This window comes from Ochrobactrum sp. Q0168, from assembly GCF_016427605.1.
Lineage (GTDB): Bacteria > Pseudomonadota > Alphaproteobacteria > Rhizobiales > Rhizobiaceae > Brucella.
Window position 1 is genome coordinate 400,322 of record NZ_JAELXQ010000001.1, and the last position, 57,286, is coordinate 457,607.

Consider the following 57,286-nt stretch of genomic DNA (forward strand, 5'->3'; position numbering starts at 1 on the left):
GCCATTGCAGCGGAACCATAAAAAAGAGTGGCTCCAAACGCTACGGAAGCAACGAAACGTGCGATACGGGACGACGATGTCAGCATGGTGGCTCGCGGGATATGGAATTGCTAGCTGGATGTGCAGGCAAATTGCGGCCTGAAAAAGACCATAACGATGCCTCAATTCTTATTCCCTAAGAAACATTGATATCGTTAATGAATTCTAAGCATCATGCAAAAAATATGGGTATTTATTGGTGGGGCGCGGAGCAGCGCCAGTAACGCCAGGGCAGATACCATTTTAGCTCACCCGACAATTCCCGCGGCACGGGATCAAAACCATGCGTGCCGAAGGGGCCGCAGCGCATGACCCTGAAAAGCCCCATCCAGCCGCCGCGCCACAGGCCATGACGCGCGATCGCCTCATAGGCATATTCGGAACAGGTAGGCATATGGCGGCAGGAGTTTCCGATCAGCGACGATAGGGTCAACTGATAGAACCGGACGAATGCCGTGCCAAACACCCTGCCCGGCGTCTTGCGCCATCGGTCGGTGAAGTTGCGGCTGTAACGCTTTTCTTGAGGCGGCGTATCGGCCGTGTGGTCTTTGCCGCAGGAGCACATGGGGTCAGGCGGCCTTGGCTTTGTCTTCGATCTGGCGAATGCAATCGACCACGGCATCGAAGGTCAAAAGGGTGGATGCATGGCGGGCTTTGTAGTCGCGTACCGGCTCGAAATATTTGAGGTCTTCGAATCGCCCTTCCGGTGCGGGGCCGTTTTCTTTGAGCATGGCATACATCGCGTCGCGAACAGCTTTCAACTCATGGGACGTTGCGCCGATGACATTGCGCGCCATGACGGATGAGGATGCCTGCCCCAGCGCACAGGCCTTCACCTCATGCGCAAAATCGGTCACCACGCCATCCGCCATCTTGAGATAGACCGTGACCGTCGAGCCGCACAGTTTCGAATGCATCGTGGCGACAGCGTCCGGCTCGGACAGCCGACCGATGCGCTCCATGTTGCCCGCGAACTCCAGGATGCGCTTGTTGTAGATGTCATCGATCATGTGCGTAAGCCTTCCGCCTGATATGCTGGCCATGCAGCCTGTCTTAAATGGTGTCAGCAGTCAGGAACTTCAAATTCATAGAGTGCGCCAGACGAACAAGATAGAGCTGATTTTCGAGTTCCGCCTCTGCCGCTTTCATTGCGCCGAAATGATACGAATTTCAAAACCTTGATACCAGCCGGAGAAAAAACAAAAAAATGTTTTTTTATATGAGTTTGAAGTTGCAATTTACTCCCTATATATTAGGCAAGTAATGCCTGCACTTTGGATGGCGCTGGAACGTTGAACTTTGAACTATTGTTGAAGGTTCTGACAGTCTGTTTTAGGGCATGATAACATACCAAAAAGCCTTTGTGTTTTTAGGTATCATGTTTTAGCACAGTGCCATGGTGGTGGCATGAAACCTGTCCGGTGCGCTTAAGCCACCGGATCAATACATCGCCCGCTCGCAAAGCGTATCGTTGTATTGTCCGTTTAACTCGTCTCCTCCGAGAAGGAGACTACTGGAGAATACTGATGGACGCGCGCATCCTCAGAGAAGATGACGAATCCGGCCTGCCTTCAAAGAAGCAGGCGAATGTGACCCCATTGCACGGCACGCCAACGCAAGCCGACGCGGAAGCGGCAGTTCGCACGCTTCTGCTATGGGCTGGCGATGATCCGGATCGCGAAGGCCTTCTGGAAACGCCAAAGCGTGTTGCTAAGGCCTATAAGGAGCTTTTTTCCGGTTATACGGAGAGCCCCGAAGAAGTGCTTGGCACCGTGTTCGAGGAAGTCGCCGGTTATAACGATATGGTGCTGGTGAAGGACATTTCCTTCTTCTCGCATTGCGAACACCATATGGTTCCGATCATCGGCAAGGCGCATGTCGCCTATCTGCCCGACCATAAGGTGGTCGGCCTGTCGAAGATCGCCCGTGTGGTCGATATTTTTGCGCATCGCCTACAGACGCAGGAAAGCATCACCGCACAGATCGCTGACACCATTCAGACCATTCTGAAGCCACGCGGCGTTGCCGTGATGATTGAGGCCGAGCATATGTGCATGGCCATGCGTGGCATTCGCAAGCAGGGTTCGACCACCATCACCACTACCTTCACCGGCGAGATGAAGACCAAGGTGGATGAACAGGTGCGCTTCATGACCCTATCACGCAGCAAATAATGCTCTGTCCCGAAAGGTTTCGGCTTTTCGGGCATGCATCACCGGCGTTTTCAGATATTTCGAGGCACGTGGCATAAAGCCCGTGCCTCTTATCCATTTAAGGCGAGACGATGACGACCTTCCCTGTCCAGCCCTCCGACAAAAAGACGATTGAAGAAGGTGCGGTATTCATGCCGCGCTTCGATGCTTCAGGCCTCATTACGGCAGTTGTCACCGATGAGCGCGACGGCGTACTTCTGATGGTGGCTCATATGAATGCGGAAGCGCTTCGCCTGACGCTGGACACCGGGATCGCCCACTACTGGTCGCGCTCGCGCAACACCCTTTGGAAGAAGGGCGAGACTTCCGGCAATCTGCAGAGTGTGATCGAATTGCGCACCGATTGCGATCAGGACGCGTTGTGGCTCAAGGTTCGTGTCGCTGGCGATGGTCCTACCTGCCACACCGGGCGCCGCTCGTGTTTTTACCGGCAGGTAGTTACCGAAAATGGGGCACCCGCGCTGAAAATCGAAAATGTCGGCGGGTGCGATCACGATCATTGATCGCTTTCAAAACGATGTGATGATGCGAATAGGTCTCGCGTCATCAATTTGCAGCATTTATTCTTTGGATACAAAGTTTCGTTAGTCTGCTCGAAACGATGAGGTGTCCCAAGTGATGCTTAACTGGGGGGTACGGCGCAGGACTGTCAGCATAGAAGTCGAAGCGCCTGCTCAGGAAGTCATTGAGAAGCCCGAAATCAAGCGCGAGCCGCGCAAGATTGCGCTGGCACTTGGCGGGGGTGCTGCGCGGGGCTGGGCGCATATCGGTGTGTTGCGCGCCCTCGACGAAGCCGGCATCGAGATCGAAATGATTGCCGGCACATCCATTGGCGCTCTCGTCGGCGGCTGTTATCTGGCGGGCAAGCTCGATGAGCTCGAAGAATTTGCCCGCAGCCTCACACGCCGCCGCATGTTCAATCTCCTCGACATTACATTTCGCGGTAGCGGTCTTTTCGGCGGCATGAAGCTCGATGGACGCCTGCGGGAACATCTCGACGGTCTCCGGATAGACGAACTCACCCGGCCCTTTGTGGCGGTCTGTACCGAATTGCGCACTGGCCATGAGATATGGCTGTCGTCGGGGCCGCTGGTGGACGCCATGCGCGCCTCTTATGCCCTGCCCGGCGTTTTCGAACCTGTACGTTGGGACGAGCGGGTGCTGGTCGACGGCGCGCTCGTTAATCCTGTGCCCGTCTCCGTGTGCCGCGCCTATGAGCAGCGGCTCGTTCTTGCGGTCAATCTTCACTATGATCAGTATGGCCGTGCAGCAGTCATCAAACACGCGCAAATGCGCCAGGAAGGTTTGCCGGGCGCGGTCCATGGTGAAAAGGAAGCGCGTCTTGGAATCACCGGTGTGATGATGGACGCATTCAACATCATACAGGACCGCATTTCCCGCGCCCGCATGGCGGGCGATCCGCCGGACCTGTCGCTGATGCCCGTTGTCGGACAGATCGGCCTTGCAGATTTCCACCGCGCCTCTGAGGCAATCGACGCTGGATATGTCGAAACGATCAAGCGTCTGGATGATATCCGGCGTCTTCAGGGCATAGCGGGCTGATTTTTCAGTTTTTTACGAATCTTCTGGAGTGAGGATTCGCGATTCTACGGGCTATTCCGGTCTCGTCATGCCTTTTTCACGTGTGGGTGAGTAGCTCTGTGAAGTTTTTCTGAAAAATATCGCGAGAGGGAAGTCTTTGAAAAAGCCCGCAAAATAAGCGTTCTCCGTATTAGTGATGGTGAACGCGACGCGGTTTTTCACATTCTTTTCGAAAAAGATTGGCTGATGGTGCAGATGGGGCTTGTGCACCCCAAGGTGATTTGCTAAATGCCCACTCGCCGGAGCAATTCGGCTTCTACCACGGGCGGTCGTGGCGGAATTGGTAGACGCGCAGCGTTGAGGTCGCTGTGGGGCAACCCGTGGAAGTTCGAGTCTTCTCGACCGCACCATTCTCTCATTAGAGAGTTGAAATCGTTAGATTTTAAGCAAACGCCCTTTCGGGCGTTTTTGTTTTTCCGGCTTAAGAAAGTGCTTCTCCAGCGCAAAGAAAACCCCGCCGGAGCGGGGTTGATCACTTCATTTCCGATCGAGTTCAAACCGGACCATTTCGCTATGTTCTCCCAGATTGGGCGAGCGGTGGTCGATCTTCAGTTCTGCATCGGAGAAGCGGATCGGCGTACGCAACCCTGGTACGCCCTGCGGATCGATCTTCATGCCTCGCGCAATGAATTGCGGATCGGCGAAGACATCGGCGACCGAGTTGATTGGTCCTGCCGGAACACCAATCTTTTCCAGTTTCGCCAGAAGGTCGTCGCGCGTCCACTGGCGGGTGCGCTCTTCCAGCAGTTCTGTCAGCGCTGTGCGGTTCGCAACGCGGGCGGCATTGGTGGCAAAGCGCTCGTCGCTCGCAAGTCCTGCAAGGTCGAGCAGGCCGACCAGACGGCCGAACTGGCCGTCATTGCCGCAGGCGATGATGAAATAGCCGTCAGAGACCGGCAGTGTCTGGTATGGTGCGATATTGGGATGCGCATTGCCCATGCGCTTTGGGGCTACGCCGGAGGCCAGATAGTTCATGGCCTGATTGGCGAGGACCGCCGACATGCAGTCGAACAGCGCCATATCGATGTGCTGTCCCTTGCCAGTGCGCTGGCGCATGATGAGCGCCGACTGGATGGCGATCACGCTATAAAGGCCAGTGAAAATATCGGCAAAGGCCACGCCGATCTTCTGTGGCTCGCGATCCGGCTCGCCCGTCAGATCCATGATGCCGCCCATGCCCTGGATCATGAAGTCATAGCCTGCCCGTTCGGCATAGGGACCATCGTGCCCGAATCCAGTGATGGAGCAGTAGATCAGGCGCGGATTGACGGCCTTGAGGCTTTCATAATCAAGGCCATATTTATCGAGGCCGCCGAGCTTGAAATTCTCGATGACAACATCTGCATCGGCCACGAGGCGGCGCACCAGCTCCTGTCCCTCCTCTGTGCGAAAATCGGCTGTGATCGAACGCTTGCCGCGATTGCAGGCATGGAAATAGGCCGCCGACTTCTCGCCTTCGACTTCAATAAAGGGAGGGCCCCATTTGCGCGTATCGTCTCCTTCCGGGCTTTCGACCTTGATAACGTCCGCTCCCAGATCGGAAAGCGTCTGACCGACCCACGGGCCTGCCAGAATACGGGCCAGTTCAACCACCTTGAGACCGTCAAGCGGTGTGTTCTGCATTTCGGATACCTTACAAAAGCGGAAAAGCCCGCCCGCAGAAAGCGAGCGGGCCTTGGGAGGACGTTGCGGGCGGTTACGATCAGAAGAAAGCCTGAATGCCGGTCTGCGCGCGTCCGAGGATCAGCGCGTGGACGTCATGGGTGCCTTCATAGGTGTTGACGGTTTCGAGGTTCTGCGCGTGACGCATCACGTGATACTCGATCTGGATCCCGTTGCCGCCATGCATGTCGCGCGCCTGACGGGCGATATCGAGCGCCTTACCACAATTGTTGCGCTTGACGATGGAGATCATTTCCGGCGCCATCTTGCCTTCGTCGAACAGACGACCGACGCGCAGCGAAGCCTGAAGGCCGAGCGTGATTTCGGTCTGCATGTCGGCAAGTTTCTTCTGGTAAAGCTGTGTGCCAGCCAGCGGCTTGTCGAACTGCTTGCGGTCGAGGCCGTATTGGCGCGCACGGAACCAGCAATCTTCGGCAGCGCCCAGCACGCCCCACGAAATGCCGTAGCGGGCACGGTTGAGGCAGCCGAACGGCCCCTTGAGACCCGAAACATTCGGCAGCAGGGCGTCTTCCGACACTTCCACGCCGTCCATGACGATTTCGCCGGTGATGGATGCGCGCAGCGACAACTTGCCGCCGATCTTCGGAGCGGAAAGACCCTTCATACCCTTTTCAAGCACAAAACCGCGGATGGCATTGTCATGGGCTGCGGACTTGGCCCACACCACGAACACGTCGGCGATTGGTGAATTGGAGATCCACATCTTGGAGCCGGTCAGCCGATAACCGCCGTCGATCTTTTCGGCGCGGGTCTTCATGCCTGCAGGGTCGGAGCCGGCATCCGGTTCGGTCAGGCCGAAGCAGCCGATCAGCTCACCCGAGACGAGACCCGGCAGATATTTCTTGCGCTGTTCGTCCGAGCCGTAAGCATAGATCGGATACATGACGAGCGATGACTGCACGCTCATCATCGAACGATAACCGGAATCAACGCGCTCGACTTCGCGGGCCACGAGACCATAGGCAACATAACCGGCATTGGCCGCGCCATATTCTTCCGGCAGGGTGACGCCGAGCAGACCCGCCTGCCCCATGAGGCGGAACAGTTCGGGGTCGGTGGTTTCGTCGAGATAGGCCTTTTCCACACGCGGCAGCAGAACGTCGCTCGCAAAGGCTTTTGCGGAGTCGCGGATCATGCGCTCGTCTTCAATCAGCTGTTCGTCGAGCAGAAAGGGATCTTCCCAGTTAAAGGCCGTACGCGACATTATGAATTCTCCTCATTTCAGAATTGACCGGACTATGAACCGCAGAACGTCGTGCTGCAAACGATGTTTACTCATCGATCTATTCCATTTAGTAATAGATCATGACGACACTCTCACGACGCCTCCTTCCCTCGACCAGTGCGCTTGCAGCATTCGACGCTGTGGCGCGGCTGGCAAGCTTTTCAGCCGCTGCGGAAGAACTGGCGCTGACGCAAGGCGCGGTCAGTCGCCAGATCGCGACGCTCGAAGAGCAGCTTGGGGCAGCGCTTTTCGACCGCACCAGCCGTCAGGTCGTGCTGTCGGATGCGGGGCGCGCTTATTTCAATGCTGTTGCGCCTGCCCTATCTGCCATTCGCGCAGCTTCGCTTCAGGTCATGTCGCAGATGCGCGGCAAGACGTTGAACCTCGCCTTTCTGCCGACATTCGGCACGCGCTGGCTCATTCCGCGCATTCCACGCTTTGTGGCGCAATATCCGGATATTATTCTGAATTTCGCGACCCGCATCGGCCAGTTCGACTTTGACCGCGAAGGTTTGGACGCGGCTATTCATATTGGCCAGCCGGATTGGCCCAATGCGGATTGTGTGTTTCTGATGGATGAAACGGTTGCGCCGGTGTGCAGCCCAGCTTTTCTGAAGGAAAACCCGGTGTCAGCGCCCACCGATCTTCTGCGGCTGCCACTGTTCAATATGGCATCACGACCGGGCGCGTGGGATCACTGGTTTCGCAGCCTCGACATCACCGTGCCAGCGCCGGGCGGCATGCGGTTTGAGCAGTTCTCCAACGTGTCTCAGGCTTGCATTGCGGGGCTGGGTGTCGCCCTGATGCCGCTTTTTCTGACCCGCTCGGAAATCGACAGCGGGCAGCTTGTGGTGGCCTATCCGCACACGGTCAAAAGCCCGAGCAGCTATTATTTCGTCACCCCGAAGGCGCGCACCAACACAGCTGCGGTGAATGCGTTTCGCGATTGGCTCCTGGGTGAAGTCAATCGCGAATTCGATCCTCACGCAATCGAGTTGCTGACAATCTCATAGGAGCGCAGGCGCTTCTTGTGATCGTGGATCATGCCGGTAATCATCAGTTCGTCGGCGCCGGTGCTTTCCGCAAAAGCCTGAATGCCCTTTGCCACCGTTTCGGGTCCACCGACGACGCGGCAGGAAAGCATCTGGCGGACAAGCGCCTGTGCTGCCGGATCGAGTTGTTCCATGTAGCCTTCTACCGGTGCCGGAAGCTTGCCCGGACGACCGCTGCGCAGATTAACGAATGCCTGTAATTGCGAGGTGAACAGATAATGCGCTTCTTCGTCGGTATCGGCGGCGATGACATTGAGGCCGAGCATAACATAAGGCTTCTGCATATATTCCGACGGCTCGAAACGCTCACGGTAAAGCGCGATGGCGCGTTCCATTTCCGCTGGCGCAAAATGCGATGCGAAGGCGTAAGGCAGGCCCAGCATGGCGGCGAGCTGCGCGCCGAACAGGCTTGAACCGAGAATCCAGACGGGAACCTCAAGCCCCTCGCCCGGAACGGCGCGGACGCGCTGGGTAGGCTCTGCCGGTTTGAAATAGTTGAGCAGTTCCACCACGTCCTGCGGGAATGCGCTGGCATCGCCGTCGAGATTGCGTCGCAGCGCGTGGGCCGTGATCTGGTCGGTTCCGGGCGCACGGCCAAGGCCGAGATCGATACGGCCCGGAAAAAGCGAGGCCAGCGTGCCAAACTGTTCGGCAATCACCAGAGGCGAATGGTTCGGCAGCATGATGCCACCCGCGCCGACGCGGATCGTCGACGTGCCATTGGCGACATAGCCGATCACTACCGATGTGGCGGCGCTGGCAATGCCCGGCATATTGTGATGTTCGGCCAGCCAATATCGGTGAAAGCCAAGCTTTTCCGCATGCTGTGCAAGCTCCAACGTGTTGCGCAGAGACTGACCGGCATCGCTGTTATCGGGAACGGGCGAAAGATCGAGTACGGATAAAGGGATCATGCTGGCTCATATGGGCTTGAGTGCTGCGGTTGCAACGACCGCAAAGAAATAGGGCACCCTAGAAATAGGGCGCCCTATACTTAATTCAAAGCAACTAAGAGTGATCAGCTAGTCTTAGCTCGGTTGCGCCGGGGTTGGATCACGCCCCTCTTCCGGCGAAGCCACATATTCGCCCTCCACATCCTTCTTCGCGATGAAGGTGTAGAACATCGGCACCACGAATAGCGTGAACATCGTGCCGATCACGATACCGGTGAAAATCACCAGACCCATCGAATATCTGGCGGCGGCACCGGCACCGGTCGCGATGATCAGCGGAACAACGCCGAGCGCCATGGCCGCGGTGGTCATCAGGATCGGACGCAGACGGGTTTCGGCGGCAGCGATGATGGCATCGCGACGCGAGAGCCCATGCAGACGACGCTGCTGATTGGCGAATTCCACCATCAGAATGCCGTGTTTGGTAATCAGCCCGACAAGCGTGATGAGACCAACCTGCGTATAAATGTTCAGCGTGCCGAGGCCGATATTGAGCGGCACGATAGCGCCGAAGATCGAAAGTGGCACCGACATCATGATGATGAACGGATCGCGGAAGCTTTCGAACTGCGCCGCCAGAACCAGATAGATCACGATAACGGCAAGGCCGAATGCGATCAGAATGGTGTTGCCCTGCTCCACTTCCAGACGCGACTGGCCGGAATAGTCAAGGAAGAAGCCTTCCGGCATCTTCGCCTTGGCCAGATCGACAAGCGTCTGCAGGCCCTGGCCTGTCGTGACACCCGGCAGAGGTAGCGCCGAGATCGTCGCCGAGTTGAGCTGGTTGAATTGCTCGATTGCGGCAGGCGATGCGTTCTGCGTGATCGTGATGACCGACGACAGCGGGATCATCGAGCCCGAAACGCTGCGAACATAGAAGTCACCAAGCTTTTCGGGATTCGAACGATAGGCATCCGGCACCTGCGTGATGATGTCATAGCTGTTCGAATCGCGGTCGAATTTGGCAACCGACGCGCCGCCGGTCAGAAGACCAAGCGTTGCACCGATGTCGCTGACCTGCACGCCAAGCGTCGCCGCACGGTCGCGGTCGATAGTGATGGTCGTTTCCGGCGCGTTGAAGGACAGCGAGTTCTGCACGATGATGAACTGTCCCGAAGCCTGCGCTTCGTTCTTGATCTCTTCCGCCAGTTCGAAAACCGTGTCCGCCGGACCTGTCGACTGCAGGGCAATCGAGATCGGCAGACCGCCGCCCGTACCCGGAAGCGATGGCGGAGCGAAGACGAAAGCCTGCACGCCAGCCACTTTGGTCAGACGGTTGGTGAGGTCTTCCTGAATCTGCTTTTGCGTGCGCTTGCGATCATTCCAGTCACTCAGCACCCAAAGCGCGATACCCGAAGTCGTGCCGCCGTCCATACCGACGATCTGGAAGCGCGTCTTCTGTTCAGGCAAATCCTTCGTCAGCGCATCAATCTGTTCGGCGTAGAGGTTCGTATAGGCGGAAGTCGCATATTGCGGCGCCTGGAACATCGAGAACAGCGCGCCGGAATCTTCTTCAGGAGCCAGTTCGCTCGATGTGTTCATGAACAGGAAGCCTGTCAGACCCATCAGCGCCACGACGATCATCAGTGTGATGCCGCGATAGTTCAACGAGTTGGAGACACGGCGGTGATACCACTTTTCCACGCGCGAGAAGGTGCGGTCGATGAACTTCTGGAACCGCGTTTCCTCGCCATGTTTGAGCATGCGCGAGCACATCATCGGCGAGATGGTCAACGCCGCCACACCGGAAATGATGACTGCGCCCGCCAGCGTGAAGGCGAATTCGCGGAACAGCGCACCAGTCAGACCGCCGGTGAAACCGAGCGGAGCAAAAACCGCCGCCAGCGTGATGGTCATGGCGATGATCGAGCCGGTGATTTCCTTCATACCCTTGAAGGCGGCATCCATTGGACGCAAGCCCTCTTCGATATGGCGGTGAATATTCTCCAGAACAACAATCGCGTCATCGACCACGAGGCCGATGGCTAGAACCATGGCGAGCAGCGAGAGAAGATTGATCGAGAAACCGAGCGCGAACAGGAAGAAGCACACGCCGATCAGCGAGATCGGAATGGTCACAATCGGGATCAGAACCGAACGGAACGAACCGAGGAAGACGATGATGACCAGAATAACGATGGCCACGGCTTCGCCGATGGTCGTGAAGACTTCCTTGATCGAGGAGCTGATCTGCTCGGTCGCGTCATAGACGAGAACCAGCGACATGCCTTCCGGCAGCGAGTTCTGGATCGACGGCAGTTCCTTATTGACGGCAGCCGCCATATCGATCGGGTTTGCCGCTGGCGTCGGATAAACGCCGAGGAAAGTACCGGCGGAGCCGTTGAACGACACGATGGTGTCAGTGCTCTTGGCTGCCAGTTCCACCTTCGCCACATCGCGCAGACGCACGACTTCGTCACCCGAAGTCTTGATCGGCATTGCGCCAAAGGCTTCCGGTGTTTGTAGCGTCGATTTCAGCGTGATCGAAGACGCGACATATTCGTTCTTCGTGGTGCCGGGAGCCGACAGGAAGTTGGACGCATTGATCGCAGCCAGCACTTCCGGTGCCGTTATCTGACGCGCCGCCAACTGGATCGGATCGAGCCAGACGCGCATCGAATAGACCTGACCGCCGAGGATTTCAGCCTTGGCGACACCCTGAATGGTGGACATGCGCGGCTGGATGACGCGTTCCAGATATTCGGTGATCTGCTCGCTCGTCATGTTCGGGTTCTGCGCAGCCAGATACATTGTGGCGAAGCTCTGGCCCGTTCCCTTGACGATGATCGGGTCGTCGGATTCGGTCGGCAGATCGCCGCGAACCTGATTAACCTTGGCAATCACCTCCGTCAGCGCGGCATCTGGATTCGCGCCGAGCTTCATCTGCACGGTCACCGTGCTGGACGATGGGCGGCTGGACGAAGTCACATAGTCGATGTTTTCGGTCGTCGCGACCGATTCAGCGATCGGCGCGGTGATGAAGCCCTGAATGAGCTCGGCGCTCGCACCGGCATAGTTGGTGGTGATCGTGATGACCGTTTCGTCAACCTTCGGATATTCGCGCACGGAAAGCTGCGCGATACCCTGAAGGCCGAGGAGAATGATCATGAGGGCGACCACCGTTGCAAGAACGGGTCGCCGGATGAAAATGTCTGAAAAACTCATCGGTTCGCCTATTTCTTGTCAGCCGGATTGGCCGGGTTAACCGCATTGTCGATGTTCACCGGAACGCCGGGTGAAAGCCTGTTCTGCCCAGCGGTGATGACGATATCGCCAGCTTTGAGGCCGCTGGTGATTTCCACCACGCCGTTATAGCGACGGCCAAGCTTGACGAAGACCTGCTGCGCGACCAGCTTTTCGCCCTCTGCGGGCTTTGCATCGGCAGCCGGCTTTGCTGCTTCCGCGTCGGCCTTACCGTCTTCAGCCTTCTTTTCAGGGCGAACGGCATAGACATAATCGCCGTAAAGGCTGGACACGATGGACGTCTGCGCAACGGCAAATACATTGCTTTCTTCCGGCAGTTCAACGCGAACCTGCACGAACTGACCAGGCGTCAGCTTGTGATCCGGGTTCTTGACTTCTGCGCGCACCGAAACAAGGCGCGTGGTCGGGTCGATCTTTGGATCGATACCGACAATCGTGCCGGTGAAATCGAGCTTCTCGGCTGTAGAGCCGACCTTGACGGTCTGGCCGAGCTTGATCGAGGTCAGCGACTGTTCCGGCACCGTAAAGTCGATGCGCATCATGTTGGTGTCCTGCAAGGTGGCGATTACCGTGCCGGGCGTCAGATACTGACCGATATCGACTTTGGCGATGCCGATAACGCCGGAGAACGGCGCTTTTACAGTCTTCTGCGCGAGTGTGGCACGCATTTTTTCAACGGCAGCTTCTGCGGCATTGGCGACAGACGCCGTCGTGTCGACGTTGGAAACAGCGCCAACACCGCGTGTGCGCAGTGTGTCGGCGCGCTTCAGGTTCTGCTGGGCTAGAACAGCCTGCGCTTCGGCGGCAACAAGATCAGCCTTCTGAATGCTGTCTTCCAGCTGAAGCAGCACATCGCCTTCCTTCACCTCCTGATTGGAGGTGAAGTTGATCTTCTGCACGATGCCGTCAAGCTGAACCGTCAGATCCACGCCGTTCAGCGCATGGGCCGTACCGATAGCTTCGACGCCCGGCTGCCATTTGCCCGGCTCAACCGTGATGGTTGAAACAGTCTGCGCTGGCTGTTGCATGGTGGCGAAAAAGTCCTTGATGGCCTTCGATCTGAACAGATTGAAGCCGACAAGCCCCCCGACGACGATCACCAGGAACACGATTGCCAATATTAGGCGCTTTATCATTGCGGTTGTACTCCGGGGTAGCGCCCTGATCGCTCTTGAAAAAGCGTCAAGGGGGAACGTTGAGCGCACCCTTTCGCAATCACACAAAGGTCGCGCGTATTTTACTTGAATTAGCGGAGCGAATAACTGTACCGTCTGGACGGTATTGTCAACTCATGAACTGTCAGGAGACCCGTCGAAGTTGTTAGCTAAAAAGAAGGTCTCTTCGCGCGAGCGTATTTTACGCGCGGCCGTGGAACTCGCTCGGGAAGTGGGGCCAGCTCATATTTCACTTGACGCCGTTGCCGCCCGGGCTGGGCTGTCGAAAGGCGGATTGCTTTATTCTTTTCCGACCAAGGCAAAGCTGCTCGAAGGCGTTGTCGAAGAATATATGAAAGAACATGAGCGGGCGATGGAGGTTCAGGAAACGCTCCAGTCCGGCGATAAAAACCGCGTTGCGCGGGCTTTTCTCGATGTTTACCGCGTTCAGGCCGATGATGAACCGCCCGCTTGCGGCGTCCTTGCAGCACTGGCCGAAGATCCTGGGTTCATGGTCCCTGTTCGCCAGTATCACCGGACATTTCTGGACCGTATGATTGAGGATACGACCGACCCCGATACGGCGCTGATCGTCTATCTGGCAGTCGCGGGTCTTGAGTGTTCTAAATTGATGGAATGCGAGATTTTAAGTGATGAAGAACAGCGTGCCGTTCTCTGCCGTCTGGAAAACATGCTGACAGAAAACTGACAGTATTCAATAAAAAAGGGCGCTCAGCGCCCTTTATTTTAGCAGCTTGCGAATCACAGAGCCGGGATGTCTCCCCGCTCCCACCCCGCGGTGGTTTCGGCGGCAAAGTCGTTGAAGCGACTGTCAGCAATCGCTGCCCGGATACCCTTCATCAGATACTGATAATAGGCCAGGTTGTTCCAGGTCAGCAGCATGGCGCCCAGTGCTTCACCGGACTTCACCAGATGATGCAGATAGGCGCGGCTATAGTCGCGCGATGCCGGGCAATCGGATTCCGGATCGAGCGGACGGTGATCGTCGGCGTGGCGCGCATTGCGCAGATTGACCTTGCCAAAACGCGTGAAGGCTAGACCGTGACGGCCTGCGCGGGTGGGCATCACGCAATCGAACATATCGATGCCGCGCGCGACTGATTTCAGAATATCGTCTGGCGTGCCGACGCCCATCAGGTAGCGCGGCTTTTCGGCTGGCAGGATCGGGCAGACGACTTCCAGCATGTCCAGCATGACCTCTTGCGGCTCACCGACGGCAAGGCCGCCGACCGAATAGCCCTTGAGGTCCATAGCTTTCAGCGCTTCTGCCGAACGCTCGCGCAGGCGGGCATTATCGCCGCCCTGCACGATACCGAACATGGCTTTGCCGGCCTGATCGCCAAAGGCTACCTTGCAGCGCTCGGCCCAGCGAAGCGACAGCTCCATCGCGCGCTCGGTGTTTTTCTCCGGCGAAGGCAGCGCCACGCATTCATCGAGCTGCATCTGGATATCGCTATCCAGCAGGCCCTGAATTTCGATGGAGCGCTCCGGCGTCATCTCATAGGCTTTGCCGTCGATATGCGAGCGGAAGGTCACGCCCTTCTCATCCAGCTTGCGCAATTGCGCCAGAGACATGACCTGAAAGCCACCGGAATCAGTAAGGATCGGGCCTTTCCAGCCGCCAAACTCATGCAATCCGCCAAGACGGGCAACACGCTCCGCACCGGGGCGCAGCATGAGATGGTAGGTGTTGCCGAGAATGATATCAGCGCCAAGCGCCTTCACCTGATCCATATACATGGCCTTGACGGTTCCGGCTGTGCCGACCGGCATGAAGGCGGGCGTGCGCACCACGCCGCGCGGCATGGAGATTTCACCCTGACGGGCCGCGCCGTCGCGGGCGAGGACTTTGAACTCAAAATTTTCGCTGGTCATGGGCCGTTGTCTATTATGTCAGGCGCGTACAAGCAAGCTGCCGTCGCCATAGGAATAGAAGCGATAGCCGGTTTCAATCGCCCGTTCATAGGCAGCGCGCATCGTGTCAAGGCCACTGAATGCGGAAACCAGCATGAACAGCGTCGAACGCGGCAGGTGGAAATTGGTCATCAGCATGTCGACAGCGCGGAATTTATAGCCGGGCGTGATGAAGATATCCGTCGGGCCCGACCATGGGCGGACAATGCCATCCTCGCCTGTGGCACTTTCAATGAGCCGCAGCGACGTCGTGCCGACACAGACGACGCGGCCGCCGCGCTCATGCACGGCATTCAGCGCATCCGCAGTCCTCTGGGAAACATAACCAATTTCGGAATGCATCTTGTGATCGTTGGTGTCGTCGGCCTTGACGGGCAAGAAAGTCCCCGCCCCGACGTGCAGCGTCACGAAATGCTCTTCAATACCCTTGGCCTTGATCTTTTCCAGAAGCTCCGGCGTGAAATGAAGCCCGGCAGTGGGCGCTGCAACCGCGCCTTCCTCACGCGCATAGACCGTTTGGTAGTCACTGCGGTCGCGGTCGTCTTCCGCGCGCTTCGAAGCGATATAGGGTGGAAGCGGGATGTGTCCGACAGCTGCGATTGCCTCATCCAGCATCGCGCTGGACAGGTCGAACACCAGAAGCGCCTCGCCTGCCTCGCCTTTTTCGGCAACGGTTGCGTCGAGGGTGCCCAGGAAGCAGCTTGAACCTGAATGGCCGAAGCGAATGCGGTCGCCTTCCTTGACGCGCTTGGCGGGGCGCAGAAATGCTGCCCAACGGTCCGGTCCCATGCGCATATGCAGGGTTGCGCTGACTTGGCTGATATTGCCGTCGCGTTCGCGCATGCCTTCAAGTTGTGCCGGTATCACCTTGGTATCATTGAAAACAAGCGCATCGCCCGGCTGTAGAAGATCAGGCAGATCATAGACGTGGCGATCCTGGAACGGCTGACCCGGAACAACACGTAAAAGCCTCGCATGGTCGCGCGGCTCTGCTGGGCGCAGGGCGATACGCTCCTCCGGCAGGTCGAAATCGAATAGATCAACGCGCATGACAGGCCTCGTAGATAGACATAGCGACGGCCCCGGTATGGACCGGAGCCGCAATTTTCATTGGAAATAGTCGATCAGGCGTCGGCTGCGATACGCGCCGTGACGATCTTGTCCGGATCGGTAACCGGCTCGCCGCGCTTGATCTTGTCGACATTGTCCATGCCTTCGATGACCTGACCCCAGACGGTGTACTGGCGGTCGAGCCAAGGCGCGTCGGCGAAGCAGATGAAGAACTGCGAATTGGCCGAATTCGGGTTCTGGCTGCGGGCCATCGAAGCGGTGCCGCGCTTGTGCTGGGTGTTGGAGAACTCGGCCTTCAGGTCCGGCTTGTCTGAACCGCCCATGCCAGCGCGCGCGCCGTTGAAATGCGCGCCGCCGGACTTGCCGAACTTCACGTCGCCGGTCTGCGCCATGAAGCCGTCGATGACGCGGTGAAACACGACGCCGTCATAAGCGCCTTCGCGCGCCAGTTCCTTGATGCGCTCGACATGGCCCGGCGCCAGATCCGGATAGAGTTCGAGGACGACATTGCCCTTGGTGGTTTCCAGAACGAGCGTGTTTTCGGGGTCTTTGTAAGCCATTGGGCCTCTCCTGTTTCAATGCGTTCGATAAGACGCGTTGTGTTGGATAATTATTTCTGAATGGTCGCCTTAACGATCTTGTCGGGGTTTTCGACGGATCCGTTATTGGATTCGCTGCCCTTCTTTATCTTGTCCACGGCTTCCATGCCGCTGACAACCTTGCCGACCACAGTGTACTGGCCGTTCAGGAATGCGCCGTCATCGAACATGATAAAGAACTGCGAGTTAGCGGAATTCGGGCTCTGGCTGCGTGCCATGCCAACCGTGCCGCGCACGAAAGGCTCTTTCGAGAACTCAGCCTTGATGTCCGGATATTTGGAGCCGCCGGTGCCAACGCTCTGAGCGTTGAAACCCTTGTCCATATTGCCGTACTGGACGTCACCAGTCTGGGCCATAAAGCCCGGAATGACACGATGGAAGGCAACGCCGTCATAGGCGCCTTCACTTGCCAGCTTATCGATCTGAGCCACATGCTTCGGCGCGAGGTCAGGACGCAGCTGGATCGCAACATCACCGTCCTTGAGCTTCAGGATGAGCGTGTCCGCCGCATTGGCGACGGAGGCCATCACGCCTTGAGACAGTGTCAGGATCGCGGCAGCGGCGAGCGCCGAACGGATAAATTTCATGATCGAAAAACTCCCAAACCTCAGGATTTGAATTTTGCTTCAAGGGCAGCGGCAACAACAGCCGGTACGAAAGGCTTGATATCGCCGCCCATCGATGCAATCTGGCGAACCAATGTGGCGGTAATCGTGCGCACAGCCGGATCAGCCGGCAGGAAAACGGTCTGCAATTCCGGCGCCATAGTGCCGTTCATGCCAGCCATCTGCATTTCGTAATCGAGATCTGTGCCATCGCGCAGGCCGCGCACCATTAGCTGCGCCTTATGCTTGCGCGCCGAGTCGATCACCAGTCCATCAAAGGAGATAACGGAAATGCGCGCCGCATCCCCTGCGAGAACAGCTTTGGCGCTCTGGCCAATCAGCTCCACGCGCTCATCGAAACTGAACAGCGGCTTCTTGCCGGGATGAACACCAATGGCGACAATAACCTCATCGGCAAGGCGCAGTGCGCCTTTCAGGACATCCATATGGCCGTTTGTCACCGGGTCGAAGGAGCCCGCATAGATCGCGATTGTCATTTCTTCCAGCTAGCCTTTTCTGACAGGATTTTCAACAAGAACCAGAACGATAAGAAAATAGAAACCAAGAAACCAATTGAACGTGATGTGAACGAGGATTTCACAGCAAGTTCACAACCGATTTACCAGAATAGGCGCAAGTTCGGTGCAACCTTTTCGTTTCTGAAGCGTATGTATGTCGAAAGGATATGACGATGATGATCTTTCTTCTGGCATTATCCATGATGGTCGCGATGGCCGCATCGGCAATCATACTGCTCCTTGAGGAGAACGAATCCAAACGCCAGCGCGTGCGTCAGGTCGCATTCGATCTCAACAGCATCCGCAATATGCGCTCGCGATAAACCGCTTCTCCATGGCTTGAAGTCTCGCCCGATTGGCTTGAGATCAAGCGTCAGAAGAACACATCGCTGTCATGCTGATCTTACAAATATCTCAAACTAAATAACTAAAATATCAGTGTATTATCCCCGTCTCACCGACGTGGTTCAGTTAGAAGATTGCCAATTCCTCCAGTCTTGGCATCTGAAAAAGGCCGATGGTTTTGCCATCGGCCTTTTTCATTATGCTTCGGCAAGCCGAAATGCGGCTCACTTTATTCTTCGGTAGCCGTCGGCGCTTCGCCCTCGGGCCCGGATTCACCACCATCGACGCCGTTGTTGCCGTTTTCCTCATCGCTTTCCGTTTCGGAAATGCGCTCGACGGAAACGACCTTTTCGCCGTCAGCCGTATTGAAGATCGTGACGCCCTTGGTCGAACGACCGGCAAGACGAATACCATCAACCGGCACACGGATCAGCTGGCCGCCATCGGAGACGAGCAGGATCTGGTCGCTTGCTTCGACCGGGAACAGCGAGACGAGCTTACCGATTTCGTCGGTCTTCGACGTATCGGTTGCACGGATGCCCTTGCCGCCACGGCCTGAAACACGGAACTCGTAGGACGACGAACGCTTGCCGTAGCCGTATTCGCTAACCGTCAGCACGGTCTGTTCGCGCGCCTTCAGTTCCTGATATCGCTCTTCGGAAAGCTCGGCGTCCGTACCGACTTCTTCACCGACAACGACAATATCATCGGCATCGTCCGCACCTTGAGCCCGGCGCTCGGCAATCGAACGCTTGAGATAGGCGGAACGCTCGGATGCATCGGCATCGACATGGTGCAGGATCGCCATGGAGATGACCTTGTCGCCATCTGCCAGATTGATGCCGCGCACGCCGATGGAGTTACGGCCTGCGAAGACGCGCACATCGGTCACCGGGAAACGAATGCACTGGCCGCCCGCGCAGGTGAGAAGCACGTCGTCGAATTCCGTACAGGTGTCGACGGAGAGGATTTCATCGCCCTCGTCCTCGAGCTTCATCGCGATTTTGCCGTTGCGGTTGACCTGAACGAAGTCCGACAGCTTGTTACGGCGAACCGTGCCGCGCGTTGTCGAGAACATGACGTCCAGATTTGCCCAGGACTCTTCATCCTCCGGCAGCGGCATGATGGTCGTGATACGCTCACCCTGCTGCAGCGGCAGCATGTTGATGAGAGCCTTGCCGCGCGATTGCGGTGTGCCGACCGGCAGGCGCCAGACCTTCTCCTTGTAGACAATGCCACGCGAGGAGAAGAATAGAACCGGCGTATGCGTATTGGCGACAAACAGGCGCGTGACGAAATCTTCGTCCTTCGTCGCCATGCCGGAGCGCCCCTTGCCGCCGCGGCGCTGCGCACGATAGGACGTCAGCGGAACGCGCTTGATATAACCCGCATGGCTGACGGTAACGACCATGTCTTCGCGCGCGATCAGGTCTTCATCGTCCATTTCTGCGCCGCCGAAGCCGATCTCGGTGCGGCGCGGCGTGGCGAACTCGTCACGAACCGCGATCATCTCATCCTTGACGATGGTCATGACGCGCAGACGCGACGACAGGATATCCAGATAATCGCGGATCTCCTCGCCGATCTTGTTCAGTTCGTCGGCCACTTCGTCACGTCCGAGCGCGGTCAGGCGCTGGAGACGCAGATCGAGAATGGCGCGGGCCTGTTCTTCGGAGAGATTATAGGTGTTGTCTTCATTGATGCGGTGACGCGGATCATCGATCAGACGGATCAGCGGTGCAACATCGGCGGCAGGCCAGCGACGTTCCATCAACTGCTCACGCGCCGTCGTCGGATCAGGCGCACGGCGGATCAGTGCGATCACTTCATCGATATTAGCGACGGCAATGGCCAGACCCACCAACACATGCGCACGATCGCGCGCCTTGTTGAGCAGGAACTTGGTGCGGCGCGTGACGACTTCCTCACGGAAAGCCACGAAGGCGCGCAGCATGTCGAGCAGCGTCAGCTGTTCAGGCTTGCCGCCGTTCAGCGCCACCATGTTGCAGCCAAACGAGGTCTGCAGCGGCGTGTAACGATAGAGCTGGTTCAGCACGACATCCGCCACGGCGTCACGCTTCAGCTCGACCACGACGCGATAGCCTTCGCGGTCGGATTCATCGCGCAGATCGGAAATGCCCTCAATACGCTTGTCGCGTACGAGCTCGGCCATTTTCTCGATCATTGAGGCCTTGTTCACCTGATACGGAATCTCGGTGATGACGATGGCTTCGCGATCTCCTCGCATCGGTTCGATTGTTGCGCGTCCGCGCATGATCACCGAGCCGCGACCGGTCGTGTAGGCGGAGTTGATGCCTGCGCGGCCGAGAATGATGCCGCCGGTCGGGAAATCCGGACCCGGAATGATCTCCATGATTTCTTCCAGCTCGATGGCCGGATTTTCAATCATAGCGATGCAGCCGTCGATGACTTCGCCAAGGTTGTGCGGTGGAATATTGGTCGCCATACCGACCGCAATACCACCCGAACCATTGACGAGCAGATTCGGGAAACGCGCTGGCATAACCACCGGCTCCCGCTCGCGCCCGTCGTAATTGTCCTGGAAATTGACCGTGTCCTTGTCGATGTCCGACAATAGGGCTTCGGTGAGCTTTTCCAGGCGGCATTCGGTATAACGCATCGCCGCCGGTGGATCACCATCGATGGAGCCGAAATTGCCCTGCCCGTCGACAAGCGGATCGCGCATGGAAAAATCCTGCGCCATACGCACGAGAGCATCGTAGATCGAAGCGTCGCCATGCGGGTGATATTTACCCATCACCTCACCGACCACACCTGCCGATTTACGGTAGGGGCGGTTATAAGCGAGATTCATCTCGTTCATGGCGTGAAGGATACGACGATGCACCGGCTTCAGGCCGTCGCGCACGTCGGGCAGAGCACGGCTCACAATAACGCTCATGGCGTAATCGAGATAAGAGCGCTGCATTTCCTCGATAATGGAAATCGGCTCAATACCGCTCGGGCCGCCATTCATATCGTCGGAACCGGGTGGAGGGGTTAGATCTGACACTATTCAGATATCTTTCTCAACAGAATCGATAAAGTCTCTTTATAAAGGAAATCACCGCAAAACGCCAATTTCGAGACCGTTTCGGCGGGTTAAATCTTTTTGGTAAATCAACGGCTTATAAGATATTCACATAAACATCGCGCAAGCTTGTTGCCCGATCCGGCGCTTTGCATCGACCAATACGCCTTGATCGTCTAGAATTCAATCAGGACAGACCAATGAGAGGGCGGCAGCAGCATGGGGTTCTACGATACCGTTTTCAGCGCTTTCGTCACCCTTCTCGTCACAATCGATCCGCCGGGTCTTGCGCCGCTGTTTCTGGCGCTGACGCCGGGCATGGATCGCCATCACCGCGGGCAGGTTGCGCTGCGCGCTTCCATCATCGGATTCATCGTCATGGCGCTTTTTGCCGTGGCGGGCATACAGATTCTGGGCATGTTCGGCATTTCCATCGGCGCTTTCCGCGTCGCCGGTGGTTTGCTTCTGTTCTGGATCGCTTTTGAAATGATCTTCGAAAAGCGGACGGAGCGGAAGGAAAAGAGCGCCGAGGTCGCCATTACCAAGGATCATATCCGCAACATTGCCGCCTTCCCGCTCGCAATTCCGCTGATCGCTGGCCCCGGCGCAATTTCGGCTATCGTGCTGACGTCGAACTCGTTCCACGGGATCGGCCCGCGGGCGGCGCTTGTTGGCGTGATCTTCATCTGCCTGCTCATTACCTATGTCGTGCTGCTTCTCGCAGAACGCGTCGACCGGTTTCTTGGCGAAACCGGTCGTTCCATTCTTACCCGCTTGCTGGGCGTCATTCTGGCAGCACTTGCCGTGCAGTTCGTCGCCGACGGCATCAAGACGCTGATAACAGGTTAAACCGATTTCTGCGCCTTCTTGCCGATCATGGCGTGACGCAGCCTGGACGAGAACCAGTCTATAACCGCGACCGCAATCAGGATCATGATAATCAGGAACGAAACGTCCTGAAGGTTCAAAACCTTGATCTGTTCTGCCAGATGCGCGCCAATGCCGCCTGCCCCGACAATACCGATGATCGTTGCCGAGCGCGTGTTCGACTCGAAGAAGTAGAGCACCTGACTGCCAATCAGCGGCAGAACCTGCGGCAGCACGCCGAAGCGATAGCCGTGCAGACGATTGCCGCCGGACGACAGCACGCCTTCGACCGGCTTCTTGTCTGCGCCTTCAATCGCCTCCGAAAACAGCTTGCCGAATGCGCCAAAGTCGGAACAGGCAATAGCCAGAATACCGGCGAAAGGTCCTAGCCCCACGACCGAGACCCAGATCAATGCCCAGATCAGCGTATCGACGCCACGAATAGTATCGAGAAAGCGGCGGATGCCGAAATGCAGGAACACATTCGGGATGATGTTCTTTGCCGCCAGAAAGCCGAACGGAAAGGCAAGGATTGCCGCCAGCAAAGTGCCCAGATAGGCAATGGCGAGGGTTTCCAGCATCGACCAGAGATAGAGGCTGAAACGGCCATTGGACGCCGGTGGGAACATCATCAGCGCGAAGTCGCCCAACCGGCCAAGCCCGTTTAGGATACGCACGAGCGAAAAATCGAGCCAATAGAAGGCAAACCACACCGAAGCAATGAGCAACAGACCTGTTATGGTCAAATTGCGCCATGTACGCGCATTGCCGAACAGTTCCGCATATTCCGCGCGCAGTTCCTTTTCGTGCGCATGGGCTTCGCGGGAGAGGCTTTGTGCAATGTCAGTCATAAGAACCTCCCCTTCAGCCAATCCGGCCCAAAAGCGCATGACGGACACGCTGGGTGACGAGATCGATCGCGACGATCGTCACAATGATCAGCAGCAGGATGGCGCTGACATCGCTATAATAGAATTGCCGGATCGAAGTGAGCAGTTCCTGACCGATGCCACCTGCCCCGACAAAGCCCATGACGGAAGCGCCGCGCACATTGATTTCAAAGCGCAGCAAACCGTAGGAAGCGAAGTTGGCCGCGACCTGCGGCAGCACGGCAAAGCGGATGACCTGAAGACCGGAGCCACCGGAAGCACGGATGCCTTCCACGGGCCGCATGTCGATGTTTTCGACCACTTCCGAAAAGAGTTTGCCGAGCGCGCCCGTCGTGTGAAGCATCAGAGCCAGCACACCGGCCATCGGCCCCAGGCCGAAAGCAATGACGAACAGCAAGGCGAACACGATTTCAGGCACCGTGCGCAGCAGTTCCAGTCCGCGCCGGACGATGAAGCGCACCGTCGAATTCGGCGCCATATTGGAGGAAGCCGCGAACGAGGCCGCGAAAGCGACGACCGCGCCGATCAGCGTCGCAAGATAGGCGATCAGCAGCGTCTCGAAGAGCATTTTGAGCCAGCCGCCGATATTCCAATACCACGCGGCAATATCGCCCCAGAAATTGGCGATGGTTAAATCCGGCAGAATGCGGCCGAGATAACTCGTAAAACGAAAGAGATTTTCAACCAGTGTGCCCAGCCGGACATCGGCAACAACAGAGGCAGCTATGGCGATAACGACAAGAGCGAGGAGGAAACCGATCCCGTAAAGGCGTCGTTTCCTGACTTCCCTGCGATACTCGGCGAGCAGGCTCTTGGAACCGCTGCCGTCGAGAGTGGATATCGTCATGCGAGGTTCCCTAACAAAAATGCCCGAAGCTTTTGCGGCTTCGGGCATTTCGATTGTTCTACGGATCAGGACTTGCGTGCCTTGTCGTTGAACTTGAGCATCTCGATGATCGGCTCATAATCCTTGGCTTCGGTCGCTACGAATTCCTTGTCCTTGCCGTCGGAAAGGGCGTCAAAGCCAGCCTTGTCCTTCTTTGGCATGTCGAGGAAAGCCTGCTTGATGTCAGCCTTCAGCTGGTCAGGCAGCGTGCTGAGCACGGCAAACGGGCCTTCCGGCAGGAAGTCCGACTTGAAGATGATGCGGAAGTCGTCCTTGGTGAGCGCCTTGCCGTCTGCATCCTTGAGAACGCCGCGGCTGATCATGCGCGTCAGGTTGGAATCGTCTTCCGAATTCCAGGAATTGGCGGCGGCGTCAGCGGTGCCCTGAGCGAGCGCCAGAACGGCGTTTTCGTGGCTGCCAGCAAAGAAGTTCTTACCGAAGAACGTATCGACGCTATAGCCATCGCGGTTCAGGAAATAGCGCGGCGCATTGTTGCCAGAGGTGGAGTTTGGGTCGACGAGCGCGATGCTCTTGCCCTTCAGGTCGTCCATTTTCTGGTACGGGCTGTTGGCGCGAACATAAACGACCGAATAATAGCCGTTGACGCCCGTGTCGTGACGCTGGTTGACGAGCGGCGTGGTTTCAACGCCGGTCATGACGGCGCGGGCAAAGGAAGCCGGGCCGTAGAAAGCGATCTGGATATTGCCAGCGCGCTGGCCTTCGATAACGGCGGCATAATCGTTGGCAACGCGCAGCGTGACCTTGGTGCCGAGTTCCTTGCCGAGATAAGCGGCAAGCGGCGCATAACGGTCGCTAGTGGTCGAGGCGTTTTCAGCCGGGATAACACCCAGAATGATTTCCGGATAGTCCTTGCTCCAGTCAGCAGCCTGAGCATGGAAGGTCATGGTAGCGGTGAGCGCAACAGCCGCCAGAAAAGTTCTACGGTTAAGCATAAGTCTCTCCTGTTAATCCTGAGTTTGGAGCGAGTTTTTTTCCGGAGCTTTGGTCGCTCAGGCGGAAATCTGGCGCAGTGCGGCTTCTGCCGACTGCGGAACCGGTGCAGGCATCGCATCGACCATGTGGTCACTATCGACAACGTCGGCGGCTTCCATGCCGTAAAGATCGCGCGATGCCATATCGGTGAGCATCGATGGCGTGCCACGGAACACGACCTTGCCAGCGGACATGCCGACGAGGCGGTCGCAATAGCTGCGTGCGATATCGAGTGAATGCAGATTGCAGAGAACCGTGATGCCGTATTCGCGATTGATGCGGCGCAGCGCGTCCATGACGCTGCGCGTATTGCGCGGATCGAGCGAGGCAATTGGTTCATCGGCGAGGATAATGCGCGGCTGCTGAACCAATGCGCGGGCAATCGCCACGCGCTGCTGCTGGCCGCCGGATAGTTCATCGGCGCGGTGCGCGGCCAGATGGGCAATATCGAACTGCTGCAAGGCGGACAGCGCGATCAGGCGTTCCTCATCGCTCCAGATCCGCAAGAGCGATTTCGGCGTCGAAACATAATTGAGACGCCCCATCAGCACATTGGTCAGAACATCGAGACGGTCGACCAGATTGAAATGCTGAAAAATCATCGCGCATTGCGCGCGCCAGTCGCGAAGGCCAGAGCCTTTCAGGCCGGTGACATCGCGTCCATCCCAATGAATAGTGCCCTCGGACGGCTCGACAAGGCGATTGATCATGCGCAACAGCGTCGATTTACCCGCGCCTGAACGCCCGATAATGCCTACAAACGTGCCGGGCTCGATCTCAAGGTCTACCCCCGAAACCGCCACCTTGTCATTATAGCGGCGCGTTACGTTTTTCAGTTGAAGCATGAATTCATCTCCATTCATGCTCACTCTGAATTGCTTCCATGACACTGCAATGAAAGCATCGTGACGTTTGTGTAAAGTTACACGCCACTATAGCTCTATCAATTAAACCTTTGTTTCTTCATAGATTTCCATCAGGTGACGAATGAAGGCGCCTGTGGATTCAATGACATCGCCAGAATTGTCTATTATGACAACATCGCCTGCTCCGTCATCGAAGCTCACTTCGCGCGAAAGTCGCAAGGCAATTTCCTCCCGGCTCTCGCGCCCACGGCTTGCAAGCCGCTCGACCAGCACCTCAGGCCGGGCACTGATCACGACCACCGAACGCGATGGATAGAGCCTGCGCATATCGTCCAGAACGCGGCGTGAGAGGTTGGCAATCACCACGGTTCCGCCATCGATCAGCGTATCGAGTGACTTTGGCAGACCATAATCGAGACCGTGGGCGCGCCAATGCAGCGCAAAGGCGCCCTCGCCTGCAGCTTTTGCAAAAGCCGCTTCATCCAGACTGTCGTGATCCTCGGTTCCAGGCATTTGCGGACGCGTGACGATGCGGCGTACAAAATGAAATCGCGCATCGCCCGCAAGCGCCATGCGCGCGCCATCCATGATCGTATCCTTGCCGGCCCCGCTGGGGCCGACAACGGCAACGAAACAGCCTTTCGGCCGGACATTCTCCATTCGCATCAGAGCACCCGCTCACCTTCACGCCAGACGGTGCGCACCACCGGGATCGCACTTCTGGTGCGGGCTCGTACCAGATCGGCGCGCTTACCGACAGCAATTTCGCCGCGGTCATCCATGCGTATTGCATCGGCAGGGTTTTTGCTGACGAGACGAATAGCCTCAGGCAGCCCAATCGGACGCTCGCCGGAAGCAAGCCCGAAAGCCGATTGGATCAGGCTGAACGGGATGTAATCCGACGATAGAATATCGAGGCTGCCATTATCCACCAGATCGCGGGCGGCGATATTGCCGGAATGCGAGCCGCCGCGAACAATATTTGGCGCGCCCATCAAGATGGACAGGCCTGCGTCCTTGGAGGCTGAAGCCGCTTCCAGGGTGGTCGGAAATTCTGCAATCCGGACGCCGTGATCCAGCGATTCATCGACATGGGCGCTGGTGGCGTCGTCATGACTTGCCAGAACGATACCGCGTGCGCCCGACATATCGGCAATCGCCCGGCGATGCTTGGCCGAATAGGCGTCAGAATCGGCCATGCGCTGTTCGCAATGCAAACGAAACTCTTCATCGTTGAGTTTCAGCTTGCGCATGTAATAGGTGCGATAGGTTTCGATCTCCGCGAACTGGCGCTGTCCCGGCGCATGATCCATCAGCGAAGCGAGCTTCACCCGATCATCGTTTTCAAACAGTGCAAAGCCTTCCAGACAATCAGCTGCGGAAACTTCGCAGCGCAGATGCAGGAAATGGTCAGCGCGCAGACGATTTTCGCGCACACCGCTTTCAATCGCATCCGCCAGCAGACGCATATCCTTGCCGACGAAGTCGCGATCGTAATCGGAACCGACCCGCATAGCATCGAAGACAGTGGTGATGCCCGATGCGGCAACCTGTGCGTCGTGGGCCTGAACGGCGGCATCCACGTTCCAACGCACCTTGGGGCGCGGCGCATAATGCGATTCCAGCTGGTCGGTATGGAGTTCGATCAGGCCGGGAATGACATAATCGCCATCCATATCCTCGCCGCCATTCACATTGCCCTGATCGATAGCGGCGATCTTGCCGTTGCGGATCAGGATGGAGCCGGAAACGACCTCGTCGGCAAGCACGATACGCGCATTTTTGAGAACGATTTCATTAGCCATGAGAAAGCTCTTTCATGACCGCCCTCGTATTGGCGGCAGTTTCATATTTCGAGAGAAAAGTTTCGATATCGAGCGCGCGGAAGTCGTCGAGCGCGCCGCGCAGGCGTTCATGGCTCCAGTCCCACCAGGCCAGCCGGTCGAGGCGATTGCCGGTTGCGGCGTCAAAACGCTCACGGATGAGACGCGCCGGGACACCGCCGACAATCGTGTAAGGTGCAACATCCTTGCTGACGACCGCACCGGCACCGATCACCGCGCCATTGCCCACGGTGACGCCCGGCAGAATGGTCGATCCATGACCGAGCCAGGTGTCATGGCCGATCTTCACCGCATTGCCGCGACGCCAGTCGAAGAACTCAGCCTCATTCTCCGCATCCGGCCAATAATCGCCTGCGCGATAGGTGAAATGATGCAGGGTCGGACGCCAGGTCGGATGATTGGTGGCGTTGATGCGCACATGGCTGGCGATGTTGGAGAATTTGCCGATTTCCGCGCACCAGATTTCGCAATCGATGCCGAGATAGGAGTAATCATCCAGCACCGTTTCCGACAGACGGCTGCGCGCGCCGACTTCCGTGTAGCGGCCAAGCTTGCTGCCGCTGACGTCCGCCGTTTCGTGAACCAGGGGTTCAACCGAGAGCTTGGTCATGCCGCTGCCCTCGGCGAAAAGGCGGTGACGTCGATAATGCGGTCGGCCACTTCCTCACGCACATCCTCGTCATGGAAGATGCCGAGCATCGCAACACCTTCAGCCTTCTTGGTCTTGATCAGATCCACCACGACCGCGCGGTTCTTCGCGTCGAGCGAAGCTGTCGGTTCGTCCAGCAGCAACACCGGATGATCGGTGATGAAGCCGCGAGCGATGTTGACGCGCTGCTGTTCGCCGCCGGAAAAGGTTGCAGGCGGCAGCGCCCAGAGCCGTTCCGGCAGGTTGAGCTTGGCCAGCAACTCCCGGGCACGATTCAGCGCCATGTCGTGATCGGCACCGCGCGCAATCAACGGTTCGGCCACCACATCGATAGCCGCCACACGCGGCAGCGTACGCAGAAACTGGCTGACATAGCCAATCGTATCACGGCGAACGCCAAGCACTTCGCGGGGATCGGCTGTGGCCAGATCGACCGCGCGATCCGCATGCTGGATCAGGATGGAGCCGCCGTTTACCGCATAATTGCCATAGACCATTTTCAGGATCGAGCTTTTGCCCGCGCCTGATGGGCCGCCAAGCACGGCGCATTCACCGGCGTTGAGTTCAAAACTCACGCCATGCACGACCGGCAGTTCTATGCCGCCCTGCAAATGCATAGTGAAGGTTTTGGTTACGCCGGAAACGACCAGTGGCGGCACGACCTGCGAAACGGATGTTTGCAACATAGACATTTTTCACCTCACGCATGAAGTTCCGCCATTTTGGGAAGAACATGCGATAAATATCTGTTTTAATTGATCTATACTTGTAGGATCGATGATACGAGCAACTGCGTATAAGGCGCTTGCGGGTCATCCAGCACGCGATCCGTCAGACCTTGCTCGACAATATGACCGTCTTTCATGACCATGATACGGTGCGACAGAAGCCGCGCTACGGCCAGATCATGCGTCACGATGATGACCGAAAGCCCCAGATCATTGACAAGCCCGCGCAAGAGATCGAGCAGGCGGGCCTGCACCGAAACGTCGAGACCGCCGGTCGGCTCGTCCATGAACACCAGTCGCGGTGCGGTGACGAGATTGCGCGCGATCTGCAAACGTTGGCGCATACCGCCTGAAAACGCCCGCGGCTGATCGTCGATACGGTCCGATGCGATTTCCACGCGGCCAAGCCACTCGGTCGCCGTGGAGCGGATATGGCCATAGTGGCGTTCACCCACCGCCATCAGGCGCTCGCCGACATTGGCGCCAGCCGAAACCGTCATGCGCAGACCATCAGCGGGGTTCTGGTGGACAAAACCCCAATCAGTACGCATCAGGAAACGGCGCTCGGCCTCGCCGATCTTGTACAGATCACGAAATTCGCCATCGCGCATCCGGTATTCAACGGTGCCAGATGTCGGTTCCAGACGGGTCGCAAGGCTGTTGAGCAGCGTCGTCTTGCCCGAACCGGATTCCCCGACAATGGCCAGAACCTCGCCGGGCCAAAGATTGAAGGAGATATCCTCGCAACCACGGCGGCTGCCGTAGAACTTCGACAGGCTGTTCACTCTCAGCAGAGGTTCGTCATTCATCTTACTGTTTCCTTGGCTGCGGCCTCGTTATTAGCGGCCAGATGACCGAAATGGCCTTTTGCCTGACGGTCTTCGCAATAATCGGTGTCCGAGCACACGAACATCGAGCCGCCGCGATCATCGAGCACGACTTCGTCCAGATAGACGCCTCTTGCGCCGCATAGCGCGCAAGGTTCCTTGAACTTTTGCACTTCAAACGGATGATCCTCGAAATCGAGGCTCACGACCTGCGTGTATGGCGGAACGGCGTAGATGCGCTTTTCGCGACCCGCGCCGAACAGCTGCAAGGCAGGCGACATATGCATCTTCGGGTTGTCGAATTTCGGCGTCGGCGATGGGGCCATGACGTAGCGACCTTCGATCATCACCGGATAATCATAGGTCTTGGCGATCTGGCCGTGACGCGCGATATCCTCATAAAGCTTCACATGCATGAGGCCATATTCGGCGAGCGCATGCATCTTGCGCGTTTCCGTCTCGCGCGGTTCCAGAAAGCGCAGCGGTTCCGGGATCGGCACCTGATAGACGATCACCTGCCCTTCGGTCAGCGGATATTCCGGAATGCGGTGGCGCGTCTGGATGATCGTCGCCTCACCGGTATGCGTGGTCACGGCCACATTGGCGGTCTTCTGGAAAAACGCGCGGATCGAAACGGCATTGGTGGTGTCGTCTGCGCCCTGATCGATGACCTTCAGCACATCGTCCGGCCCAAGAATGGAAGCCGTCACCTGCACGCCGCCCGTGCCCCAGCCATAAGGCATCGGCATTTCGCGGCTGGCAAATGGCACCTGATAGCCGGGCACCGCAATGGCCTTCAATATGGCGCGGCGGATCATGCGCTTGGTCTGTTCGTCCAGATAGGCGAAATTGTAATTGGCCAGATCACTCATTCTGCGGCCTCCTTTACTGGAGCTTCAGCCTGATTTTGCGTTTTCTCGTATTCCGCACGCATGCTGCGGATGAGTTCGAGTTCAGCCTGAAAATCGACGTAATGCGGCAGTTTCAAATGCTCCACAAAGCCGGTCGACTGCACATTGTCGGAGTGGGAAATGACGAATTCCTCATCCTGCGCGGGCGCGGTCACGTCCGTATCGAAGTCACGAACCCGCAAGGCGCGGTCGCAAAGCGACATGGACATAGCCTTGCGCTCGCTCTGGCCGAACACCAGACCATAGCCACGCGTGAATTGTGGCGGCTGCTTTGCGGAGCCCTTGAACTGGTTGACCATCTGGCACTCGGTCAATTGCACCCGGCCAAGCGAGACGGCAAAGCCCAGTTCCGGCACGTCGAATTCGACCTCCACTTTGCCGATGCGGATTTCGCCGACGAAGGGGTGGGTGTTGCCATAGCCGCGCTGGGTGGAATAGCCGAGCGCGAGAAGGAAGCCTTCATCGCCGCGCGCCAGCGCCTGCAAGCGCAGATCACGTTCCATTGGGAATGTCCACGGCTCGCGGGTCAGATCGCCCGGTTCGTGACCTTCCGGCAGAGAACCATCCTCCTCGATCATACCGTTCGCGCCGAGAATATCGGTGACGCGGGGCGTCTCTTCCTTCTCGGTTTCACGCACTTCGGGCTCCGGTACTGCAACGTCGCCCGCCAGATCCGGATCGAGAAGACGGTGGGTGTAGTCGAAGGTCGGACCAAGCAACTGGCCGCCCGGTAGATCCTTATAGGTCGCGGAAATGCGTCGCTCGATCAGCATCTGTCCGGTTTCCATCGGGCGGGAATAGCCAAAGCGCGGCAATGTGGTGCGATAGGCGCGCACGAGGAAAATAGCCTCGATCAGATCGCCGCGCGACTGGCGCACGGCGAGCGCGGCCAGCTCGCGATCATAGAGCGAACCTTCCGCCATCACACGATCAACGGCCAGCGCAAGCTGTTCGACGATCTGATCCAGACGCAGTGCAGGCACCGCACGATCACCTCGGCGGCGATCATCGAGAAGTCGGTGGGCGTTACGGATGGCTGTTTCGCCACCCTTGACCGCAACATACATGTTCAGCCCTCCAGTTTGGTTATGCGCGTGGTGCGCGGAAATGCGATGACCGCACTTTCACAAGCCAGGACCAGATCGACACCGAGCGGAAATTGCGCACCGTTGTCGCGCCACTGCGTAACGAAGTCTTGCGGAAGACCGTCGATGTGAATTTTTCGCTCACCGTCAATGCCGGGTCCTTTCAGAACAAGGCTCTGCCCGCTTTCAAACGACTTGACCGCCAGAACCACCGTCGTCGAGCGGTCAGGAAATTCCGGCTCGCCTTGCGAAAACTCCGCAAATGACGGCGCCAGCGCAGCATCGGTAATCAGTGCGAATTGCGCGGAAGCCGAGCGATCCACCTGCGGCGCGCCGGTTTGAAAGGTCAGCCAGGCTGTAGCGTCTGCACTGGCTGCAATGGCACGGTCGCACCAGACGGTGGCGTCATGGTCGAGCAAGGTAGCAGCGATGACGCCCAGTTCCGGTGTCAGTGGCAGCGGCGGCGTGGCCGCACGCGCCAGAGCATAAACGCGGCCCGGATTGGCCATCGCATGCATGACCGCGTGAAATGCCGATTGGGCGTCCGTGACAGGATTTACCAGACCGCCTTCAAAAGCGGGAGATGAAGGGGGTGAAGGATGCAGCATCAATTGTCTCCCCGAACCATGGTGAAGAAATCAACTTTGGTGGCAGCGGCTTCGCTGCTTAGCTTTGCGTCGACCTGCTCCAGCCGGTTGCGCAAAGCGTCGAGGACCTGACCTTCCACCGCATCGCGGCGCGCTTCGTCGATCCACAGCGCATCGAACAGAGCGGCCAGTCGCGCCTTTTCCTGATCGCGACCGAGCGCATAGGAATGCCCGACCGAACCATCTGCCAGACGCACCGTAGCGCGGGTCACCGTCGCCTCACCAACATTGAAAGGCGCACCGCCACCGCCGATACGGCCGCGCAGCATCACCAGTCCGGTTTCTGGACCACGGAGAATTTCGAAATCAGGCTTGTCCGACCATTCCTGCCAAAAAGCTTTCAGCTCTTCGCCGCTTGCCTGTGCAAGCGTTGCCATGCTGGCCTGTCGTGCAGCTTTCACCGCGTCAAGCGCCTTGCTGTTGCCGGACTTGTCGTTGCTGGTCGAGGCGTGAATCCCCCCGGCGGCAGTGCCATTGCCTGCCTTGGGCTCTGTCGTTTGCATGAGCTTTTCCGCCCTGTTCAATTCCGTTGACTTGCTTCGCATATTTGTCTATTTATCTAGACAACCATACAATACCAGAATTAATACCCCCTGCCAATGACAGGACGATGACAGTTGATGACAAAGACCAGACGAATTGAAAGAAACAGCGGCGTGGCGATCTGGCGGCAGATTGCCGATGAGATACGCGGCGATATCATGGCCGGGAAACTTCAATCCGGCGCGCGCATGCCTGCCGAAATGGAACTTGCGGATCGCTTCGGTGTCAACCGCCATACGGTACGTAGCGCCATCGCGGCATTGACTCAGGAAGGCGTTCTTCGCGCGGAACAAGGTCGCGGCACATTCGTCGCCAATGCCAAGCGCCTGACCTACCAGATCGGCCCACGGACCCGCATTTCACAATCGCTGGGCACGCAGGCCAGCGAAGTGAAAGGCATATTGCTCAGCAGTGAAACCGAGGCGGCAACTGCTGACATAGCAGACGCCTTGGGCATCGCTGCGGGCAGCGAAGTCACGAAACTTGAAACGGCGCATAGTGCGGACGGGCGTCCCGTATCGCGCGCAACGCACTGGGTGGATGCGGCGCGCTTTCCCGATTTTGCCGCCGACTATGCTGAGAATGGATCCATAACCTGGGCGCTCCGAAAAGCCGGGATCAAGGATTATTTCCGCAAATCGACAACCATATCGGCCCAACATGCTGATTCAGATGATCTGAAACATCTGAATCTCTCACCCGGCGCTATCGTGCTGGTGGCGCGCGCCATCAATGTGGATACGGATGGTCAGCCGATCCAGTATTCGCTGACGCGCTTTTCCGCAGACCGCATGGAGTTTTCAATTGAGACTTACTAAGCAGGCAAATTCAATAATAATATTATTAATCAAAAAGATAATGTAAATATATGATGTTTTGATTTAACAAGCAAAAAAGCCCAAATGAAACGGGCGCCTAAAGCGCCCGTCAAATTCATCAAAATGGAATTTCGTCGTCGAGATCGCGGGAGAAGCCACCGCCACCGCCGCCACCCGAAGAAGACGGGCCGGACGACCCGAAATCGCCACCGCCGCCGGAATAATCCGACATTTGGCTGCGCCCACCGCCGCTGCCGCGATCAAAAGAACGGCCCTGATCGCCGCCTTCGCCACGGCTGTCGAGCATCTGAAGCTCACCGCGGAATTTCTGGAGCACAACTTCCGTCGAATAACGGTCATTGCCGTTCTGATCCTGCCACTTGCGGGTCTGGAGCGCGCCTTCGATATAAACCTTGGCGCCCTTCTTCAGATATTGTTCTGCGACCTTGGCAAGGTTTTCGTTAAAAATGACAACGCTGTGCCACTCGGTGCGGTCCTTGCGCTCGCCGGACTGGCGATCACGCCAGCTTTCCGAGGTCGCAATACGCAGATTGGCAACCACATCGCCTGAGTTCAGACGACGAATTTCCGGATCGGCACCGAGATTGCCGACCAGAATGACCTTGTTGACGCTACCAGCCATCGAAAACCTACTCCGGGTCTCTTAAGCACTTCGCCAGATATGAAATCCTCACAAAGTGCTTTCCTAAAGAAGGATCAGGCGCATGAGCTGCGCCATCACCTGAAACTCATCCATTACCTTACAGGACTGGCGCGTGGAGCGCTCAATTCCAGTACAACGAAATGCCAATGTCCACAGAGTTTATGTTCTTGTTTTGTTCAAAATGCAAGTGTTCGCGGTATCAAATCGACAAAACATCCCTCATTTTTTAACGAGGTCCAGTGAATAGCGACGAGAATGCCTTCCCCGCAACATAGCGGCAGCCGAAGATTCAACAAAGCGCGTCACAGTCAGACAAGAAAAAGCCCCGCCGCTCACTGTTTCTTTGGCACGCGGGGCTTGGGTTGGAGCAATGCTCATATGTCGGCAGTAATTCGTCGACAAAATCTTTCGGAATTCGAAGGCGCGCGGCCATTCGATTTCCGCGCATATGTAGATTGTCGGCAATCAACCTTCTTATCAACGGCGCATCATTCCCTACGAAAGAATGCATCCGCGACCAAGATCGACTGTGCTTTCATCTTTATGAAAGCTAGGCAGTGTAGTCAGGTGGACTCATGCTCCTTTACCTCCCTACCGGATTTTCCCGCTTCCCGCGAACCTCTTGCCGATATCGCGTCATCCCACCGCAATACCTCTTCGCATCAGCGAGTATTCGAAGTGTGCTCCTGTCAGGAGTGACAGTCAACGCTCTTGCGTTCACATTTCGTATCGTCTACCAGAAGGCTGGTTGTTCGATATTTGTTCCGGTGCTACAAGAGCGCAAATTAGGATGACCTAACCCCTTCTTCTTTGGAGGGCGTCGCCCCATATTACGGGATTGGCGCGGCAGTTTCACAGCCGAAGCCAGTCCATCCATGGCATCACGAAGCAGGCAGGACGCGGAATGAGCGATCAGAAATTCATTTCCATACGTGGCGCGCGCGAGCACAATCTTAAAAATGTCGATCTGGATTTGCCACGCGACAAGCTGATCGTCATGACGGGCCTTTCCGGTTCGGGCAAGTCGTCGCTGGCCTTCGACACGATTTATGCGGAAGGCCAGCGCCGCTACGTGGAAAGCCTCTCGGCCTATGCGCGCCAGTTTCTGGAAATGATGCAGAAGCCGGATGTGGACCAGATCGACGGTCTGTCGCCCGCAATTTCCATTGAGCAGAAGACAACGAGCCGTAATCCGCGCTCGACCGTCGGCACTGTTACGGAAATCTACGACTATATGCGCCTTCTTTTCGCGCGTGTGGGCGTGCCTTATTCGCCGGCAACTGGTCTCCCCATCGAAAGCCAGACCGTCAGCCAGATGGTTGATCGCATCATCGCGCTGGAAGAAGGCACGCGTCTGTATATTCTGGCGCCGATCGTGCGCGGGCGTAAGGGCGAGTACAAGAAAGAGCTGGCAGAGCTTTTGAAGAAGGGTTTTCAGCGCGTCAAGGTCGACGGCACTTTCTACGAGATTGCCGATGTTCCGACACTCGACAAGAAATACAAGCACGATATCGATGTAGTAGTGGACCGCGTCGTCGTACGCTCCGACCTCACCGCGCGCCTCGCCGACAGTCTCGAAACGTGCCTCAAACTTGCCGACGGTCTGGCCGTCGCTGAATTCGCCGACAAGCCGCTTCCGTCCGAAGAAACGGCGGAAGGTGGCGCAGCCAACAAGTCGGCCAACGAAACCCACGAACGCATTCTGTTCTCGGAAAAATTCGCCTGCCCGGTTTCCGGCTTCACGATTCCCGAAATCGAGCCGCGCCTGTTCTCGTTCAACAATCCCTTTGGCGCCTGCCCGACCTGCGATGGTCTTGGCACGCAGCAAGCCATCGATCCGAACCTGATTATTCCCGATGAAAGCGCAGTGCTGAAAGACGGAGCGATTGCGCCCTGGGCGCGGTCATCTTCACCCTATTACAATCAGACGCTGGAAGCGCTGGGCAAGGCCTATGGCTTCAAGGTCGGCACCCGCTGGTCTGATCTATCCAAGGAATCGCAGCGCGCCATTCTTTATGGCACGGACGGGAAAGAGATCACCTTCCAGTATGACGACGGCCTGCGCTCCTATCAGACCACCAAGCCCTTCGAAGGTGTGATTCCGAACCTGGAACGCCGCTGGAAGGAAACCGATTCCGCCTGGTCGCGTGAAGAGATTGAACGCTTCATGTCCTCGACGCCCTGCCCGGCTTGCAATGGCTATCGCCTGAAGCCGGAAGCGCTGGCCGTGAAAATCGGCATGAAACATATCGGTGAAATCACTGAAATGTCGATCCGTAAGGCAGATGCCTGGTTCCGTGACGTTGATGGCAGCTTTAACGATAAGCAGCGGGAAATTGCAGCGCGCATCCTCAAGGAAATCCGCGAGCGCCTGCAGTTCCTCAACGATGTCGGTCTCGATTATCTGACATTGGCGCGCAATTCCGGCACACTTTCAGGTGGCGAAAGTCAGCGTATCCGCCTCGCCTCCCAGATCGGTTCCGGTCTGACCGGCGTTCTCTATGTGCTGGACGAACCGTCCATCGGCCTGCATCAGCGCGACAATGCCCGCCTGCTGGACACGCTTCGCCATCTGCGCGATCTTGGCAATACGGTCATCGTCGTGGAACATGATGAAGACGCTATCCTGACTGCCGATTATGTGGTCGATATCGGCCCGGCAGCCGGTGTTCACGGCGGCAAGGTGATTGCGCAGGGCACGCCGAAAGACGTCATGTCCAATACCAATTCGCTGACCGGCAAATATCTGTCAGGCGTCATGGAAGTCGCTGTACCCTCCGAACGCCGCAAGATTTCCAAGACCAAGCGTATCCGCGTTGTCGGTGCGCGCGGCAACAATCTGAAAAATGTCTCGGCGGATATTCCCCTCGGCACCTTTACCGCCGTGACCGGCGTGTCGGGCGGCGGCAAGTCCACCTTCCTGATTGAAACGCTGTTCAAGGCTGCTTCGCGCCGCATCATGGGTTCCCGCGAACATCCGGCAGAACATGATCGCATCGAAGGGCTGGAGTTCCTCGACAAGGTCATTGATATCGACCAGTCGCCAATTGGACGTACGCCGCGCTCCAATCCGGCGACCTATACCGGCGCTTTCACGCCGATCCGTGACTGGTTCGCGGGCCTGCCGGAAGCCAAGGCGCGCGGCTATCAGCCGGGTCGCTTCTCTTTCAACGTGAAGGGCGGACGCTGCGAAGCCTGTCAGGGCGACGGTGTCATCAAGATCGAAATGCACTTCCTGCCGGACGTGTATGTGACCTGTGACGTCTGCCACGGCAAGCGCTACAATCGTGAAACGCTGGAAGTGCTGTTCAAGGGCAAGTCCATCGCCGATGTGTTGGATATGACGGTCGAGGAAGGCGCGGAGTTCTTCTCCGCCGTGCCTGCCGTGCGCGACAAGCTGGAAACGCTGGTCAAGGTTGGCCTCGGCTATATCAAGGTTGGGCAGCAGGCGACAACGCTTTCGGGCGGCGAAGCGCAGCGTGTGAAGCTCGCGAAGGAACTGTCGCGCCGCGCAACCGGACGCACGCTCTATATCCTCGACGAGCCGACCACCGGCCTCCATTTCCACGATGTGGCGAAGCTGCTCGAAGTGCTGCATGAGCTGGTCGAACAGGGCAATACGGTCGTGGTTATCGAGCACAATCTCGAAGTCATCAAGACTGCCGACTGGGTGATCGATCTTGGCCCTGAAGGCGGCGATGGCGGTGGCGAGATCGTTGCCGTGGGACGTCCGGAAGATATCGTGAAGGAAAAGCGCTCTTATACCGGCCATTTCCTCAAGGAACTGCTGGAGCGACGCCCCAAGCGGAACTCAGAGGCTGCGGAGTAAGCGCAGCTCGACAGTCGTAAAGATGAAAAGGCCGGGTCTAGCACCCGGCTTTTTTTCATAGATCCTCTCACGCGGAAGTTTCCAAATTTCGGACTTTCCGGTCAGCTTCAAGCCAACTGCGCTCGATCCTGTTCGACAGATCATCCAACACGACACCGAAATCCGAGACTCCAAAATACAAGGCACGAATATCCCAAATCTCAGACGTTATTCTTATTGGTGAGCCGTCATGCTCGGACGAATAGCGAAATGTTATGCCGCGGGGATCGAGAGAAGCTATCTCCCCAATACATCTTAAGAAGTTGTCAGGCGCGATGCAGCTGTCTTCATCGTCTAATTCAGCAACGACACTGCAAAAAGTATCCATCAAGATGCGGAGGTCGTGTCCAGCTCGTTTAGGAACGGTGCCTCCAGCATATTTAATATGCCACTTCAGAGCGACCTCGATAGCGTGACGAAGATTAAACAAAGCCGGAAAGATGAGATTGTTTGCGCGAGGCCAATCATCTACGACTGTCTTAAGAAGCAAACAGCTCGCATCAAGATAACCATCCCATATTCGACACTCACGCGCTGTGCCATCGCTGGAGAAATCAACGTTAGGAACGTCTTGCGACGCAGGCGTAATCAAGCCACCAGCATGAGTGCGTTGAAACTCTTCATATAAGATAGCTTCATCATGCTTATCGATCTGCAAGGGCGGTGCTCCAGATGGATATTAAATGAGACGTTCGCTGTGACAACGAGCGCTCATCAACTCATAGTAGCACATCTTGGATTCCCGACGGATGCGAAGGCAACCCTGACCGTTAAAAAGAAAAAAGCCCGGACGAGCCGGGCCTTCTCGACAGCCGCTCACGTTCATCACCCAGCGACCGAAATCTTGCCTTCACACATTAATGCTTCGAAAAGCCTGTCGGCTTTCCGAGATCATGCATTAGCCGTTGACGGCATCCTTCAAGCCCTTGCCGGCCGAGAACTTCGGCACGTTGCGAGCCGGAATAGCAACTTCCTTGCCGGTCGACGGATTGCGGCCGGTCGAAGCTGCACGGTGCGAAACGGAGAAAACGCCGAAGCCCGGCAGGCGGACTTCTTCACCAGCCTTCAGTGCGCCGGTGACAGCAGCGAGCACAGCGTCAACAGCCGTACCGGCATCAGCCTTCGTCAAACCGCCCTTTTCCGCGACTGCGGCAACCAATTCGTTCTTGTTCATTGGCATTTCCTTTCTTTACCTACCGGAACGGATAACGTGACCGGATTGGGCGGAGTTTATTCGAAACGCTCGCCAAACCAAGCCTGTCAATGGCAAAAAAGCCCGGTTTTCTGGGGTTAAACACAGAAATGCCGGGCTTTTGGCCCGGCATTTTGTTGCTTGGTCGTCTTATCGACTGTCAATGCGCTGTTGTAACGCCTGCTTCATCGTCAACCGCAGGCACGGCTGCAGGTGCTTCGGGCTCGGTCCACTCGATCGGTTCGGGCTGACGCACGAGTGCGTGCTTCAGAACTTCACCGACGCGAGACACCGGAACGATCTCAAGATTGTTCTTCACATTGTCCGGAATATCCGCCAGATCCTTGGCGTTTTCTTCCGGGATCAGAACCTTCTTGATGCCGCCGCGCAGAGCCGCGAGAAGCTTTTCCTTCAGGCCGCCGATCGGCAGAACCCGACCGCGCAGCGTCACTTCACCGGTCATTGCGATATCCTTGCGAACCGGAATTCCGGTCAGCACGGACACGATGGTCGTGACCATGGCGATACCTGCGGACGGACCGTCCTTCGGCGTCGCACCTTCCGGCACGTGGACGTGGATGTCGCGCTTGTCGAACAGCGGAGGCTCGATGCCGAAATCAACGGCTCTGCTGCGAACATAGGATGCCGCAGCCGAAATCGATTCCTTCATCACGTCACGCAGGTTACCCGTGACGGTCATGCGACCCTTGCCGGGCATCATGACACCTTCGATGGTCAGCAATTCGCCGCCAACTTCCGTCCATGCCAAGCCGGTGACAACACCGACCTGATCTTCGCCGTCAATCTGACCGAAGCGGAAACGCTCCACACCCAGATAGTCGGAGAGATTCTTGTCGGTGATCTTCACCGACTTCTTCTTCGACTTCAGGATTTCGGTGACGGCCTTACGGGCGAGAGTCATCATCTCGCGCTCAAGGCTGCGCACACCGGCTTCCCGGGTGTAAAGGCGGATCACATTGCGCAATGCATCGTCTGTGATCGTGAACTCCTTCGGCTGCAAAGCATGGTCCTTAATAGCCTTCGGCAGCAGGTGCCGCTTGGCGATCTCCAGCTTTTCATCCTCGGTGTAACCGGCGATACGGATGATCTCCATACGATCCAGCAAAGGACCGGGGATGTTCAGCGTATTGGCGGTCGTCACGAACATGACGTTGGACAGGTCGTATTCAACCTCAAGGTAATGATCCATGAAGGTTGCGTTCTGTTCCGGATCCAGCACCTCGAGCATTGCCGACGACGGATCACCGCGGAAATCCTGGCCCATCTTGTCGATTTCATCGAGCAGGAAGAGCGGGTTGGACTTCTTCGCTTTCTTCATCGACTGGATGACCTTGCCGGGCATCGAGCCGATATAGGTGCGGCGGTGACCGCGGATTTCAGCCTCGTCGCGCACGCCGCCAAGCGACATACGGACATATTCACGACCGGTCGCTTTGGCGATGGAGCGCGCAAGCGAGGTCTTGCCGACGCCGGGAGGTCCAACGAGGCAGATGATCGGGCCCTTGATCTTGGTCGAACGCGCTTGCACCGCGAGATATTCGACGATGCGTTCCTTGACCTTGTCGAGACCGAAGTGATCGTTGTTGAGCACTTCTTCCGCGAAGTTCAGATCCTGCTTGACCTTCGACTTCTTGCCCCATGGAATGGAGAGCAGCCAGTCGAGATAATTACGCACAACCGTCGCTTCAGCAGACATCGGGCTCATGGTGCGCAGCTTCTTCAGCTCAGCCTGGGCCTTTTCGCGAGCTTCCTTGGAAAGCTTGGTCTTGTTGATGCGTTCTTCCAGTTCAGCCGCTTCATCGCGACCGTCCTCGCCGTCACCAAGCTCCTTCTGGATCGCCTTCATCTGCTCATTGAGATAATATTCGCGCTGCGTCTTCTCCATCTGGCGCTTGACGCGCGAGCGGATACGCTTCTCAACCTGCAGAACCGAAATTTCGGCTTCCATGAAGGAAAGAGCCTTCTCAAGACGCTCACGCACCGAGAGAATGGACAGCATTTCCTGCTTTTCAGGAATCTTGATCGCGAGATGCGAAGCAACCGTATCGGCAAGCTTGGAATAATCGTCGATCTGGCTGGCAGCGCCAACCACTTCCGGCGAAATCTTCTTGTTCAGCTTGACGTAGTTTTCGAAGTCGGAAACCACCGAACGGGCCAGAGCCTCGATTTCGACGGCATCTTCTTCCGGCTCCGGCAAAGCCGCAGCATACGCTTCGTGATAGTCCTCACGATCCGTAAACTTGGAAACCTTGGCGCGTGCTGTGCCCTCGACCAGCACCTTTACGGTGCCGTCCGGCAACTTCAAAAGCTGAAGCACATTGGCGATGGTGCCAATCTCATAAATCGCGTCTGGTGCCGGATCGTCGTCGGCAGCATTTTTCTGGGTCGCAAGCAATATCTGCTTATCGACGCCCATCACTTCTTCCAGAGCGCGAATAGACTTTTCGCGTCCTACAAAAAGCGGAACGATCATGTGCGGGAAGACCACAATATCGCGCAACGGAAGAACAGCATAAAGCCCGTCTGCACCGCCCGCTTCCGATCCACCCATCGGGGTCTTGTCTTCAATACCCGTCATAATTCAAGTCCTTTCTCAGGCCTTTCGACCCGACTGCCACACCGACGCCCCCTTTCATCATGAGGCAGGTCGCACAGCGTGCTTCGGTTCATACTTGGAGAGCCAAGCCCGGCAATTCAATAGCCGGTTTCGAGCGGCTTTCATAGAATCGTTAACTATCCTGCGCCGTCCTGGCAATTTGCACAATATGCCGCTTCGGATATGCTCCCAATCAAGAGCTTCGAACGCTCAACACTAAATTGAATCGCCAGACTGACAACAAAAAAGGCCGCTTTCGCGGCCTTTTGAGGATATTTTCAATCTCTTAAGCCGAAACGTTGCCCTTCTCGTCCTGACGCTCCGCATAGATGTAGAGCGGACGGGCGCTGCCATCCACCACATCACCGGAGATCACGACTTCGCGAACGCCTTCCAGCGTCGGCAGTTCGAACATCGTGTCGAGCAGGATCTTTTCCATGATCGAGCGCAGACCACGCGCACCGGTCTTGCGTTCAACTGCCTTATTGGCAATGGCGCGCAGAGCGTCGTCGTGGAACACCAGCTCGACATTTTCCATATCGAACAGGCGCTGATACTGCTTTACGAGCGCATTCTTCGGCTCTGTCAGGATCTGGACCAGTGCATCGACGTCGAGATCTTCGAGCGTCGCAATAACCGGCAGACGACCGACGAATTCCGGAATAAGACCGAACTTCAGCAGATCTTCCGGTTCCAGCTCGCGGAACACCGCACCGATACGACGCTCGTCAACTGAGCGGACCGTAGCGCCGAAGCCGATGGAGGTCTTCTCGCCACGAGCCGAGATGATCTTGTCGAGACCGGCAAAAGCACCGCCACAGATGAACAGGATGTTCGTCGTATCCACCTGCAGGAATTCCTGCTGCGGATGCTTGCGACCGCCCTGCGGAGGCACCGAGGCAACGGTGCCTTCCATGATCTTGAGAAGCGCCTGCTGCACGCCTTCGCCCGATACATCGCGCGTGATGGACGGGTTGTCGGACTTGCGGCTGATCTTGTCCACTTCGTCGATATAGACGATGCCGCGCTGCGCGCGTTCGACGTTGTAATCAGCAGCCTGAAGCAGCTTCAGGATGATGTTTTCAACATCTTCACCGACATAACCGGCTTCCGTGAGTGTCGTCGCATCGGCCATGGTGAATGGCACATCGATGATGCGAGCGAGCGTCTGTGCAAGATAGGTCTTGCCACAGCCGGTCGGACCGACGAGAAGAATATTCGACTTCGCCAGTTCGATATCGTTGCTCTTCGACTGATGCGCCAGACGCTTGTAATGATTGTGCACCGCAACCGACAGAACGCGCTTGGCATCCTTCTGGCCGATGACATAGTCGTCAAGAACGGCCATGATTTCCTGCGGCGTCGGCACGCCCTCACGGGACTTCACCATCGAGGATTTATTTTCCTCACGGATGATATCCATGCAGAGTTCGACGCATTCGTCGCAGATGAAAACGGTCGGGCCTGCAATCAGCTTGCGCACTTCATGCTGGCTTTTGCCGCAGAACGAGCAATAAAGCGTATTCTTGGAATCGCCGCCGCTGTTGCTGACTTTGCTCATTGCAGTTTCCTTTCAATAAACCGAAACGAACCTTGGGCTGTTCATTCCGATCGTTTCTTCCGGTTCGGAACCAGTACGGAAGGAAATACTCACCTTCTACCGGTCACATTGACAGCTAATACGCACTGCCCCTGTAGTTTCTAGGATTCCAGTCACCGTAGACTCCCCGACCGAAGGAGTCATTTGGTGACTTTTGCAGAACCTGAACCGTCGAACAAACAAAAAATAAGTCCCCGGCAAAGATTCGGCCTGATCTGACCAACTTTAGCGCCTTGATGCCCAACAGATGCTTAACGCGGCGCGTTAACCTTCACGTTGGTCCAAGAATTGAGCCCCTTTTGTGGCAAAAGGGGCCAATAATTGGAAGGGAGCCTGATTCAGGCTCACTTCGATTCGTCGGCGCTCACGTCACGTGCTTCAACGACCTTGTCGATGAGACCAAATTCGAGCGCTTCCTGCGCGGTCATGAAATGATCGCGGTCAAGGGTGCGTTCGATGGTTTCGTAGTCGCGGCCCGTGTGCTTCACGTAGATTTCGTTGAGGCGGCGCTTCATCTTGATGATGTCCTGCGCATGGCGTTCGATATCCGACGCCTGCCCCTGGAAGCCGCCCGAAGGCTGGTGAACCATGATGCGGGCATTCGGCAGCGCATAACGCTGGCCGGTTGCGCCTGCCGTCAGAAGCAGCGAGCCCATCGACGCGGCCTGCCCCATGCAGAGCGTGGATACCGGCGGACGGATGAACTGCATTGTATCGTAGATCGCCATACCGGACGTCACCACGCCACCCGGCGAGTTGATGTACATGTTGATCTCTTTTTTCGGGTTCTCGGCTTCGAGGAACAGAAGCTGCGCGCAAACCAGCATCGACATGCCGTCTTCAACCGGTCCGTTGACGAAGATGATGCGCTCTTTCAAAAGGCGCGAGAAAATATCATAGGCCCGCTCGCCACGGTTGGTCTGCTCGACCACCATCGGCACGAGGTTCATGACGGTTTCAATCGGATCTCTCATTATGGGCCTCTGGATGTAATGATGCGAATTGAGTGGATTTGAATCGTCGGACTTCCATACATAGGGCGTTGCGCCCCTGTTCCGCAAGTGGTGCTCGCCCCCTCACAGGATGATGATCAATCCCAGTCGTTTTCCGGCTTCTCCGGCCTGATACCGCGCTTGTCGTCGAGCGTCCGGCGCGCCACTTCTGTGAGACGCGCCTTCACCCGCACCGAACCGTCTTCCAGATCCTCGCGCTGCACGTTACTGCCGTGCTCGTAGATCCAGTTCAGTATGTGCAGCTCGAAAGGTGAAAGGACGATATCGATGGCGCCAAGCACACCCGCTATCCGCGTTTCGATCAGATCAAGCAAACGATCAACGCCCTCGCCTGTGATGGCTGACAGGGGTATCGGGCGGCCTTCATCACCACCGGCAGCGGCCAGACGCAATGCCGCCTCGCGTCCGCTTTCGTCCAGATTGTCAATCTTGTTCCAGATTTCGACGACGCGCTTGCGGTCCTGCGGCTCAATCCCGAGACCAGCCAGGATATTCTCGACATCTTCAGCCTGCGCGGCGTTATCTGGATCGGAAATATCGCGCACGTGCAAAATGAGATCGGCTTCCACCACTTCTTCCAGCGTGGCGCGGAAGGCTGCCACCAGATGGTGCGGCAGATTGGAAATGAAGCCCACCGTGTCGGACAGGATGACCGTCTCGCCATGGGGCAGCCGAATGCGACGGAGCGTCGGATCAAGCGTGGCGAAGAGCATATCCTCAGCCAGCACTTCCGCGCCGGTCATGCGGTTGAACAGCGTCGATTTGCCGGCATTGGTATAGCCGACAAGCGCAACAATCGGATGCGGCACCTTGCGCCGCTTCTGGCGGTGCAGCGTGCGTGTGCGCACAACCGTTTCCAGCTCGCGCTTGATCTTCAGAATCTTGTCTTGCAACAGCCGGCGGTCGGCTTCGATCTGGGTTTCACCCGGACCGCCGAGAAATCCGCCGCCGCCGCGTTGACGCTCCAGATGGGTCCAGCTGCGAACCAGTCGGCCCTTCTGGTAGTTCAGATGCGCCAGCTCGACCTGCAACGCACCTTCCTTGGTCCGTGCGCGCTCACCGAAAATTTCTAGAATGAGGCCCGTGCGGTCGATGACCTTCACGTTCCAATCCTTTTCGAGATTGCGCTGCTGAACTGGCGTCAGGGCATGGTCGACGATGACCAGCCCGATGTCGTGTTCCTTGACCGTATCGGCAATGGCCTCGACCTTGCCCGCGCCAAGCAAGGTTGCGGGCCGCGGATTGGCAATAATCGCGACTTCGGCATGGATGATTTCAAGATCGATGGCGCGAGCCAGACCGACAGCTTCTTCAAGACGCGCTTCGTTCGAGCGCTGAAACTGCGTGCGAGCGCCTTCTTCGCCCGAACCGCTGGCATTATAGCGCTCCGGCAGAATGGGAACGACGACGGCAGCTCTGGTCGGTTCTTGTTCGGAAAGGCCGTAGCCTTTGTTTGCATCGTCTTTATGCGCGTCGAAGGACGACGCGTTCTTATCCTTGAATTTGGACAAATAAACATTCTCCGGGGAGTGCAGAGACATTGCGCTCCATCATCAAGCACAAATAGGTCGCCGCTATGCGTGTTTCAAATGGAAGACGCCCCGGACGTTAAAGCAAATATATCCGAGCCCCAACGGAGACCCGGAATAATCGCCTAACGATAGATCAGGGCGACGCGACATCGCTGGGCGAAGCCGCTACACCCGAATGGAATTCGGAAAGCGTCAGGCTTCCTCGCCCTCGAACATCTGAACCGGCTGGCTCGGCATGATCGTCGAAATTGCATGCTTATAGACAAGCTGCGAATGACCATCGCGGCGCAGCAGCACACAGAAATTGTCGAAAGACGTCACGATGCCAGTCAGTTTCACGCCATTGATCAGAAAAATCGTGAGCGAGATCTTCTGTTTGCGTACGGAGTTCAGAAAAAGGTCTTGAAGATTTTGCGATCGTTCAGCCATTGTTTTTATTCCTTTAATCGATCAGCAGCCTGTTCGCGATAAATCAAAGCGGTAAACCCGCTCTCTCTCATTGTTTTCAAGCATTTCTCGACCAGCAAACTGTTTCACACTTTTGCTGGAAATGCAGTTATTCCCTATCGCATTTCCGGACGCAAAACCGTTTCACACTTTTGCTGGAAATGCTCCAGACGAGCATGCGCATTTGCATAAATCAAGCACCGGAACGCGAGGTGCCGGTACAGAACTGCAATTGCTGTGGAAAGACAACTGCTTCGCCCTCAAGCTTCGGTTAACAGGATGGGAATCTTTGCGCAACCGACAATTTTGCTGAACACGTGTCAAATATTGGTAGCGAGGTTAGCATCCAGTGATCAGCTCGCCTTGGAAAGCTCAATATTATCATTATGTTCAAGCACGGGTTTCACGCGATCCCTCATCCACATGTAAAAACTGCCGGGTTGCAGTGAAACAACTTCCTTGTGTTTTTTATGAACATGGAAGCCAATAAAGTCCGGATGATGGAGCGGCTTTAACCCACAGGCCGGATCGTAGATGCGTGTCGCATCCTTGCCGACCCAATAGTAAAAATTCTCCTGCGGAGCCGCGTTCTTGAATACCCCATATTTCCGGGCGAGCCGAGAAATGCCATCATTGCCGAACACCGTTATGCCGATAGAGGCAGGTGTGACTTCCTTGCCAATCGCCCGGTAGTAGAGCGGTCGCAATTTTCCGCGCCGAAATCCAAGCCATCGCGGCAGAGCATGCGTCGCAGACATATAGGCTTCGAACTCGCCAATGATTGGATGATCATGCGGGAAATAGAGCGCTGACACTCCAACACGATATCGGTTTTCTCTTGCGAGATAGGGTTTTTCCGGATTGGGATGGAACTGCTTGAGAAGAAAGACATCCGTATCGAGCCACACACCCTGCTTATGCTTCATCAGCATGATGCGGAAAATATCGCTGAACTGGACAATGGTTGTTGAGGAGCGAAGGGTCGGGAAGCCAGGATCGAGCCGTTTGAACGCGCGTTCCGGCAAGATCGTGTGGGCGTCATGCAGCTCTACACCAGCGGGAACATTTTCTATCGGCGCATAGGCGAACAACTTCACGCGCTGGCCTGTCATGACCATCGACGCCAGACAAATCTGATCGACCTCACGCAAAGAAGGTCCGTACCAGAAGGTACAGATATCCATATAAACCCCCAACGATGTCACTTGGCGGCTTATATCAGTCACACGCAGTAAATTATATCACCATTAATAGTTAAAAGAATTCGAGGCTGACGCGGAACATTTGCTCCACATGTTTCACGGCTTCAGCTGTTGCGAAAATCACCACCCGGTCCTTCGGCTTGATGCGAACATCGCCATTGGGGCGGATAACCTGCCCGTCCCGGTAAATCGCGCCGATTCGCAAACCCACGGGCAAATCCAGATCCCGCAACGGCGCGCCGACGAGCGACGACGTTTCCAGTGCTTCGGCTTCAATGATTTCGGCCATATCGCGATAGACACTGTAGACCGCCCGGATACGCCCGCGGCGGACATGCTGCAGGATTTTAGAAACAGTCACCGCCTTCGGATTGATATAGGCGTCGATGCCCACCATGTGGGTGAAATCTTGATAGGCGACCGTGTTGAGCAAGGCCATATTGCTTTTACAGCCAAGGCGTTTCGCCATGATGCTGGAGAGAATATTCACCTGATCCTGATTGGTGAGCGCCACCATCAGATCGGCGTCCTGAATATCGGCTTCCTGCAGCAATGCCTGATCCAGCGCGCTGCCATGCAGCACCATGGTCCGCTTCAACTGATCGGCGATCGTGAAAGCGCGCTCATGATCGCTTTCGATCATCTTCACGCGGGTCTGCCATTTGCGGTCTTCAATCGCCTTGGCCACATAAAGCCCGATATTGCCGCCGCCTGCTATGACGATGCGGCGTGCTTCCGGCTTTTCATGCCCGAACAGCGAAAGAGTTCGGCGGACCTGCTCACGCGTTGTAACCACATAAGCCAGATCGCCTGCATTTAGCTCATCAGATGAGCGCGGAATGAACAGGTTTTCATTGCGGACAACCCCGACCACCGTGGCCGCCAGATCGGGAAAAAGATCTGTCAGTTGCTTGAGCGGCGTGTTTATGACCGGACATTCTTCGAGACATTCAATGGCTAGACCGATGACGCGATCATCGGCGAAGCGCAAAACATCCGTTGCGCCCTGCAAGGCGATACGGCGCAGCACCACCTCGCCCACTTCCAGCTCGGGCGAAATGATCACATCGATCGGCAGATTTTCGCGGAGAAACAGGTCTTGATATTCCGCCTTGAGGTAGGACTGGGCACGGATGCGCGCAATCTTCGTCGGGACATTGAACACCGAATGGGCAACCTGACATGCGACCATATTCACTTCGTCAGACAGCGTAACGGCGATGATCATGTCGGCTTCGTCGGCGCCAGCCGCAGCCAACACATCCGGCTGCGAGCCGTGGCCAACGAATCCACGCACATCCAGTGTATCACGCACGATTTCGATGTGACGCGCCGACGTATCGATGACGGAAACGTCGTTTTCCTCGGCGGCCAGTCGTTCGGCTATGCCATAGCCGACCTGCCCCGCTCCGCATACGATCACCCGCATGGCTACCCCGCTTTTAAAATCACCAGATGCTTATACGCCGAGTGATTTCAATTTACGATGAAGAGCCGAGCGTTCCATACCGACAAATTCCGCAGTGCGTGAAATATTGCCGCCAAAACGGTTGATCTGGGCGATCAGATATTCCTTTTCAAAGCGCTCACGCGCTTCACGCAACGGCAGAGCCATGATGTGCTGGTCCGATTCCGTCGGCGCACGCGGCAGCGTGTCGCCGATTTCTGCTGGAAGAAGATCAGCCGTTACCGGCGCGTCTACATCGTCGCCGCGCGCCAGAATCATCAGGCGCTCCACATTGTTGCGCAGCTGACGGATATTGCCCGGCCAGCTATGGGCTTGAAGCACCGCCATCGCATCCGCACCGATTTTACGTGGCTTGATACCCGCCTGCCCGGCAATCTGGATCATGAAATACTCTACAAGCGCCGGAATATCTTCACGCCGTGCCGCGAGCGGCGGAACCTGCACGGGAACGACCGACAGGCGATGGAACAGATCTTCGCGGAATGTGCCTTCGGCAATCATGCCTTCAAGGTTTTGTGCCGTGGATGAAATAATGCGCACATCGACTTTGACGCGCTTGGTGCCGCCGACGCGCTCGAACTGCTGGTCGACCAGCACGCGCAGAATTTTGTTCTGCGTTTCGCGCGGCATGTCGGCAACTTCATCCAGATAGAGAATGCCGCCATGTGCTTCTTCCAAAGCACCGACCTTGCGTTCGCCACCATCCATTTCGGTGCCGAACAGTTCGATCTCCATGCGTTCCGGCGTGATTGTCGCCGCATTCACGGTCACGAACGGTCCGTTGGCGCGGGTCGATTGCGCATGAATGGCGCGCGCCGTGAGCTCCTTACCGGCACCCGAAGGGCCGGTGATCATGATGCGGCTGTTGGTCGGCGCGACGCGCTCGATGGTCTGCCGGAGCTGGCTCATCGCGAGAGACGCGCCGATCAGCTCCATGCTTTCGCCGGAACGTTTGCGCAGATTAGACACTTCGCGCTTCAGCTTGGAGGTTTCCAGAGCGCGCTCGGCGACGAGAATCAGACGATCCGCCTTGAAAGGCTTTTCAATGAAGTCGTAAGCGCCGCGCCGGATGGCCGAGACCGCTGTTTCGATATTGCCGTGACCAGAAATCATGACCACCGGCAGATCGGGATGCTGCTTCTTGATTTCATCCAGCAGAGCCAGACCGTCAAGACGGCTGCCTTGTAGCCAGATGTCCAGAAACACCAGTCGCGGCACGCGATCACCAATAGCCGCCAGCGCACTGTCCGCATCGAAGGCGGTGCGGGTTTCATGACCCTCATCGCTGAGAATACCAGCTACGAGCTCCCGGATATCCGCTTCGTCATCAACTACAAGAATATCGGCTGCCATATCAATTCACCTGTCCAGCTATCTTTGTGTCGTCGTTTCCGTCGGCAGCCTCGGTTACACCGGCCTGCATATCTGGAAAGACCATCCGTATCATTGCGCCACGACCTCCGTGGAAATCCGCTGGCGCGTCATGCAATTCAAGATGTCCGCCGTGATCCTCGACGATCTTGCGGACGATGGCGAGGCCAAGCCCGGTGCCCTTCTCCCGCGTGGTCATATAGGGTTCAAGCAGCTTTTGGCGGTCGTCGCCCGGCAAGCCCTTGCCATTGTCGATCACGTCGACAATCAGATGCCCGTCAGTCTTATAGGACCGAATGAGAATATGCCCCTCGCCGCGATCCTCCTTCGGAAGAGCATCAATCGCTTCGCTCGCATTTTTGATGACATTACCGAAAGCCTGACCGATCAGACGGCTGTCAAAAGAACCAGTCAGCTTTTCCGGTCCAAAATCATTTTCGAACTTGATGTCGCTGCGGCTGACTTCGATCAGAAAAGATGCCTCGCGTAACGCTTCGCGCATATCCATCTGCCGCATTTCCGGCTTCGGCATGCGCGCAAAGGCGGAGAACTCATCGACCATGCGGCCGATATCACCCACCTGACGGATAATGGTGTCGGTGCATTGATCGAAGACTTCTCGGTCCTCGGTAATGACCTTGCCGTAGCGACGACGAATACGCTCGGCGGAAAGCTGGATGGGGGTCAGTGGGTTCTTGATCTCATGCGCGATGCGCCGCGCGACATCGGCCCACGCGGACGTGCGCTGTGCCTGCACGAGATCGGTGATGTCATCCACCGTCACGACATAGGAATGATCTTCCGATTCAACATCTTCGACCGTAACCTGAACGTTGAATGTGCGCGCCACACCGTTTCGCGTCATACTCACCTGCTCGCGATGGACCGGCTTGTCCGCAGTCCGTGCCACTTCAAACGCCTGCCCGACCTCAGGCGCGATGCTGCTCAAGCTCTTGCCCACTGCATCCTTCGAAACGACACCGAACATATGTTCTGCCGAACGGTTAAGAATCGAAATGGAGCCGTCGGTTTCAATGCCGATGACGCCCGCCGTCACGCCCGAAAGCACGGCTTCCGAGAAGCGACGACGTTCGTCGATCTGGTCCTTGGCCGCAATCAGCTCGTTGCGCTGGCTTTTCAGCTCTGCGACCATGTTATTGAACGTGCCGGACAAGGCCCCCACGTCGCCATCCGATGAACGAACCGGCACGGAAACGTCGAGGTCACCGGCGGTCACATCGTCAGCTGCACCGATCAGCAGGCGGATAGGGCGCACCAGACGATCCGCAACCGCGATACCGGTCCAGATGGCAGACAGAAGAACAATCAGCGTCAGACCAAAATACAAAAGTGCGAAGGCAATTTGCGTTGGAATACGGTTTGCATCCATGGCCTGATAGCGCTGCGTATTGGCTTCCATCAGACGCATGGCGTCTAAAATCTGCGGATCGACAGCACGGACTGTGTATAGAAAGACGTCCGGAATCTCGCGCATCTTGATGATTGCGCCGACGAAATTGAGATTACCGGGCGGAATGATGACAGGTTTGCCATCCGTTGCAGTTTTCAAAGCATCTTCCGTCGGCGGCGGAAGTCGCACTTCCATGCCGGTGTCGCTTTTCACCACGATGGAACCGTTTTCGCGCACCAGAAATGCGCCGAGCAGCCCGCGTCCGCGCGTCTGCAATGTCATCAACTCGATGAAGCCACCCCGGTCCAGACTGTAAAGCGTGCGTTGCGCATCCAGATCCTGCAGCATCGAATAGGACGTGCTTTGCAGATTGAGCGCCGTTTCGCGAATATATGCGGTCGTCAGGCTCTGTGACGAATTCACAATGTCGCGCGTGTTCGTGTCGAACCAGCGGTCGAGACCGAGATTGAGCGTTACCGATGCCACAATGGCGACCACGATTGCCGGAACAGCCGCGATCAGCGAGAATAAAGCGACAATGCGGACATGCAGCCGCGATGCCGCCTTGCCCGACCGCCGGGCCGTGACGATACGGTAGACCTCACGACAAATCAGCAAGATCAGGAACAAAATCAACGCGACATTGATGATGACCAAGACCAGCGTGACGGTGCGGTCAGGCGTAATAGGAGTAATACCGATTAGAATCGCAAACGAAATAGACGCCGTCACAAGCGCCGAGACAACGGTGATGATCCCCGGCAATGCAAGAAGTCTGCGCCCCTCGCCTTTGCGCGACGATTGTTCCGCCTTATCCATATCCGTGGTCAGATTCGCTTCGTTCATATTAACCATGATACCCAATAGCGTTGCATCTATGCAACGCATTGTGGCGAAAATGCAACGTTTGTTTTCGGAGATTGTTGATATTCACAGCACACACATCACGTGTGTCGGCCTCTTCGTGAAACGCCGGCACGGAGCAGCGGAACTTTTATTCCCCTCTTTCCAGCAGAGATTGGGAAAGGAAAGCGCTCAGCAAGGCCTTGAGAGGTTGTCTTTTCTTTGACGTTTGCCTGCAATAACTTCAAAATTTAGAATATGGAAACACCTCAGTACATATTCGTACTTATTGCGGTATCGCCCTTCGTGATCTGGGGTGCCATTCTTTATGGCCTCTCCGTTGCCGTGCCTTTAAAGAGTGCTCCGAGCGTGACCTTGTCCGACGAAGGAAGGATGAAAGCAACAAACAGACAATCGTTTGATCTGTCCGAGCTTCCGGATGTTGCTATCGAGCATTATTATATTCATCAGACTGAACGAACACCCTTTATTTCGAGCTGAAGCCCGTCATCTTAACAAAGAGATACAGACATAATTTCAGTTATCTACCACTGACGTGCAATATTGTCTGGAACCATTTGTAAAATGATGCATTCTGTTCGGCACAGCCAGTCCTTTGGCTGAGTGAAGTGTCCGACCACGTCTGATCAGACAATTCCCCGGTCGGGCCACCTGTTTTTACAACTGGAGTTGGACATGGGCATTTTCGACAAGATCAAGAGCGCCATATGGGGTCAGGCACAGGCAGCAACGCCTGCCACCGCAACGACCGCAACCGCCGCACCAAGCCAGACAACAGCAGCCGCACCATCCCCAACAGCAGCACCCGCGTCCACGGCGCCTGCCGCTACCGGTACTGTCGATGTCAGCGCTGTACTCGATGCGGCGGTGGCGAAGAGCGGCCAGAAGCTCAACTGGAAAACGTCTATCGTCGATCTGATGAAGGCGCTGGGGCTCGACAGCAGCCTTGAACACCGCAAGGAACTTGCCAAGGAACTTGGCTATACTGGCGACATAAGCGATTCCGCGACATTGAATGTCTGGCTGCCCAAGCAGGTCATTCAGAAGCTCAAGGACAATGGTGGTATTGTTCCTAGCGGCCTTTGATATTCCTGCTGCTAATGGAACATTTGGCCGCATAACGCGTTTTTAAACAGACGCTTGGAGCCAAGAGTTTATCTCGATGGATAAGCAGATGTTTCAGGCGTTTGTCGATAGTTCGAACGATCGATCCGATTTCTTGAAGCGTTTTCGTTTTTGAGACGCATACGCTTCGAAGGCCTGTTGTCATAATGTGCTTGTTTCTAAAGTGCGGTCCATTTCGGGCCCTATTCGGGAAGGCATGTTTCAAGGTTCGGCAGATGGATAAGCCGTTACCGAACCCGGATTAGAGGAGTGGATCACATGAGCGGTGCAGGCGTGGGTTGGATTGCTGCCATCATCATTGGCGGCCTTGCTGGCTGGATTGCTTCCAACTTCATGAATAGCAACACCGGCATATTCATGAATATCATTTTGGGTATCATCGGTGCTACGGTAGCCAGCTTCCTATTCGGCTTGCTCGGCGTATCGTTTGGTGGCTGGCTCGGCTATCTGATTTCAGGTTTCGTCGGAGCTTGTATACTCATATGGGTAGGACGAATGATCAGCTCATAGAACAAGGCGCCACTGGCGCCTTTTTTGTTTCCCTTTCGCCCAAACTATCTTGTCAGGTCTCGAACATGGCAAGCGTCCGCAACAATGTCTCGAACGTCACCGGCTGCCTCGGATCCTGTTGCGTGTCTGCGACCGCCTCGGTTCTTGAAGACGCCTTGCGCACACTGCTGGGGCTATAGCCAAACTGCTGTGTGAACGCCCGCGTGAAGTTGGCCGCAGAATCAAAACCCAAAGCCAGCGCCACATCTGCAACCTTTCGATTTTCGGATGCATCCGCCAGCATGGCGTGAGCGGCGAACAGGCGCCTTTGCCGAATATAGTTGAGGACCCCGCCCGACCCCTCGAAGAGCTGATAAAGATGCGTGCGCGAAATTGCCAGTTCACGGCTCAGCGCTTCTGGCGTCAAATCCCTCGACATAAGGTTTTTCTGGATAAACCGCCGCGCCTTGGTCATCAATCCCAATTGGGAAATCTGCTCGCTCACGTCGATTTTATTCACCAGCGGTGCGATTGTGTCGAATATGATCTGCCGCAGACTATCCCGCAACGCCGGCAAGTCTTCGTTGGTGACGCGATTGAGACCGTGTTCAAGGCTTGAAACAAAGTCGATCAACAATTTGGCGCGGTAACCGCCCAACGTAACATTGTTGCTGGACTCCGGCATGCCGCCGCGACCTGCAAACTGATCGACGGGGATAATCAGGGAAACGGACTCCGACGCGATCGCCCGCCCCCGAAATGGATAGCCGAACGAGCGCACATCGATCATGCCCGGCTCGCTCTCTGCCACACGACCATCCACCCCCGTCCAGCTATGTCCACTGCGCAAAAAGCCAATCTGCCAGTGGTCGATCGGGCTGAAACGCACCTTTTCCTTCGGACGTTCATAGCTGAATGCCGGTGCAGTCTGTTGGACAAGGAGCATACCGCCCAGATTCCACACGGTTTGAGAGGCTATAAATCCGTCGCTGGGGCGAACTCCATCCGGCAGGCGTATATCCAGCAAAGGTTGCATGTGTTGTTGCCAGGCAGCAAACTGTTGGGAAGGTTCGTAATATTCCGTCGTGAAGATCAGGGGTTCCAGAAGGTTACTGCCCCCAACAATTTCGCCCAATGGAGACACCGGCACGCGCACTGATTGTCGGCGCTCGACAAATTCTGACCTAAGATCTTGCCCAGTCTTGTCACTGTCGGCCGTCACGGCAATTCCTTGATTTCACCGCTTGATCAAAGCGATGCACTTTGTCTTAGACTTTAGGCTGAAATAATAACATTAGCAAAAAATTAAATAAATGGGATTCGCCCGGCCAAATATTAAATTCGTTTCATGTATAAAGCATGGAAAACTTGATATAATTATTCAATTTTAAAAATAGGCCAACACGACAAGTCCAGGAAATCCAAAATGTTAGGTAAAAACAGTCTCTAAGATCTTTTTTACCCGTGTTCGACATCTCCCTCGTATATTAGCACAAGCTAACAGTAGACAGGATACACCTATCGTGGGATATATACGGCTGCATCCCATTTGATGAAAATTGTCTTGAATTTCCGGCAAGAATATTAAATCGCACTTGCTAAAACACCTCCAAAATAACCAACAGGAGGCAGTCGCATGGACAATGTATTTTTCAATGCTGTACGCCGTGAAAGCGTAAAGTGGGTAGCAACAGCGGCAATAGGTCTTGCAGCTTCTCTGTGCCTGTCTGCAAATGCGCAGGCCAAAGATAAATACAAGCCGAAGAATGACACGCAGTCTGTTTACCTCGTCAAGTATCGCGTCAACAACGAAGTCCGTTACAATAAGAACCCAATGGGCAAGGTCATTAAAGTCTCGGCTTCGCAATATTTCGGCGGCAATTCCTATGTCTGCACGCCGAGTGGCTTTGGTCAAAAGTCGCGCTGCTTCACGCGTGACTAATAATGTTCGTGGTCTGGATCCGACATCTGCATCCGCTGCTATTCGAGGATGCAGATGTCGGTCTCCGCAGACCACCAGTCCGCCAACTTCGCTGATGCACTCCTAACGCACGAAGCTGGCGGACTGGTTTCCCCGCCTGATGTCGTTCTGCGCTAACGGGCCATTGCCTTTATGCGCACCAGTCCCTTGCCCACCAGATCGCCGCGCACGAGCTTTCGTGCTTCATCGGTTGGTTGCGAAGGATTGCTCTGGAAAACGTACCATTTGTCTCCGATAGAACGCTTTTGGTAAATCACGCCCGCTTTCTCGCGATGAAGAAAACAGGTCGTGTTTCCAACGCCACCGGATCTGTCACGCCAGTAAGCCTGCATGCAGAGCTTGCCGCCATTGGTGGCATACCAGCGTCCTTCGCCGTAAGACCAGGCTTTCCCCTTCTGTGACCAGGCTGAAAACTCATGGCCTTCCGCAGAAAAAAAGCCGCCGCCATCCTTCCATTTCCATGTCTTGCCCGCATAGATTCCCTCAAGGGCCTGTGCGGACATTGGTGATGCAGCAGCGGCCTGTCTGGCCGTTGCGTCGTCTACTTTTGGCTTGGGTGCAGCTTCGGCGGCACCGGCCATCAGGAGTACGGACAGCGCCGCACTCACAGCTGTGAAACGGATCGAAAACATTTTGCT

At 56.4% G+C, this 57,286-nt stretch carries 53 protein-coding genes, 1 tRNA gene and 1 pseudogene (1 of these 55 only partly in view); 14 read left to right on the forward strand and 41 right to left on the reverse strand.

The genetic code is table 11. The features are described 5' to 3' along the window. The 3 genes from JAU75_RS01955 to JAU75_RS01965 form a co-directional block, all read right to left on the reverse strand. Positions 1-86: the 5' end (the start) of a D-alanyl-D-alanine carboxypeptidase gene (locus JAU75_RS01955; protein WP_199054150.1), read on the reverse strand. Its footprint begins 1,114 nt before the window's first position; only the first 86 of its 1,200 coding nucleotides appear in the window; it begins with the start codon at positions 84-86; the stop codon falls past the left edge of the window. 146 nt (positions 87-232) lie between these two features. Continuing rightward, a complete protein-coding gene (gene yidD / locus JAU75_RS01960) occupies positions 233-604 on the reverse strand; it encodes a membrane protein insertion efficiency factor YidD (RefSeq protein ID WP_199054152.1) in 372 nt (123 codons plus the stop codon). Between the two features lie 4 nt (positions 605-608). Beyond that, a complete protein-coding gene (locus JAU75_RS01965; RefSeq protein ID WP_199054153.1) occupies positions 609-1,049 on the reverse strand; it encodes an iron-sulfur cluster assembly scaffold protein in 441 nt (146 codons plus the stop codon). A 516-nt stretch (positions 1,050-1,565) separates the two neighbouring features. Here JAU75_RS01965 and folE point away from each other — a divergent pair. The 4 genes from folE to JAU75_RS01985 all read left to right on the forward strand — a co-directional run bounded on the left by folE (position 1,566) and on the right by JAU75_RS01985 (position 4,204). Then, on the forward strand, positions 1,566-2,213 hold the full coding sequence (gene folE / locus JAU75_RS01970; RefSeq protein ID WP_199054154.1) for a GTP cyclohydrolase I FolE: 648 nt from the start codon (positions 1,566-1,568) through the stop codon (positions 2,211-2,213). Between the two features lie 110 nt (positions 2,214-2,323). Next, entirely contained in the window at positions 2,324-2,755 is a 432-nt protein-coding gene (gene hisI, locus JAU75_RS01975) for a phosphoribosyl-AMP cyclohydrolase (protein ID WP_199054155.1), read from the forward strand. A 115-nt stretch (positions 2,756-2,870) separates the two neighbouring features. Beyond that, positions 2,871-3,815: a patatin family protein gene (locus tag JAU75_RS01980; RefSeq protein ID WP_199054894.1), complete on the forward strand. Its 945-nt coding sequence runs from the start codon at positions 2,871-2,873 to the stop codon at positions 3,813-3,815. A 304-nt stretch (positions 3,816-4,119) separates the two neighbouring features. Then, positions 4,120-4,204: transfer RNA gene (locus tag JAU75_RS01985), tRNA-Leu, on the forward strand. 127 nt (positions 4,205-4,331) lie between these two features. Here the strand turns inward: JAU75_RS01985 and JAU75_RS01990 are convergent. Beyond that, a complete protein-coding gene (locus tag JAU75_RS01990) occupies positions 4,332-5,477 on the reverse strand; it encodes a CaiB/BaiF CoA-transferase family protein (protein ID WP_199054156.1) in 1,146 nt (381 codons plus the stop codon). Positions 5,478-5,556: 79 nt separating this feature from the next. Continuing rightward, positions 5,557-6,741, reverse strand: coding sequence for an acyl-CoA dehydrogenase (locus tag JAU75_RS01995; protein ID WP_199054157.1), 1,185 nt, complete (start codon positions 6,739-6,741; stop codon positions 5,557-5,559). A gap of 101 nt (positions 6,742-6,842) precedes the next feature. Here JAU75_RS01995 and JAU75_RS02000 point away from each other — a divergent pair, with 101 nt between their 5' ends. Beyond that, positions 6,843-7,775, forward strand: coding sequence for a LysR family transcriptional regulator (locus JAU75_RS02000; protein WP_199054158.1), 933 nt, complete (start codon positions 6,843-6,845; stop codon positions 7,773-7,775). Here JAU75_RS02000 and JAU75_RS02005 read toward each other — a convergent pair. From JAU75_RS02005 to JAU75_RS02015, 3 genes are all read right to left on the reverse strand, one after another. After that, on the reverse strand, positions 7,745-8,728 hold the full coding sequence (locus JAU75_RS02005; RefSeq protein WP_199054159.1) for an LLM class flavin-dependent oxidoreductase: 984 nt from the start codon (positions 8,726-8,728) through the stop codon (positions 7,745-7,747). The two genes, JAU75_RS02000 and JAU75_RS02005, sit on opposite strands and share 31 nt — an antisense overlap. Before the next feature lie 114 nt (positions 8,729-8,842). Continuing rightward, entirely contained in the window at positions 8,843-11,932 is a 3,090-nt protein-coding gene (locus JAU75_RS02010; protein WP_199054160.1) for an efflux RND transporter permease subunit, read from the reverse strand. An 8-nt stretch (positions 11,933-11,940) separates the two neighbouring features. After that, complete coding sequence (locus JAU75_RS02015; protein WP_199054163.1) at positions 11,941-13,107, reverse strand: efflux RND transporter periplasmic adaptor subunit; 1,167 nt, start codon at positions 13,105-13,107, stop codon at positions 11,941-11,943. Positions 13,108-13,288: 181 nt separating this feature from the next. Between JAU75_RS02015 and JAU75_RS02020 the strand changes: the two genes are divergently transcribed. After that, positions 13,289-13,834, forward strand: coding sequence for a TetR/AcrR family transcriptional regulator (locus JAU75_RS02020; protein WP_199054165.1), 546 nt, complete (start codon positions 13,289-13,291; stop codon positions 13,832-13,834). Between the two features lie 53 nt (positions 13,835-13,887). Here the strand turns inward: JAU75_RS02020 and tgt are convergent, their stop codons facing one another. The 5 genes from tgt to coaD all read right to left on the reverse strand — a co-directional run bounded on the left by tgt (position 13,888) and on the right by coaD (position 17,832). Beyond that, positions 13,888-15,021, reverse strand: a complete 1,134-nt coding sequence (gene tgt, locus JAU75_RS02025; RefSeq protein ID WP_199054167.1) for a tRNA guanosine(34) transglycosylase Tgt — start codon at positions 15,019-15,021, stop codon at positions 13,888-13,890. A gap of 18 nt (positions 15,022-15,039) precedes the next feature. Beyond that, positions 15,040-16,110, reverse strand: coding sequence for a tRNA preQ1(34) S-adenosylmethionine ribosyltransferase-isomerase QueA (queA, locus tag JAU75_RS02030; RefSeq protein WP_199054169.1), 1,071 nt, complete (start codon positions 16,108-16,110; stop codon positions 15,040-15,042). 74 nt (positions 16,111-16,184) lie between these two features. Continuing rightward, on the reverse strand, positions 16,185-16,691 hold the full coding sequence (locus JAU75_RS02035; protein WP_199054170.1) for a peptidylprolyl isomerase: 507 nt from the start codon (positions 16,689-16,691) through the stop codon (positions 16,185-16,187). A gap of 50 nt (positions 16,692-16,741) precedes the next feature. Next, positions 16,742-17,317, reverse strand: coding sequence for a peptidylprolyl isomerase (locus tag JAU75_RS02040; protein ID WP_199054171.1), 576 nt, complete (start codon positions 17,315-17,317; stop codon positions 16,742-16,744). Positions 17,318-17,337: 20 nt separating this feature from the next. Beyond that, positions 17,338-17,832: a pantetheine-phosphate adenylyltransferase gene (coaD, locus tag JAU75_RS02045; protein ID WP_199054172.1), complete on the reverse strand. Its 495-nt coding sequence runs from the start codon at positions 17,830-17,832 to the stop codon at positions 17,338-17,340. Positions 17,833-18,026: 194 nt separating this feature from the next. Between coaD and JAU75_RS02050 the strand changes: the two genes are divergently transcribed. Next, the gene (locus tag JAU75_RS02050) at positions 18,027-18,176 is read left to right on the forward strand and encodes a hypothetical protein (RefSeq protein ID WP_199054173.1); all 150 of its coding nucleotides are present in this window, start codon (positions 18,027-18,029) and stop codon (positions 18,174-18,176) included. 251 nt (positions 18,177-18,427) lie between these two features. On the opposite strand, the gene gyrA is transcribed toward JAU75_RS02050, so the two are convergent. Continuing rightward, positions 18,428-21,196, reverse strand: a complete 2,769-nt coding sequence (gyrA, locus tag JAU75_RS02055; RefSeq protein ID WP_199054895.1) for a DNA gyrase subunit A — start codon at positions 21,194-21,196, stop codon at positions 18,428-18,430. A 273-nt stretch (positions 21,197-21,469) separates the two neighbouring features. Between gyrA and JAU75_RS02060 the strand changes: the two genes are divergently transcribed. Further along, the gene (locus tag JAU75_RS02060; protein ID WP_199054174.1) at positions 21,470-22,099 is read left to right on the forward strand and encodes a MarC family protein; all 630 of its coding nucleotides are present in this window, start codon (positions 21,470-21,472) and stop codon (positions 22,097-22,099) included. Here the strand turns inward: JAU75_RS02060 and phnE (JAU75_RS02065) are convergent. The 13 genes from phnE (JAU75_RS02065) to phnG form a co-directional block, all read right to left on the reverse strand. Beyond that, entirely contained in the window at positions 22,096-22,968 is an 873-nt protein-coding gene (gene phnE, locus JAU75_RS02065) for a phosphonate ABC transporter, permease protein PhnE (protein ID WP_199054175.1), read from the reverse strand. The genes JAU75_RS02060 and phnE (JAU75_RS02065) overlap by 4 nt on opposite strands. A 13-nt stretch (positions 22,969-22,981) precedes the next feature. After that, a complete protein-coding gene (phnE, locus tag JAU75_RS02070) occupies positions 22,982-23,854 on the reverse strand; it encodes a phosphonate ABC transporter, permease protein PhnE (protein ID WP_199054176.1) in 873 nt (290 codons plus the stop codon). A 65-nt stretch (positions 23,855-23,919) separates the two neighbouring features. Then, entirely contained in the window at positions 23,920-24,846 is a 927-nt protein-coding gene (gene phnD, locus JAU75_RS02075; RefSeq protein ID WP_199054177.1) for a phosphonate ABC transporter substrate-binding protein, read from the reverse strand. Positions 24,847-24,903: 57 nt separating this feature from the next. After that, entirely contained in the window at positions 24,904-25,731 is an 828-nt protein-coding gene (gene phnC / locus JAU75_RS02080) for a phosphonate ABC transporter ATP-binding protein (protein WP_199054179.1), read from the reverse strand. A gap of 102 nt (positions 25,732-25,833) precedes the next feature. Beyond that, entirely contained in the window at positions 25,834-26,412 is a 579-nt protein-coding gene (phnN, locus tag JAU75_RS02085) for a phosphonate metabolism protein/1,5-bisphosphokinase (PRPP-forming) PhnN (RefSeq protein ID WP_199054896.1), read from the reverse strand. 5 nt (positions 26,413-26,417) lie between these two features. Then, the gene (locus JAU75_RS02090; protein ID WP_199054181.1) at positions 26,418-27,557 is read right to left on the reverse strand and encodes an alpha-D-ribose 1-methylphosphonate 5-triphosphate diphosphatase; all 1,140 of its coding nucleotides are present in this window, start codon (positions 27,555-27,557) and stop codon (positions 26,418-26,420) included. Then, a complete protein-coding gene (locus tag JAU75_RS02095; protein WP_199054183.1) occupies positions 27,550-28,206 on the reverse strand; it encodes a DapH/DapD/GlmU-related protein in 657 nt (218 codons plus the stop codon). Before JAU75_RS02095 ends, JAU75_RS02090 begins: the two co-directional genes overlap by 8 nt. Then, the gene (gene phnL / locus JAU75_RS02100) at positions 28,203-28,937 is read right to left on the reverse strand and encodes a phosphonate C-P lyase system protein PhnL (protein WP_199054185.1); all 735 of its coding nucleotides are present in this window, start codon (positions 28,935-28,937) and stop codon (positions 28,203-28,205) included. Before phnL ends, JAU75_RS02095 begins: the two co-directional genes overlap by 4 nt. A gap of 68 nt (positions 28,938-29,005) precedes the next feature. Continuing rightward, positions 29,006-29,782 (reverse strand): phosphonate C-P lyase system protein PhnK, encoded by a 777-nt coding sequence (gene phnK / locus JAU75_RS02105; RefSeq protein ID WP_199054194.1) that lies wholly within the window; start codon positions 29,780-29,782, stop codon positions 29,006-29,008. Beyond that, positions 29,779-30,672, reverse strand: a complete 894-nt coding sequence (locus JAU75_RS02110) for an alpha-D-ribose 1-methylphosphonate 5-phosphate C-P-lyase PhnJ (protein ID WP_199054196.1) — start codon at positions 30,670-30,672, stop codon at positions 29,779-29,781. The genes phnK and JAU75_RS02110 overlap by 4 nt, the downstream gene beginning before the upstream one ends. Continuing rightward, a complete protein-coding gene (locus tag JAU75_RS02115; RefSeq protein WP_199054198.1) occupies positions 30,669-31,778 on the reverse strand; it encodes a carbon-phosphorus lyase complex subunit PhnI in 1,110 nt (369 codons plus the stop codon). The genes JAU75_RS02110 and JAU75_RS02115 overlap by 4 nt, the downstream gene beginning before the upstream one ends. A 2-nt stretch (positions 31,779-31,780) precedes the next feature. After that, entirely contained in the window at positions 31,781-32,404 is a 624-nt protein-coding gene (gene phnH / locus JAU75_RS02120) for a phosphonate C-P lyase system protein PhnH (protein ID WP_199054200.1), read from the reverse strand. Continuing rightward, complete coding sequence (gene phnG / locus JAU75_RS02125) at positions 32,404-32,820, reverse strand: phosphonate C-P lyase system protein PhnG (RefSeq protein ID WP_247880375.1); 417 nt, start codon at positions 32,818-32,820, stop codon at positions 32,404-32,406. The genes phnH and phnG overlap by 1 nt, the downstream gene beginning before the upstream one ends. Before the next feature lie 240 nt (positions 32,821-33,060). On the opposite strand from phnG, the gene phnF reads away from it, so the two are divergent. After that, complete coding sequence (phnF, locus tag JAU75_RS02130; protein WP_199054204.1) at positions 33,061-33,804, forward strand: phosphonate metabolism transcriptional regulator PhnF; 744 nt, start codon at positions 33,061-33,063, stop codon at positions 33,802-33,804. 118 nt (positions 33,805-33,922) lie between these two features. Here the strand turns inward: phnF and ssb are convergent, their stop codons facing one another. Further along, positions 33,923-34,447, reverse strand: a complete 525-nt coding sequence (ssb, locus tag JAU75_RS02135; RefSeq protein WP_199054206.1) for a single-stranded DNA-binding protein — start codon at positions 34,445-34,447, stop codon at positions 33,923-33,925. 619 nt (positions 34,448-35,066) lie between these two features. On the opposite strand from ssb, the pseudogene JAU75_RS24195 reads away from it, so the two are divergent. Both JAU75_RS24195 and uvrA read left to right on the forward strand, forming a co-directional pair. Then, positions 35,067-35,262 (forward strand): annotated as a pseudogene (locus tag JAU75_RS24195) (hypothetical protein). A 110-nt stretch (positions 35,263-35,372) separates the two neighbouring features. Further along, entirely contained in the window at positions 35,373-38,297 is a 2,925-nt protein-coding gene (gene uvrA / locus JAU75_RS02145; protein ID WP_199054213.1) for an excinuclease ABC subunit UvrA, read from the forward strand. 67 nt (positions 38,298-38,364) lie between these two features. Here the strand turns inward: uvrA and JAU75_RS02150 are convergent, their stop codons facing one another. The 11 genes from JAU75_RS02150 to JAU75_RS02200 all read right to left on the reverse strand — a co-directional run bounded on the left by JAU75_RS02150 (position 38,365) and on the right by JAU75_RS02200 (position 53,077). Then, a complete protein-coding gene (locus tag JAU75_RS02150; protein WP_199054215.1) occupies positions 38,365-38,994 on the reverse strand; it encodes a hypothetical protein in 630 nt (209 codons plus the stop codon). Positions 38,995-39,234: 240 nt separating this feature from the next. Continuing rightward, positions 39,235-39,510 carry an HU family DNA-binding protein gene (locus tag JAU75_RS02155; protein ID WP_006470422.1) on the reverse strand — a complete coding sequence of 92 codons (276 nt, stop codon included), beginning with the start codon at positions 39,508-39,510 and terminating at the stop codon, positions 39,235-39,237. 178 nt (positions 39,511-39,688) lie between these two features. Beyond that, positions 39,689-42,127, reverse strand: a complete 2,439-nt coding sequence (gene lon / locus JAU75_RS02160; RefSeq protein WP_199054217.1) for an endopeptidase La — start codon at positions 42,125-42,127, stop codon at positions 39,689-39,691. Between the two features lie 304 nt (positions 42,128-42,431). Beyond that, positions 42,432-43,706: an ATP-dependent Clp protease ATP-binding subunit ClpX gene (clpX, locus tag JAU75_RS02165; protein WP_078338598.1), complete on the reverse strand. Its 1,275-nt coding sequence runs from the start codon at positions 43,704-43,706 to the stop codon at positions 42,432-42,434. A 383-nt stretch (positions 43,707-44,089) separates the two neighbouring features. Continuing rightward, complete coding sequence (gene clpP, locus JAU75_RS02170; protein ID WP_006470421.1) at positions 44,090-44,719, reverse strand: ATP-dependent Clp endopeptidase proteolytic subunit ClpP; 630 nt, start codon at positions 44,717-44,719, stop codon at positions 44,090-44,092. 116 nt (positions 44,720-44,835) lie between these two features. After that, on the reverse strand, positions 44,836-46,269 hold the full coding sequence (gene hflX, locus JAU75_RS02175) for a GTPase HflX (protein WP_247880357.1): 1,434 nt from the start codon (positions 46,267-46,269) through the stop codon (positions 44,836-44,838). A gap of 213 nt (positions 46,270-46,482) precedes the next feature. Beyond that, a complete protein-coding gene (hfq, locus tag JAU75_RS02180; RefSeq protein ID WP_002964239.1) occupies positions 46,483-46,719 on the reverse strand; it encodes an RNA chaperone Hfq in 237 nt (78 codons plus the stop codon). Between the two features lie 371 nt (positions 46,720-47,090). Further along, the gene (locus JAU75_RS02185) at positions 47,091-47,921 is read right to left on the reverse strand and encodes a glycosyltransferase (RefSeq protein WP_199054219.1); all 831 of its coding nucleotides are present in this window, start codon (positions 47,919-47,921) and stop codon (positions 47,091-47,093) included. Between the two features lie 70 nt (positions 47,922-47,991). Next, positions 47,992-49,368 carry a Trk system potassium transporter TrkA gene (gene trkA / locus JAU75_RS02190; protein ID WP_078338594.1) on the reverse strand — a complete coding sequence of 459 codons (1,377 nt, stop codon included), beginning with the start codon at positions 49,366-49,368 and terminating at the stop codon, positions 47,992-47,994. 30 nt (positions 49,369-49,398) lie between these two features. Next, positions 49,399-50,760, reverse strand: coding sequence for a sigma-54 dependent transcriptional regulator (locus JAU75_RS02195; RefSeq protein WP_199054220.1), 1,362 nt, complete (start codon positions 50,758-50,760; stop codon positions 49,399-49,401). Between the two features lies 1 nt (position 50,761). Further along, positions 50,762-53,077 (reverse strand): PAS domain-containing sensor histidine kinase, encoded by a 2,316-nt coding sequence (locus JAU75_RS02200; RefSeq protein WP_199054221.1) that lies wholly within the window; start codon positions 53,075-53,077, stop codon positions 50,762-50,764. A gap of 651 nt (positions 53,078-53,728) precedes the next feature. Between JAU75_RS02200 and JAU75_RS02205 the strand changes: the two genes are divergently transcribed. Together JAU75_RS02205 and JAU75_RS02210 are read left to right on the forward strand one after the other, a co-directional pair. After that, positions 53,729-54,139 carry a DUF3597 domain-containing protein gene (locus tag JAU75_RS02205; RefSeq protein ID WP_199054222.1) on the forward strand — a complete coding sequence of 137 codons (411 nt, stop codon included), beginning with the start codon at positions 53,729-53,731 and terminating at the stop codon, positions 54,137-54,139. 297 nt (positions 54,140-54,436) lie between these two features. Further along, positions 54,437-54,688, forward strand: a complete 252-nt coding sequence (locus tag JAU75_RS02210; RefSeq protein WP_199054224.1) for a GlsB/YeaQ/YmgE family stress response membrane protein — start codon at positions 54,437-54,439, stop codon at positions 54,686-54,688. Between the two features lie 52 nt (positions 54,689-54,740). On the opposite strand, the gene JAU75_RS02215 is transcribed toward JAU75_RS02210, so the two are convergent. Beyond that, the gene (locus JAU75_RS02215) at positions 54,741-55,889 is read right to left on the reverse strand and encodes an AraC family transcriptional regulator (protein WP_199054227.1); all 1,149 of its coding nucleotides are present in this window, start codon (positions 55,887-55,889) and stop codon (positions 54,741-54,743) included. A 414-nt stretch (positions 55,890-56,303) separates the two neighbouring features. On the opposite strand from JAU75_RS02215, the gene JAU75_RS02220 reads away from it, so the two are divergent. Further along, positions 56,304-56,609, forward strand: a complete 306-nt coding sequence (locus JAU75_RS02220; protein WP_199054229.1) for a hypothetical protein — start codon at positions 56,304-56,306, stop codon at positions 56,607-56,609. Positions 56,610-56,761: 152 nt separating this feature from the next. On the opposite strand, the gene JAU75_RS02225 is transcribed toward JAU75_RS02220, so the two are convergent. After that, entirely contained in the window at positions 56,762-57,280 is a 519-nt protein-coding gene (locus JAU75_RS02225; RefSeq protein ID WP_199054231.1) for a DUF995 domain-containing protein, read from the reverse strand. Positions 57,281-57,286: the final 6 nt, after the last annotated feature.

What these genes read in the sequence shown, in the direction of transcription:
- uvrA (WP_199054213.1), top strand. Translation starts at nt 35,373, where the DNA reads ATGAGCGATCAGAAATTCATTTCCATACGTGGCGCGCGCGAGCACAAT.
- JAU75_RS02035 (WP_199054170.1), bottom strand. Translation starts at nt 16,691, where the DNA reads ATGGCTTACAAAGACCCCGAAAACACGCTCGTTCTGGAAACCACCAAG.
- trkA (WP_078338594.1), bottom strand. Translation starts at nt 49,368, where the DNA reads ATGCGGGTGATCGTATGCGGAGCGGGGCAGGTCGGCTATGGCATAGCC.
- JAU75_RS02220 (WP_199054229.1), top strand. Translation starts at nt 56,304, where the DNA reads ATGGACAATGTATTTTTCAATGCTGTACGCCGTGAAAGCGTAAAGTGG.
- JAU75_RS02200 (WP_199054221.1), bottom strand. Translation starts at nt 53,077, where the DNA reads ATGCGTTGCATAGATGCAACGCTATTGGGTATCATGGTTAATATGAAC.
- JAU75_RS02185 (WP_199054219.1), bottom strand. Translation starts at nt 47,921, where the DNA reads ATGGATATCTGTACCTTCTGGTACGGACCTTCTTTGCGTGAGGTCGAT.
- JAU75_RS02210 (WP_199054224.1), top strand. Translation starts at nt 54,437, where the DNA reads ATGAGCGGTGCAGGCGTGGGTTGGATTGCTGCCATCATCATTGGCGGC.
- ssb (WP_199054206.1), bottom strand. Translation starts at nt 34,447, where the DNA reads ATGGCTGGTAGCGTCAACAAGGTCATTCTGGTCGGCAATCTCGGTGCC.
- JAU75_RS02090 (WP_199054181.1), bottom strand. Translation starts at nt 27,557, where the DNA reads ATGGCTAATGAAATCGTTCTCAAAAATGCGCGTATCGTGCTTGCCGAC.
- JAU75_RS01995 (WP_199054157.1), bottom strand. Translation starts at nt 6,741, where the DNA reads ATGTCGCGTACGGCCTTTAACTGGGAAGATCCCTTTCTGCTCGACGAA.
- JAU75_RS02155 (WP_006470422.1), bottom strand. Translation starts at nt 39,510, where the DNA reads ATGAACAAGAACGAATTGGTTGCCGCAGTCGCGGAAAAGGGCGGTTTG.
- phnC (WP_199054179.1), bottom strand. Translation starts at nt 25,731, where the DNA reads ATGCTTCAACTGAAAAACGTAACGCGCCGCTATAATGACAAGGTGGCG.
- phnG (WP_247880375.1), bottom strand. Translation starts at nt 32,820, where the DNA reads ATGGCAACGCTTGCACAGGCAAGCGGCGAAGAGCTGAAAGCTTTTTGG.
- JAU75_RS02000 (WP_199054158.1), top strand. Translation starts at nt 6,843, where the DNA reads ATGACGACACTCTCACGACGCCTCCTTCCCTCGACCAGTGCGCTTGCA.
- gyrA (WP_199054895.1), bottom strand. Translation starts at nt 21,196, where the DNA reads ATGAATGGCGGCCCGAGCGGTATTGAGCCGATTTCCATTATCGAGGAA.
- JAU75_RS02050 (WP_199054173.1), top strand. Translation starts at nt 18,027, where the DNA reads ATGATGATCTTTCTTCTGGCATTATCCATGATGGTCGCGATGGCCGCA.
- hfq (WP_002964239.1), bottom strand. Translation starts at nt 46,719, where the DNA reads ATGGCTGAACGATCGCAAAATCTTCAAGACCTTTTTCTGAACTCCGTA.
- JAU75_RS02040 (WP_199054171.1), bottom strand. Translation starts at nt 17,317, where the DNA reads ATGAAATTTATCCGTTCGGCGCTCGCCGCTGCCGCGATCCTGACACTG.
- JAU75_RS02110 (WP_199054196.1), bottom strand. Translation starts at nt 30,672, where the DNA reads ATGAGTGATCTGGCCAATTACAATTTCGCCTATCTGGACGAACAGACC.
- JAU75_RS02060 (WP_199054174.1), top strand. Translation starts at nt 21,470, where the DNA reads ATGGGGTTCTACGATACCGTTTTCAGCGCTTTCGTCACCCTTCTCGTC.
- JAU75_RS02095 (WP_199054183.1), bottom strand. Translation starts at nt 28,206, where the DNA reads ATGACCAAGCTCTCGGTTGAACCCCTGGTTCACGAAACGGCGGACGTC.
- JAU75_RS01980 (WP_199054894.1), top strand. Translation starts at nt 2,871, where the DNA reads ATGCTTAACTGGGGGGTACGGCGCAGGACTGTCAGCATAGAAGTCGAA.
- yidD (WP_199054152.1), bottom strand. Translation starts at nt 604, where the DNA reads ATGTGCTCCTGCGGCAAAGACCACACGGCCGATACGCCGCCTCAAGAA.
- JAU75_RS02010 (WP_199054160.1), bottom strand. Translation starts at nt 11,932, where the DNA reads ATGAGTTTTTCAGACATTTTCATCCGGCGACCCGTTCTTGCAACGGTG.
- phnK (WP_199054194.1), bottom strand. Translation starts at nt 29,782, where the DNA reads ATGAATGACGAACCTCTGCTGAGAGTGAACAGCCTGTCGAAGTTCTAC.
- JAU75_RS02115 (WP_199054198.1), bottom strand. Translation starts at nt 31,778, where the DNA reads ATGTATGTTGCGGTCAAGGGTGGCGAAACAGCCATCCGTAACGCCCAC.
- phnE (WP_199054176.1), bottom strand. Translation starts at nt 23,854, where the DNA reads ATGACGATATCCACTCTCGACGGCAGCGGTTCCAAGAGCCTGCTCGCC.
- phnD (WP_199054177.1), bottom strand. Translation starts at nt 24,846, where the DNA reads ATGCTTAACCGTAGAACTTTTCTGGCGGCTGTTGCGCTCACCGCTACC.
- folE (WP_199054154.1), top strand. Translation starts at nt 1,566, where the DNA reads ATGGACGCGCGCATCCTCAGAGAAGATGACGAATCCGGCCTGCCTTCA.
- clpX (WP_078338598.1), bottom strand. Translation starts at nt 43,706, where the DNA reads ATGAGCAAAGTCAGCAACAGCGGCGGCGATTCCAAGAATACGCTTTAT.
- phnH (WP_199054200.1), bottom strand. Translation starts at nt 32,404, where the DNA reads ATGCTGCATCCTTCACCCCCTTCATCTCCCGCTTTTGAAGGCGGTCTG.
- lon (WP_199054217.1), bottom strand. Translation starts at nt 42,127, where the DNA reads ATGACGGGTATTGAAGACAAGACCCCGATGGGTGGATCGGAAGCGGGC.
- phnN (WP_199054896.1), bottom strand. Translation starts at nt 26,412, where the DNA reads ATGGAGAATGTCCGGCCGAAAGGCTGTTTCGTTGCCGTTGTCGGCCCC.
- phnL (WP_199054185.1), bottom strand. Translation starts at nt 28,937, where the DNA reads ATGTCTATGTTGCAAACATCCGTTTCGCAGGTCGTGCCGCCACTGGTC.
- JAU75_RS01990 (WP_199054156.1), bottom strand. Translation starts at nt 5,477, where the DNA reads ATGCAGAACACACCGCTTGACGGTCTCAAGGTGGTTGAACTGGCCCGT.
- JAU75_RS02205 (WP_199054222.1), top strand. Translation starts at nt 53,729, where the DNA reads ATGGGCATTTTCGACAAGATCAAGAGCGCCATATGGGGTCAGGCACAG.
- JAU75_RS02195 (WP_199054220.1), bottom strand. Translation starts at nt 50,760, where the DNA reads ATGGCAGCCGATATTCTTGTAGTTGATGACGAAGCGGATATCCGGGAG.
- JAU75_RS02015 (WP_199054163.1), bottom strand. Translation starts at nt 13,107, where the DNA reads ATGATAAAGCGCCTAATATTGGCAATCGTGTTCCTGGTGATCGTCGTC.
- queA (WP_199054169.1), bottom strand. Translation starts at nt 16,110, where the DNA reads ATGCGCGTTGATCTATTCGATTTCGACCTGCCGGAGGAGCGTATCGCC.
- JAU75_RS02005 (WP_199054159.1), bottom strand. Translation starts at nt 8,728, where the DNA reads ATGATCCCTTTATCCGTACTCGATCTTTCGCCCGTTCCCGATAACAGC.
- clpP (WP_006470421.1), bottom strand. Translation starts at nt 44,719, where the DNA reads ATGAGAGATCCGATTGAAACCGTCATGAACCTCGTGCCGATGGTGGTC.
- tgt (WP_199054167.1), bottom strand. Translation starts at nt 15,021, where the DNA reads ATGACCAGCGAAAATTTTGAGTTCAAAGTCCTCGCCCGCGACGGCGCG.
- phnE (WP_199054175.1), bottom strand. Translation starts at nt 22,968, where the DNA reads ATGACTGACATTGCACAAAGCCTCTCCCGCGAAGCCCATGCGCACGAA.
- coaD (WP_199054172.1), bottom strand. Translation starts at nt 17,832, where the DNA reads ATGACAATCGCGATCTATGCGGGCTCCTTCGACCCGGTGACAAACGGC.
- hisI (WP_199054155.1), top strand. Translation starts at nt 2,324, where the DNA reads ATGACGACCTTCCCTGTCCAGCCCTCCGACAAAAAGACGATTGAAGAA.
- JAU75_RS02225 (WP_199054231.1), bottom strand. Translation starts at nt 57,280, where the DNA reads ATGTTTTCGATCCGTTTCACAGCTGTGAGTGCGGCGCTGTCCGTACTC.
- JAU75_RS01965 (WP_199054153.1), bottom strand. Translation starts at nt 1,049, where the DNA reads ATGATCGATGACATCTACAACAAGCGCATCCTGGAGTTCGCGGGCAAC.